General features: G+C 46.4%; 53 protein-coding genes, 1 rRNA gene, 1 pseudogene and 1 riboswitch. Of the genes and pseudogenes, 3 read left to right on the forward strand and 52 right to left on the reverse strand.

Features of this window, described 5'->3' with window-relative positions; genetic code table 11:
• The 39 genes from HQN88_RS34920 to pth all read right to left on the reverse strand — a co-directional run.
• Positions 1-75 (reverse strand): 16S ribosomal RNA (locus tag HQN88_RS34920); the annotation flags it as partial.
• A 329-nt stretch (positions 76-404) separates the two neighbouring features.
• The gene (gene lysS, locus HQN88_RS34925; protein WP_173120964.1) at positions 405-1,901 is read right to left on the reverse strand and encodes a lysine--tRNA ligase; all 1,497 of its coding nucleotides are present in this window, start codon (positions 1,899-1,901) and stop codon (positions 405-407) included.
• Between the two features lie 87 nt (positions 1,902-1,988).
• A complete protein-coding gene (greA, locus tag HQN88_RS34930; RefSeq protein WP_028557404.1) occupies positions 1,989-2,465 on the reverse strand; it encodes a transcription elongation factor GreA in 477 nt (158 codons plus the stop codon).
• Between the two features lie 221 nt (positions 2,466-2,686).
• Complete coding sequence (gene dusB / locus HQN88_RS34935; protein ID WP_173120966.1) at positions 2,687-3,703, reverse strand: tRNA dihydrouridine synthase DusB; 1,017 nt, start codon at positions 3,701-3,703, stop codon at positions 2,687-2,689.
• Between the two features lie 17 nt (positions 3,704-3,720).
• Positions 3,721-3,933, reverse strand: coding sequence for a helix-turn-helix domain-containing protein (locus HQN88_RS34940; RefSeq protein ID WP_173120968.1), 213 nt, complete (start codon positions 3,931-3,933; stop codon positions 3,721-3,723).
• Positions 3,915-4,427, reverse strand: coding sequence for a 2-amino-4-hydroxy-6-hydroxymethyldihydropteridine diphosphokinase (gene folK / locus HQN88_RS34945; protein ID WP_173120970.1), 513 nt, complete (start codon positions 4,425-4,427; stop codon positions 3,915-3,917). Before folK ends, HQN88_RS34940 begins: the two co-directional genes overlap by 19 nt.
• On the reverse strand, positions 4,424-4,792 hold the full coding sequence (folB, locus tag HQN88_RS34950) for a dihydroneopterin aldolase (RefSeq protein ID WP_173120972.1): 369 nt from the start codon (positions 4,790-4,792) through the stop codon (positions 4,424-4,426). Before folB ends, folK begins: the two co-directional genes overlap by 4 nt.
• Before the next feature lie 40 nt (positions 4,793-4,832).
• On the reverse strand, positions 4,833-5,654 hold the full coding sequence (folP, locus tag HQN88_RS34955; protein ID WP_173120974.1) for a dihydropteroate synthase: 822 nt from the start codon (positions 5,652-5,654) through the stop codon (positions 4,833-4,835).
• 21 nt (positions 5,655-5,675) lie between these two features.
• Positions 5,676-6,542 (reverse strand): aminodeoxychorismate lyase, encoded by an 867-nt coding sequence (gene pabC / locus HQN88_RS34960; protein ID WP_173120976.1) that lies wholly within the window; start codon positions 6,540-6,542, stop codon positions 5,676-5,678.
• Positions 6,543-6,549: 7 nt separating this feature from the next.
• Positions 6,550-7,131 carry an aminodeoxychorismate/anthranilate synthase component II gene (gene pabA, locus HQN88_RS34965; RefSeq protein WP_056617898.1) on the reverse strand — a complete coding sequence of 194 codons (582 nt, stop codon included), beginning with the start codon at positions 7,129-7,131 and terminating at the stop codon, positions 6,550-6,552.
• A gap of 34 nt (positions 7,132-7,165) precedes the next feature.
• Positions 7,166-8,695 (reverse strand): anthranilate synthase component I family protein, encoded by a 1,530-nt coding sequence (locus tag HQN88_RS34970; RefSeq protein WP_173120978.1) that lies wholly within the window; start codon positions 8,693-8,695, stop codon positions 7,166-7,168.
• A gap of 118 nt (positions 8,696-8,813) precedes the next feature.
• Entirely contained in the window at positions 8,814-9,755 is a 942-nt protein-coding gene (gene cysK / locus HQN88_RS34975) for a cysteine synthase A (RefSeq protein WP_173120980.1), read from the reverse strand.
• Positions 9,756-9,867: 112 nt separating this feature from the next.
• Positions 9,868-10,818: a peptidylprolyl isomerase gene (locus tag HQN88_RS34980; RefSeq protein WP_173120982.1), complete on the reverse strand. Its 951-nt coding sequence runs from the start codon at positions 10,816-10,818 to the stop codon at positions 9,868-9,870.
• Positions 10,819-10,884: 66 nt separating this feature from the next.
• On the reverse strand, positions 10,885-11,760 hold the full coding sequence (hslO, locus tag HQN88_RS34985) for an Hsp33 family molecular chaperone HslO (RefSeq protein ID WP_173120984.1): 876 nt from the start codon (positions 11,758-11,760) through the stop codon (positions 10,885-10,887).
• Positions 11,761-11,783: 23 nt separating this feature from the next.
• Entirely contained in the window at positions 11,784-12,548 is a 765-nt protein-coding gene (locus tag HQN88_RS34990) for a type III pantothenate kinase (protein WP_056617913.1), read from the reverse strand.
• A complete protein-coding gene (gene nadC / locus HQN88_RS34995; RefSeq protein ID WP_173120986.1) occupies positions 12,545-13,414 on the reverse strand; it encodes a carboxylating nicotinate-nucleotide diphosphorylase in 870 nt (289 codons plus the stop codon). The genes HQN88_RS34990 and nadC overlap by 4 nt, the downstream gene beginning before the upstream one ends.
• 1 nt (position 13,415) lies before the next feature.
• Positions 13,416-15,026, reverse strand: a complete 1,611-nt coding sequence (gene nadB / locus HQN88_RS35000) for an L-aspartate oxidase (protein ID WP_173120988.1) — start codon at positions 15,024-15,026, stop codon at positions 13,416-13,418.
• A 128-nt stretch (positions 15,027-15,154) separates the two neighbouring features.
• A complete protein-coding gene (nadA, locus tag HQN88_RS35005) occupies positions 15,155-16,093 on the reverse strand; it encodes a quinolinate synthase NadA (protein ID WP_056617922.1) in 939 nt (312 codons plus the stop codon).
• 202 nt (positions 16,094-16,295) lie between these two features.
• Positions 16,296-18,257: an ATP-dependent zinc metalloprotease FtsH gene (gene ftsH / locus HQN88_RS35010; protein ID WP_056617926.1), complete on the reverse strand. Its 1,962-nt coding sequence runs from the start codon at positions 18,255-18,257 to the stop codon at positions 16,296-16,298.
• Positions 18,258-18,354: 97 nt separating this feature from the next.
• Positions 18,355-18,894: a hypoxanthine phosphoribosyltransferase gene (gene hpt / locus HQN88_RS35015; protein ID WP_173120990.1), complete on the reverse strand. Its 540-nt coding sequence runs from the start codon at positions 18,892-18,894 to the stop codon at positions 18,355-18,357.
• 61 nt (positions 18,895-18,955) lie between these two features.
• Positions 18,956-20,383, reverse strand: coding sequence for a tRNA lysidine(34) synthetase TilS (tilS, locus tag HQN88_RS35020; RefSeq protein ID WP_173120992.1), 1,428 nt, complete (start codon positions 20,381-20,383; stop codon positions 18,956-18,958).
• Between the two features lie 33 nt (positions 20,384-20,416).
• Complete coding sequence (locus HQN88_RS35025) at positions 20,417-21,322, reverse strand: protein kinase domain-containing protein (RefSeq protein ID WP_173120994.1); 906 nt, start codon at positions 21,320-21,322, stop codon at positions 20,417-20,419.
• Positions 21,306-22,028 (reverse strand): vWA domain-containing protein, encoded by a 723-nt coding sequence (locus HQN88_RS35030; RefSeq protein ID WP_057313332.1) that lies wholly within the window; start codon positions 22,026-22,028, stop codon positions 21,306-21,308. Before HQN88_RS35030 ends, HQN88_RS35025 begins: the two co-directional genes overlap by 17 nt.
• 208 nt (positions 22,029-22,236) lie before the next feature.
• Positions 22,237-25,671 carry a collagen binding domain-containing protein gene (locus HQN88_RS35035; RefSeq protein ID WP_173120996.1) on the reverse strand — a complete coding sequence of 1,145 codons (3,435 nt, stop codon included), beginning with the start codon at positions 25,669-25,671 and terminating at the stop codon, positions 22,237-22,239.
• A gap of 159 nt (positions 25,672-25,830) precedes the next feature.
• Entirely contained in the window at positions 25,831-26,568 is a 738-nt protein-coding gene (locus HQN88_RS35040) for a class D sortase (RefSeq protein ID WP_173120998.1), read from the reverse strand.
• A 68-nt stretch (positions 26,569-26,636) separates the two neighbouring features.
• Entirely contained in the window at positions 26,637-29,129 is a 2,493-nt protein-coding gene (spoIIE, locus tag HQN88_RS35045) for a stage II sporulation protein E (protein ID WP_173121000.1), read from the reverse strand.
• A 798-nt stretch (positions 29,130-29,927) separates the two neighbouring features.
• A complete protein-coding gene (locus HQN88_RS35050; RefSeq protein WP_173121002.1) occupies positions 29,928-30,527 on the reverse strand; it encodes a S1 domain-containing RNA-binding protein in 600 nt (199 codons plus the stop codon).
• Positions 30,528-30,791: 264 nt separating this feature from the next.
• Complete coding sequence (locus HQN88_RS35055) at positions 30,792-31,115, reverse strand: FtsB family cell division protein (protein ID WP_173121004.1); 324 nt, start codon at positions 31,113-31,115, stop codon at positions 30,792-30,794.
• 15 nt (positions 31,116-31,130) lie between these two features.
• Positions 31,131-31,706 (reverse strand): spore cortex biosynthesis protein YabQ, encoded by a 576-nt coding sequence (gene yabQ / locus HQN88_RS35060; protein WP_173121006.1) that lies wholly within the window; start codon positions 31,704-31,706, stop codon positions 31,131-31,133.
• Positions 31,703-31,990 (reverse strand): sporulation protein YabP, encoded by a 288-nt coding sequence (gene yabP / locus HQN88_RS35065; protein ID WP_056617955.1) that lies wholly within the window; start codon positions 31,988-31,990, stop codon positions 31,703-31,705. Before yabP ends, yabQ begins: the two co-directional genes overlap by 4 nt.
• Positions 31,991-32,129: 139 nt before the next feature.
• On the reverse strand, positions 32,130-32,393 hold the full coding sequence (locus HQN88_RS35070) for an RNA-binding S4 domain-containing protein (protein WP_173121008.1): 264 nt from the start codon (positions 32,391-32,393) through the stop codon (positions 32,130-32,132).
• Positions 32,393-32,665 carry an HU family DNA-binding protein gene (locus HQN88_RS35075; RefSeq protein ID WP_028557378.1) on the reverse strand — a complete coding sequence of 91 codons (273 nt, stop codon included), beginning with the start codon at positions 32,663-32,665 and terminating at the stop codon, positions 32,393-32,395. Before HQN88_RS35075 ends, HQN88_RS35070 begins: the two co-directional genes overlap by 1 nt.
• 137 nt (positions 32,666-32,802) lie before the next feature.
• Positions 32,803-34,311 carry a bifunctional methyltransferase/pyrophosphohydrolase YabN gene (gene yabN, locus HQN88_RS35080; RefSeq protein ID WP_173121010.1) on the reverse strand — a complete coding sequence of 503 codons (1,509 nt, stop codon included), beginning with the start codon at positions 34,309-34,311 and terminating at the stop codon, positions 32,803-32,805.
• Positions 34,312-34,604: 293 nt separating this feature from the next.
• Positions 34,605-36,377: a putative polysaccharide biosynthesis protein gene (locus tag HQN88_RS35085; protein WP_173121012.1), complete on the reverse strand. Its 1,773-nt coding sequence runs from the start codon at positions 36,375-36,377 to the stop codon at positions 34,605-34,607.
• A gap of 132 nt (positions 36,378-36,509) precedes the next feature.
• A complete protein-coding gene (gene spoVT / locus HQN88_RS35090; protein WP_065854327.1) occupies positions 36,510-37,052 on the reverse strand; it encodes a stage V sporulation protein T in 543 nt (180 codons plus the stop codon).
• Positions 37,053-37,295: 243 nt separating this feature from the next.
• Positions 37,296-38,387, reverse strand: a complete 1,092-nt coding sequence (locus tag HQN88_RS35095; RefSeq protein WP_173121014.1) for a peptidylprolyl isomerase — start codon at positions 38,385-38,387, stop codon at positions 37,296-37,298.
• On the reverse strand, positions 38,374-41,895 hold the full coding sequence (gene mfd / locus HQN88_RS35100; protein WP_173121016.1) for a transcription-repair coupling factor: 3,522 nt from the start codon (positions 41,893-41,895) through the stop codon (positions 38,374-38,376). The genes HQN88_RS35095 and mfd overlap by 14 nt, the downstream gene beginning before the upstream one ends.
• Before the next feature lie 74 nt (positions 41,896-41,969).
• Positions 41,970-42,197: an anti-sigma-F factor Fin gene (locus HQN88_RS35105; RefSeq protein ID WP_056617980.1), complete on the reverse strand. Its 228-nt coding sequence runs from the start codon at positions 42,195-42,197 to the stop codon at positions 41,970-41,972.
• A 135-nt stretch (positions 42,198-42,332) separates the two neighbouring features.
• Positions 42,333-42,893: an aminoacyl-tRNA hydrolase gene (gene pth / locus HQN88_RS35110; protein WP_173121018.1), complete on the reverse strand. Its 561-nt coding sequence runs from the start codon at positions 42,891-42,893 to the stop codon at positions 42,333-42,335.
• Between the two features lie 219 nt (positions 42,894-43,112).
• Between pth and HQN88_RS35115 the strand changes: the two genes are divergently transcribed.
• The gene (locus HQN88_RS35115; protein WP_057313312.1) at positions 43,113-43,313 is read left to right on the forward strand and encodes a hypothetical protein; all 201 of its coding nucleotides are present in this window, start codon (positions 43,113-43,115) and stop codon (positions 43,311-43,313) included.
• A 229-nt stretch (positions 43,314-43,542) separates the two neighbouring features.
• Here HQN88_RS35115 and glmU read toward each other — a convergent pair whose 3' ends face one another.
• The 11 genes and pseudogenes from glmU to HQN88_RS35170 form a co-directional block, all read right to left on the reverse strand.
• Entirely contained in the window at positions 43,543-44,940 is a 1,398-nt protein-coding gene (glmU, locus tag HQN88_RS35120; RefSeq protein WP_274318772.1) for a bifunctional UDP-N-acetylglucosamine diphosphorylase/glucosamine-1-phosphate N-acetyltransferase GlmU, read from the reverse strand.
• A 145-nt stretch (positions 44,941-45,085) separates the two neighbouring features.
• Positions 45,086-45,370 (reverse strand): septation regulator SpoVG, encoded by a 285-nt coding sequence (gene spoVG, locus HQN88_RS35125; RefSeq protein WP_028557369.1) that lies wholly within the window; start codon positions 45,368-45,370, stop codon positions 45,086-45,088.
• 118 nt (positions 45,371-45,488) lie between these two features.
• On the reverse strand, positions 45,489-45,872 hold the full coding sequence (locus tag HQN88_RS35130; RefSeq protein WP_173121020.1) for a RidA family protein: 384 nt from the start codon (positions 45,870-45,872) through the stop codon (positions 45,489-45,491).
• Positions 45,873-45,886: 14 nt separating this feature from the next.
• Complete coding sequence (purR, locus tag HQN88_RS35135) at positions 45,887-46,711, reverse strand: pur operon repressor (protein WP_056617995.1); 825 nt, start codon at positions 46,709-46,711, stop codon at positions 45,887-45,889.
• 195 nt (positions 46,712-46,906) lie between these two features.
• Positions 46,907-47,761, reverse strand: a complete 855-nt coding sequence (gene ispE / locus HQN88_RS35140) for a 4-(cytidine 5'-diphospho)-2-C-methyl-D-erythritol kinase (protein ID WP_173121022.1) — start codon at positions 47,759-47,761, stop codon at positions 46,907-46,909.
• Positions 47,762-48,055: 294 nt separating this feature from the next.
• Positions 48,056-48,226, reverse strand: a pseudogene (locus tag HQN88_RS35145) (small, acid-soluble spore protein, alpha/beta type); the annotation flags it as partial.
• 196 nt (positions 48,227-48,422) lie between these two features.
• The gene (gene veg, locus HQN88_RS35150) at positions 48,423-48,698 is read right to left on the reverse strand and encodes a biofilm formation stimulator Veg (RefSeq protein ID WP_028557365.1); all 276 of its coding nucleotides are present in this window, start codon (positions 48,696-48,698) and stop codon (positions 48,423-48,425) included.
• A 387-nt stretch (positions 48,699-49,085) separates the two neighbouring features.
• Positions 49,086-49,967, reverse strand: a complete 882-nt coding sequence (gene yabG / locus HQN88_RS35155; protein ID WP_173121024.1) for a sporulation peptidase YabG — start codon at positions 49,965-49,967, stop codon at positions 49,086-49,088.
• A gap of 55 nt (positions 49,968-50,022) precedes the next feature.
• Positions 50,023-50,931 (reverse strand): 16S rRNA (adenine(1518)-N(6)/adenine(1519)-N(6))-dimethyltransferase RsmA, encoded by a 909-nt coding sequence (gene rsmA / locus HQN88_RS35160; RefSeq protein WP_173121026.1) that lies wholly within the window; start codon positions 50,929-50,931, stop codon positions 50,023-50,025.
• A gap of 46 nt (positions 50,932-50,977) precedes the next feature.
• The gene (rnmV, locus tag HQN88_RS35165) at positions 50,978-51,514 is read right to left on the reverse strand and encodes a ribonuclease M5 (protein WP_173121051.1); all 537 of its coding nucleotides are present in this window, start codon (positions 51,512-51,514) and stop codon (positions 50,978-50,980) included.
• 117 nt (positions 51,515-51,631) lie between these two features.
• Entirely contained in the window at positions 51,632-52,771 is a 1,140-nt protein-coding gene (locus HQN88_RS35170) for a 3D domain-containing protein (protein ID WP_274318771.1), read from the reverse strand.
• A 280-nt stretch (positions 52,772-53,051) separates the two neighbouring features.
• A riboswitch (cyclic di-AMP (ydaO/yuaA leader) is annotated at positions 53,052-53,245 on the reverse strand.
• Between the two features lie 283 nt (positions 53,246-53,528).
• Between HQN88_RS35170 and HQN88_RS35175 the strand changes: the two genes are divergently transcribed.
• Positions 53,529-54,272 carry an ABC transporter ATP-binding protein gene (locus HQN88_RS35175; protein ID WP_173121027.1) on the forward strand — a complete coding sequence of 248 codons (744 nt, stop codon included), beginning with the start codon at positions 53,529-53,531 and terminating at the stop codon, positions 54,270-54,272.
• The gene (locus tag HQN88_RS35180) at positions 54,269-55,519 is read left to right on the forward strand and encodes an ABC transporter permease (protein ID WP_173121029.1); all 1,251 of its coding nucleotides are present in this window, start codon (positions 54,269-54,271) and stop codon (positions 55,517-55,519) included. Before HQN88_RS35175 ends, HQN88_RS35180 begins: the two co-directional genes overlap by 4 nt.
• Here the strand turns inward: HQN88_RS35180 and HQN88_RS35185 are convergent.
• On the reverse strand, positions 55,502-56,269 hold the full coding sequence (locus HQN88_RS35185; protein WP_173121031.1) for a TatD family hydrolase: 768 nt from the start codon (positions 56,267-56,269) through the stop codon (positions 55,502-55,504). The two genes, HQN88_RS35180 and HQN88_RS35185, sit on opposite strands and share 18 nt — an antisense overlap.
• A gap of 80 nt (positions 56,270-56,349) precedes the next feature.
• Complete coding sequence (locus HQN88_RS35190) at positions 56,350-57,627, reverse strand: HD domain-containing protein (RefSeq protein ID WP_173121033.1); 1,278 nt, start codon at positions 57,625-57,627, stop codon at positions 56,350-56,352.
• Positions 57,628-57,671: the final 44 nt, after the last annotated feature.

Below are 57,671 nucleotides of genomic sequence, written 5' to 3' on the forward strand. Positions count from 1 at the left end.
ATAAACCCGCTCGACTTGCATGTATTAGGCACGCCGCCAGCGTTCGTCCTGAGCCAGGATCAAACTCTCCATAGTAGAAAGATGACTTGCTCATTTGAAGCTAGCGAGATTTTGCAATCTCTTTTATAGTCGATTACTCGACTGTGCTTACTCACTCGTTGTTCAGTTTTCAAAGATCAACTACTCTTGTCCAACCTGCTCTCTTTCGAAAGCCGGAAGACCAATATACCACACTGAGTTTTCATTTGCAACTCTTAATTTCGAGTTGTTTTTTGTTGTGTTTCTTGTGTTTCTCGTGTTGTCCTCAGCGGCAACTTTTATAAGATACCACAGACCATATACACTTTGCAAGTCCTAATTTCAAAAAAATTAGAGGCACCAAATGGCGCCTCTAAACGAAGGAATTACTCGCCTTGGCGTTCACGCATCAATGGGAATAATAAAACATCACGGATCGATGGTGCATTCGTCAATAGCATAACCAAACGGTCAATACCTATACCTAATCCACCCGTTGGTGGCATGCCGTACTCAAGAGCACGAATGAAATCTTCATCCATTTCATGCGCTTCATCGTTGCCCAGATCTTTCTCACGTAGTTGAGCCTCAAAGCGCTCTCTCTGATCAATCGGATCATTAAGCTCTGTAAAAGCATTCGCATGCTCACGTGCCACGATAAAGAGCTCAAAGCGATCCGTAAAGCGTGGATCCTCGGGGTTCTTTTTGGCAAGTGGAGAAATCTCTAATGGATGTCCATAGATAAACGTAGGCTGAATCAATGTCTCTTCAACGAACGTCTCGAAGAATTGGTTCACAATGTGACCAAACGTCATATGCGGCTCAACAGAAACCTTATGCTCTTTGGCCAAACCATGCGCTTGCTCATTGGTCATATGAACGCTAAAATCTACACCCGTGACTTCTTTGATCGCATCAACCATGGAGACTCGTCTCCAACCTACAGCTAAATCAACCTCATGATCTCCATAAGGAATAGTCGTCTGACCAAGCACCTCTTGCGCGATATGAGCAACAAGCTCTTCTGTTAACTTCATGATATCTTTGTAGTCGGCATACGCCTCATACAACTCAATCATCGTAAATTCAGGGTTGTGGCGCGTAGAGATACCCTCATTGCGGTATACACGACCGATTTCGTACACTTTCTCTAGTCCACCTACGATTAAGCGCTTCAGGTGAAGCTCAATCGCAATACGCATATGAAGCTGCATATCCAGCGCATTATGATGTGTGTTAAATGGACGTGCAGAAGCCCCGCCCGCGATAGAATGCAGTGTTGGTGTCTCCACTTCCAAATAACCCAAAGAATCTAAATAACGGCGCATGGATTGAATGATTTTGGAACGAAGAATAAACGTCTTCTGAACATCTTGGTTCATAATCAAGTCTACATAACGTTGACGGTAGCGAAGCTCAACATCACTAAGGCCATGGAATTTATCCGGCAATGGAAGTAAAGATTTCGTCAATACCTCAAGTGATTTCACTTTAATAGAGGTTTCGCCTGTTTTCGTTTTGAAAACAACACCTTCCACCCCTACCATATCGCCTAGATCAAGAATATCGAAAGCTTTATAAATATTCGCATCCAGCGCATCTTCACGCACGTAGATTTGAATTTTTCCTGTAATGTCTTGCAGATGTGCGAAGCTAGCTTTACCCATACTTCTCTTCTGCATAATACGTCCTGCAATACGAACCACTACGTTCGCTTCATCTAGATCCTCTTTGCTCAGCTCTTGATAAGCAGAAAGTATCTCCCCGGCTGCATGCGTTCTTACAAACTTGCCGCCGAATGGATCGACACCAAGACCGCGAAGCTCGTCCAATTTGTTGCGCCTAATAACGAGCAATTCATTTAATTCTAATTCCTGACTCATGCTTTTCATCTCCTACGAATTAGTTTAGGGCTGTGAACGGAAAAAAGCTTCCTGACGGAAGCTTTCCAAAAGGCTTGCGGCTGCACGCTACTTTTTAATATCAATAATTTGATACTGAATGACGCCAGCAGGTACTACAACATCAACGTTGGTGCCCTTTTGCTTGCCAAGAATAGCTCTACCCACAGGGCTTTCATTAGAAATCTTATTCTGCAGCGGATCGGATTCAGCCGAACCTACAATGTTGTATTCTACCAAGTCGCCGAATTCCAAGTCTTTCAGTGTGACAATCGATCCTACACTAACCGTGTTAATATCGACCTCATCGTTATTAATAATCCGCGCGTTGCGCAGCATTTTTTCTAGAGTAATGATTCTTCCTTCAATAAAAGCTTGTTCATTCTTCGCATCTTCGTACTCGGAGTTCTCACTAATATCGCCATAACCGATAGCGACCTTAATTCTTTCCGCAACTTCACGGCGTTTCACGGATTTCAGATGCTCAAGCTCATCCTCTAATTTCCGTAGCCCTACTGGTGTAAGAATGACCTCTTTTTCAGCCATTGCCAACTGATCTCCCGTCATGTGAAAGATTTTCATATCGTTGAATCGATGCTTCCTGCTAGGAGTTGGGTCTTTATAGAGCTGATTCAAGTAGTATGAATTCACGTTTCATAATAAGTTGCTTACTCGTTAGTCTTTCAATATATGCAGGAACACATTAATATTGACTGATTATATTGCAACGGTTTCAAAATGTCAATGTCAACCATTGCTGCTTCTTTTTAATGCAGCACAGCTGATTCTTCGGCTGTCCCAGACACGGAACTCGTCGCAAGATGTTCGACATATGCGTCCAATGTACGAACCATTTCATCCCGCTTCTCTGTCTCCATGATGATATCTTTCACACGTGCTGCTCCTGTCATACCTTTGAGGTACCAAGCCATGTGTTTGCGCATTTCCTTCACCGCAACATGCTCACCCTTGAGGGCAATTAAACGGTCCATATGCAAAATCGCGATGCGGATTTTCTCTTCTGCCGATGGTTCCGGCGGAAGTTCACCGTTGGCTAGATATTGTACTGTACGATACAACATCCATGGGTTGCCTAACGCGCCACGTCCGATCATTACACCATCTACGCCTGTTTGGTCCAGCATGCGTTTGGCATCCTCAGGTGTGACAACATCACCGTTACCAATAACCGGAATCGATAGAGCTTGCTTCACCTCGCGAATGATATCCCAATCAGCTTTGCCCGTATACAGTTGCTCACGCGTACGCCCATGAACACTAACGGCACTGCCGCCGCCTCTTTCGACAGCTTTCGCATTTTCGACAGCATAAATATGTTCCGAATCCCAACCAATACGCATCTTCACCGTAACAGGTTTACTTACAGCAGCAACAACTGTCGCGATCATGGCTTCGATCTTATCTGGTTGAAGCAGCCATCTAGCGCCTGCATCACATTTCGTGATTTTGGGAACAGGGCACCCCATGTTGATATCAATAATATCGGCATTCGTATGTTGGTCAACAATTCTTGCCGCTTGAACCAACGTCTCCGTGTCGCCTCCAAAAATTTGAAGACTCAAAGGCTTTTCACGATCATCTACATATAACATCTCCAACGAACGTGCATTACCGTGTACGATCGCTTTATCACTAACCATCTCTGCACAGACTAAGCCTGTACCAAACTCCTTAGCGATTAATCGAAAGGCTGGATTACATACGCCAGCCATTGGGGCTAATACAACTCTATTGGGAGCTTCGACATTTCCTATTTTCAGCACCGAAGATTCCACTCCTCTCATTTCACAACTACTGCGACTAATTCCTCGGGTTCAATGTGAAGAACTTGCGAGATATTATGAATCATTTTATTGTCTGGTTTGCGTGTTCCACGTTCAATCGCCCCTAGAATGGCAATAGATACGCCTAACAAATCGGCCAATTCACTCTGCGTATAGCCTTTTAACTTACGAAAAGCGCGTATGCGCTGTGCTATTGAGCTTTTTTCCATAGGATGACGCCTTCCTTTCCTTCCAGTTTCTCCAAGTGTGCAGAGATAGATTCAAACAGAGCGTCCTGCCGCGCGTAGAGAACCTCAGAGAGGGGCACTAATACAAAAGCCCGCTCATGCATCCGCGGATGCGGAATGATCAAGTCGGGGGTCATAAGCTGATGGTCACCATACAGGAGCAAATCCAAGTCAATTGTTCGAGGTCCCCAACGTAAATCACGCTTCCGACCCAAACGGTTCTCAATGGCTAGCAAGGTAACCAGTAACGCTTCCGGCGATAAGTCCGTATGAATTTGAATCACCATATTTAGAAAAGCAGATTGATCCACATAGCCAACAGGCTCGGTTTCATAGATGCTAGATTGGCCCGTCACCGTGATCCCCGATTCCTCATTCAGCGCTGTAATAGCACTCTGCAAATAATGTTCACGCTTATCAATATTGGAGCCTAATGCGACGTAAGCAATTATGCGTTCTCGATCTTCGGCTGTCATTCCAATGCCCGCTTTCGGTTGATCTCTATGGTAACACCGTCAAAAATAACGGCGAAGGGCGGATGCGGCTTAATGACGCGAACCGTCACTTCATTGATACTAGTATAAGTATGCAGGAGCTCGGATGCAATATTTTCTGCTAATGCCTCGATTAATTTATACGTACGCCCTTCCACGATCTCTTTGATAAGGAAAAAAGCTTCACCATAATGAACCGTTTCTGTCAGTTCATCGTTCTTTCCAGCTTTATCTAAAGGGAGCATTAGCTCTACATCAACGTAGAAGCGTTGGCCCAGCGTATTTTCTTCAGGGAACACACCGTGATTACCAAAAAATTGCATGCGGGATAGGATGATTTTATCCATAGGGAAAGCCTCCAAGGTTGAAATAATGATATATATAAACTTAAAGTTTGCTGCGCAGCATGGCATCCGTCATAAGGGCTAACCGTTTGATGGCTTGAATATCGTGTACTCGAACGATTCCACACCCCTGCGCGATGCCTAGTACGACAGTTGCTGCCGTTCCTTCGAGGCGCTCCTCCGGAGGCAGCCCTAGGGTTAGTCCAATAACACTTTTACGCGATGTGCCCAAAAGCACTGGATATCCGAGATCTGCGATCGGGCGCAGGTTGTTCATTAGATATAGATTTTGCTCGTAGGATTTCGCAAAACCAATCCCGGGATCAAGAATGATATGCTCAGGCTTAATACCTGCATGAAGAGCTTGGTCTGTATAGCGTTGGAGATCCGCAATAACTTCTGGGAGAAATTCGACATATTCCGAGCTTATCCGATTATGGGTAATAATAAATGGACAATCATATTGCGCCACCACTGCTGCCATATCGGTATCTGCTTGACCGCCCCATACATCATTGATGATGTGGGCTCCTGCCTCAAGGGCTTGTCTAGCTACTTCAGCTTTGTAGGTATCAATGGAAATCGGGATGCTGATTTCACGGCGAATCGCCTCTACGATAGGGATGACACGTTGAAGTTCCTCATCTACTGTGACAATCGCAGCTCCAGGTCGCGTGGATTCTCCGCCAATATCGATGATATCTACGCCTTCTGCCACCATTTGGCGGGCTTTGCGAATCGCATCTTCGACTTGTGTGTAGCTTCCGCCATCCGAAAAGGAATCCGGCGTTACGTTTAATATGCCCATAATGATCGTTCGATCACCGATGGGCAGTTCGTGTCCTCTACAGGATAACACTTTCATGTAAGGTTCACTTCCTGTTCGTTACTGTGACATGGTGTAGCGTTGGATGAGTTGACTAGTTACAGGACCCGGAGATCCAGTGCCTACCGTATAGGTTTGTCCACTCGGTGTATACAAAGTGGTGACAGGAACAATTTCTTGGATCGAATTCACGAGAAATACTTCGTCTGCGTCTAAGAGATCTTCCCACCGGTATAAACCGTCCTGCCTAGGAATTTGAATCTGCTGTGCGAGTTCTATCACATGCGCTCTTGTGATGCCCGGCAAGATACCCGTATCGAGCGATGGGGTGTAGAGGGTGTCATTTTTGATGAAAAAGAGGTTACTGACGATCCCTTCCGCCACGTAGCCATCTTCCGAAAGCATAAGCCCCTCCGCCCCAGTAGCCCAATCGTATTGCCCTAGCTCTCTTCGAGCCAAAATGTTGTTCATATAATGAAAAGACTTAAATCGATATAAGCCTTCTGGTGTATTGCGTGGCAGCTTCAGTAGTTGCAACGCTTTGCCATGAAGGTAGGTTTTTTCATCCCTTGGCGGTAAAGGCTTAATGTAGATGATTTCCGAAGGCTTCGTATAGTCGCCGGTAGGAAGACCTAATGCCTCGACGCCCGCAGAGACGGTATAGCGGATATACGCCTCTTCGAGCTGGTTGGCTTGGAGAAGTTCTTCGACGAGACGTGTCAGGGTCTCTAGGTTAGGCTCGTAAACGATGCCAAGCTCCTGGCAACCATCCGTGAGACGACGAAGGTGCTCCGCAAGCAGGAACGGTTTGCGGTTATATGTGCGAAAAGTCTCAAACAAACCGATCCCGTACAGAAAACCGTGATCATAGACAGAGACCACGGCTTGTGTTTCTTCGGTTAAGATACCATTGACGGAGATGATCATACGTTAGTTAGACCCCTGACTTCGCTGTGCGGCGAAGAAAATTACGCAGCATTTGATGTCCATGCTGGGTGATGATCGATTCTGGGTGGAATTGCACGCCTTCGATCGGATACTCTTTATGACGCAAAGCCATGATTTCGCCTTCAGCTGTTTGTGCGCTGATTTCTAGACAATCCGGCAAGGTTTCTGTTTTTACAATTAACGAATGATAACGTGTTGCAATGAAAGGTGACGGAAGCCCTTCGAATAAGGTTTTCCCATCGTGGAAAATCTCCGAGGTTTTACCGTGCATCAAGCGCTCTGCGCGAATCACATCGCCACCGAAAGCTTGGCCAATGGATTGATGTCCGAGGCAAACGCCGAAAATCGGGATAATCCCTTTAAAATGGTCAATCAGTGATAAGCTAATTCCAGCTTCATTCGGCGTGCAAGGACCTGGAGATATTAAGATATGGTCCGGCGCCAACGCCTCGACCCCTGCCAAATCAATTTCGTCATTCCGACGAACGATGACTTCCTCACCAATCTCTCCTAAATACTGAACAAGGTTGTACGTAAACGAATCATAATTATCAATCACTAAAATCATTCTAAGCTCCCCTTTCGTCTCAGCCCATTCGGGCTTAAGCTCGGCTCATGCTCCGCTCGCTATACTCAATTGCTTTCCACATCGCTTTGGCTTTGTTCAAGGATTCGATGTATTCGCGCTCTGGTATGGAGTCTATGACGATCCCCGCTCCCGCTTGAATATGCCCCATCCCGTCAACCGCTACTAACGTGCGTATAATAATATTAAATTCCATATTGCCATTATAGTCAATCCATCCCATCGATCCCGTGTAAGGACCGCGGCGTACTGGCTCTAGTTCTTCAATGATTTCCATGCAGCGAATCTTCGGTGCGCCTGTAATGGTACCACCAGGAAAGGTCGCCGCGATGACATCATAGGCGTCCTTCCCTTCTGCTAATTCGCCGACAACTTCGGAGACGATGTGCATCACATGGGAATAGTACTCGATGACCATGAAGTCTTTCACATGGACGGAGCCATAACGCGAGATGCGGCCCAGATCGTTGCGCTCGAGATCGACCAGCATAACGTGCTCGGCGCGCTCTTTGTCGTTGTGGATGAGCTCGCCAGCTAGGCGCAGGTCATCCTCTGCATCCTTGCCGCGCGGGCGCGTGCCAGCGATCGGACGCGTCCGCAGGACGCCGTCCTCGAGCTGCACGAGCAGCTCCGGCGAGCCGGAGACAAGGGCGAAGCCTGCGAATCGCAGCAAGCCCATGTAGGGCGAAGGATTTACGATGCGCAGCGCCTCGTAAATCTCCTCTGGCGTCGTGCGCAACTGCCGGCTCTGTCTGACTGACAAGTTGACTTGGAACACGTCACCTTGAGAGATGTAGGCTTGGATGCGCTCCACCGCAGCCATGAACGCGGCTTTGTCGAAGGCAGGTTGGATGCCTTCGATGCTTTCGACGTCGATGTGCAGCTCCTCGCGCGCTATCATTGGTTGGTCGGCGCCACTCAGCGGAGTGCCGGACCAATTGCCTGCGCGAATCGCGTGCCAGCGCACGAGCATGGCTTCGGCGCGAGCGTGCGCTTGCGCATAGAGCTCGCCCAGGTCTGTAGTTGGGGAGCAAGGCATGTGCACAGCGATGTACAGGCTCTTCTCTGTGTGATCCAGCGTCCACACCTGATCATACATAGCGAAGCTGTAGTCAGGGATTGGCAGATCATCTTGCGCTTGCTCTGGCAATCTCTCAATGGTGCGAATCACATCGTAGCTCCAATAGCCTACGCACCCCCCGACAAATTTGGGGGCACCTTGGACTTTCGGACTACGATAGGCGGACATCCACTGCTTGACGATATCGAGCGGCTTTCCCTGCAGGTGAGAGAGCGCCGAGGTCGAGTCCCCTTTGATTTCTGCTTCCAAACCTGTGCCCCGCACAGTTGAAAAGGGATGCAACCCAAAATGCGTATAGCGCCCACCTTTTCCACTTTCAAGTACGAACGAATCCGGCGATGCCTCTTTCCATGCGTCTTCCCATGAGGCAATCCGATCATCAGCTAAACCTAATTTAATTACATATGGCAGCATGTTGTAGCTAGAAGACCACGCCTGCCATTGTTCCACTGTAGTTAAGATCATACTTGTGCTCCTTAAAATCCGTTAATTCGTTGTCCATTAGTATACTCCAACCCTATACAGAAAAAAAGCCCCAGCTGTAATAGCTGAAGGCTTGATCTCTTTGACATGGGACTCGATCTTATTGCTCTTCGAATTGATACAAAGGCGTGGAAAGGTAACGCTCACCGTTACTTGGAATTACAGCAACAACACGTTTGCCAGCGCCTAGCTCTTTAGCAACCTTCAATGCTGCGAAAATCGCTGCACCGGAGGAAATTCCGCCAAGGATACCTTCTTCTTTGGCAACACGGCGTGAAGTTTCGAATGCGTCTTCGTTCTCAACCGCAATAATTTCATCGTACACATTCGTATTCAAAATATCTGGAACAAAACCTGCACCGATACCTTGAATTTTATGAGGACCTGGCTTACCACCAGAAAGAACTGGGGATGCTGCAGGTTCAATTGCGTAAATTTTGATGTTCGGGAAGTTTTCTTTCAAAACGCCACCTGCACCTGTGATTGTACCACCTGTACCGATACCGGAGATGAAAGCATCCAGTTTCCCATCATGTGCGTTGATCGCTTCCACGATTTCTGGTCCTGTCGTTTCACGGTGAACCTTTACATTCGCTTGGTTCTTAAATTGTTGTGGAATGAAGTAGGAAGGATTCTCTGCTTGAAGTTCTTCCGCACGTTTAATTGCGCCCTTCATGCCTTCTGCTCCAGGAGTTAGAACGAGCTGTGCACCGTAAGCGCGAAGCAGGTTACGTCTCTCCAATGACATTGTTTCTGGCATAACTAGAATAGCTTTGTATCCTTTAGCTGCTGCCACCAAGGCAATCCCGATTCCCGTGTTACCACTTGTCGGTTCTACAATTGTGTCACCTGGTTTTAATTTGCCTTCTTGCTCGGCAACTTCGATCATGGAGATGGCAATACGGTCTTTCACGCTAGCACCTGGATTTTGGTACTCTAGTTTCACATAAACCTCTGCACTGCCTTCTGGAACAACACGGTTCAAACGAACTAGTGGTGTATCTCCAATCAAATCCGTAATGCTCTGTACTAATCTTGCCATAATATTTCCCCTCCAGATTAAGTTTGAATGATTTCCGAGTTAATTAGTCGGTATTAATTATACTAATCTTAACAATGCACTTACAGGTTGTCAACCAATTTCTCACAATCTCTTATCGAAGCGTTGGATCCAACACACTCGCCTTCCATTTACCGCGTAGCTGCGCGACAAACTCTTTCAATGGAGGTGCTTGTTGCAACGCAAGCTCCCTACGTACATTCTCCCGAATGTACACCAGATCCGGGTTCTTTTTGTCACGTCTACTCTTAAGTAATACGACGGCAAATCCTTGTAAAACAGGGATAGGCTTGCTAACTTCGCCAACTTTCAGCAATTTTGCTGATTCCAATATTGGAGCCTCCACAAAAGGATCATCCCCTTCAATCCAACCCAAATCACCACCATTGTTATTGGTGGCATCATCAATGGATCGATCTCTGGCAAGAATCCCAAAGCTCACCCCTTTGGCTAGTTCCGCAATGACTTTCGTTGCTTGTTCCTTCGTGGATACAATGATCTGCCCAATGTTGTATTCCGTGTCTTGTTCAAACTCATCTGCATGAGTCTTTATGTAGGTATCAACTTGAGTATCTGTGATGTGAATGGATGCCGTTGCTAACTTCTCAAGTAACAACTTATTCGATACATCCTCGTGGATTTCCTGCTCAGACATTCCCAATTGACTTTGCATGGAGTCATAAAACTGCCCTTCACTTTCGTACCCTTGCTGCATCCTTTTCAGCTCACGATTGATTTCCGCACTCTCTACCTTAATCCCCGTTTCATTTCCCTCTAGGCGAATTACTTCACGATCCAGCATTTGACTTAGCTGCTCTGGGCCATAATGGCGTGCGAGCGCTGATTCGAGCTCATCCATGGTAATTTCACGATTCCCAATTTTGGCGATAACTCGTGTATGCATCTTCTCACCCTGCTGTTCTGGCTCCGGTGATTGTCTTGGTTCTGATTGGTTGATAGCATGACTGATCAGCAAGGATGCGAGCACGAGAATACATATCGCCATCGCGATGATGACTCCCCACAATCGCTTTACATTGCGCATCCTATTTCCCTCTTTTACTTCCATATTGCTGCTTGCACCTGTATTCACTAGCTAAAATCAAGCAGATTACCATGCTTGCAGATCAATCATCCGTTGTAAATCTTCTCCTTCATACCGGTAAGCTTCATTACAGAAATGGCAAACAACTTCGGCAACGCCCTCTTCTTCCAGCATTTCTTGAAGTTCTTTTTTGCCTAGTGAAATCAAGGTAGACTCCACTTTCTCCCGACTGCATTTGCAGCGGAACATCACGTCCATCTCGTCAAGCTTACGGAAGGAGGGGAGCACGGTTTGTAAAATTTCTTCTAAATTCAATCCTCCGCCTAACATGTGCGTGAACGTCGGGATTTGGCCTAACATCGCTTCAATCTCATCAATTTCACTATTTGTTAAACCTGGAAGCAACTGAATCACAAATCCCCCTGAAGCAAGAATCGTATGATCCTTATTCACCAATACCCCTAGCGCGACAGCTGAAGGCGTTTGTTCAGACTTTGCAAAATAATAGGTAAAATCCTCTGCTAATTCGCCTGAAATTAAAGGAACACTTCCTTTATAAGGCTCTTTCATGCCTAGATCTTTCGTTATGTATAAAAAACCGTCTGTGCCCACGGCAGCAGCAACGTCTAACTTACCGTTCTCTTTGAGCGGCGGATCTACCAAAGGATTATCTACGTATCCACGCACTTCACCCTTCGCATTTGCATCCACCACGATTTGCCCGATCGGGCCATCCCCTTTGACTTGCACAATGAGATGTTCCTCTCCCTTAAGCATAGCAGCTATTAGAAGCGCCGCCGCGGCTGTTCTTCCTAAGGCAGCTGTCGCTGTTGGCGTCGTTTGATGCCTTTGGCTAAGCTCTTCTGTTAGGTGCGTCGTCTGAACAGCGAACGCGCGTACGCGTCCATCTAGCGCTGTTCCTCGAATTAAATAATCACTCATGTCAATTTCCTTCCTTATACTGCTTAGACATTTTTCTCATAAATCATTTGTAACCCTTGTAACGTAAGCAAAGGATTGACGACTTGTATCGTCCGTGACTCACTAGAAATAAGCTCAGCCAATCCACCCGTCGCGATAACTGTAGGATTTACATTAAACTCTTGAATGACCCGTCCGACGATTCCATCAACTTGCCCAACATACCCATAAATAATTCCTGCTTGCATCGCTGCAACGGTATTCCGACCCACCACACTCTTCGGCTTAACCAGCTCAATACGCGGCAACTTCGCTGCTTTCTGATACAACGCCTCGGTGGAGATCCCAATGCCAGGCGCAATGGCGCATCCCACTAGTTGCCCTGAGGAATCAATGTAATCGTACGTTGTAGCTGTGCCGAAATCGACGATAATGCACGGAGCTCCATATAGCTCCAGCGCCGCTACCGCATTCACGATGCGGTCTGCTCCAACTTCCTTTGGATTGTCCACACGGACGTTCAATCCTGTTTTAATCCCTGGTCCTACGATAAACGGTGCCCTTTTCAAGTAGTGTAAGCAGAGGTTTTCCATTGCATTCATCAACGGGGGCACGACAGATGAAATAATGACACCTTCTACTTGTGCAAAGGAAATACCTGAGTGTTGGAACAAACTGTGCAGCTGCATGCCATACTCATCCACGGTAGCCGACCGATTCGTGCTTACCCGCCAATGATGCAAGAGCGTACGTTCTTGGTAAAGGCCGAGCACAATGTTCGTATTCCCGACATCGATAACGAGAATCATAGTGCCGTCTCCTTCCGCTCATTCAGATCTAGTGAAATATCGAGCGCTGCTACCGAGTACGTCAGTCGTCCAACGGAAATCACGTCTACACCCGTTTCTGCCATTGCTTTAATCGTTTGCGGGGTGACTGAACCTGATCCTTCTACTACAATATGCGGCGCTTTGCTTTTAATTATCGAAACTGCTTCTTTCATTTGAACTGGAGCCATATTGTCCAACATGATGATATCCGCATGGGCTTGAAGCGCTTCATGCAGTTGCTCAAAATTCTCAACCTCCACCTCGATCTTCATCGTGTGGGGAATGTTCTGACGAGCTGCTTGAATGGCTTGGGTAATGCCACCAGAGCCTTTGATATGATTATCTTTAATCATAACCGCATCATAAAGACCGAAGCGATGATTATAACCACCACCAACGCGCACCGCATATTTCTCAAGCAATCTGTGTCCAGGCGTTGTTTTGCGTGTGTCAACCAGTCTAGTAGGCAATCCTTCTAAAGCAACCACAAATTCATGTGTCTTCGTGGCGATCCCCGACAATCGTTGCATCAAATTCAGACTCAACCGCTCGCCCAATAGGATGCTTCGAGTATTGCCTTCCACTTCAGCTAGTATGGTCCCTTTATTAACAGACGATCCTTCGAGCACTTTTGTTTCAAAACGAAGAGAAGCATCGATCACAGCAAAAACCTCCTGCGCGATGCGAAGCCCACAAATAATTCCATCTTCTTTGACGTGGATAATCCCTTTGGATACTTGTTCCAAAGGGATTGTTGTCAAAGTCGTGACATCACCAGTGCCGATATCTTCTTCAAGCCATAGGCGAATTTGCTTACGAACTAATTCCATATTTATTTCTAACATACTAGATCCACTCCTCAATCCTATCTTCCCCACGCTGGAAAACGATATGCTTCCTCCATACGGAGTCATCCCGATCCGGGAAATCTTCTCGATAGTGTCCGCCACGACTTTCCTCACGGGTTAATGCTGCTGTCGTTGTTAAAAGTGCTACGTTAAGCAAGTTGGCAAACTCATACTCTTCGCGCTTCGTCATCAACGAATCGTATATCGACAATTGTCTCGCCAACTCCTCATACCCCTTCTGCAAGCCTTTGGCCGAGCGCTTGAGACCCGCGTAACGGAGCATCACTTTCTGAAGCTTCAACTTTTTCTCTACAACGGCTTGATTCGGGATCTCCGTCCTAGGGGCTTCGGAAGCCGAACGGATTTGAATATTTCCTTGTAGGGCAGGCAACTCCTGAATACGTTCAATAATTCGGCGTCCGAATACAATCGCTTCTGATAACGAGTTGCTCGCTAAACGATTTGCACCATGTACGCCTGTAGATGAAACTTCACCACATGCAAATAGGCGACGAACTTTGGTTTCTCCGTATAGATCCGTTTTTACGCCACCCATCATATAATGCGCTGCTGGGGCAACCGGAATCCAATCCGTACTCATATCGAGCCCATAATTCAGGCAATATTCATATATCGTCGGGAAGCGATGTTTAATCAATTCTTCAGACTCATGCGTAATATCAATGTAGACAAAGGTTGATTTACAGCTCTCCATCTCGTCAACAATGGCACGGGCAACAACATCTCTCGGTGCTAGCTCTAATTGTGGATGATAGCGCTCCATGAAGCGCTCTCCTTTGATGTTGCGCAAATAGGCGCCTTCGCCACGCACCGCTTCGGAGATCAGAAAGCGTGGTGCGCCTGGGTAGCATAGCGCTGTTGGGTGGAATTGAATGAATTCCACATCCTGAATTTGTGCGCCAGCGCGGTGGGCAATCGCAATCCCATCACCTGTAGCGATGTCTGGGTTCGTTGTGTAACGGAACAGCTGTCCCGCGCCACCGGAGCAAAGGATCGTGGCGTTGCCACGCACAAACACACGCTGTCCGTTTGGTTTCTGTACGAGCGCTCCATAACATTCGCCGTCTTGGGTAATCAGGTCGATCACAAAGTGATCGTCCCAGATTTCAATATTCGGATCTTGCTTTGTACGCTCCGAAAGAGCTCTGACGATTTCCGCGCCAGTCGCATCGCCATTTGAGTGCAAAATTCGACGCTGGCTATGCGCACCTTCCTTCGTCAAAGCAAATTCGCCATTCTCTAAATCGAACTGGGTTCCCATTCGGATCAGATCTTGTACGCCTTCAGGACCTTCATGTACAAGAACATCAACAGCTTCTGTCGAACAAAGTCCTGCACCTGCAATCACAGTATCCTGACGATGATATTCCGGTGAATCTTCGTCTGAGATTACAGCAGCAATCCCACCTTGCGCATAGCGCGTGTTGCTATCCAGGAGGGATTTCTTCGTAATCATAAGCACTTTCTTAGTCTCGCTGGCACGAAGCGCTGCGAATAATCCTGCTATGCCTGCACCAATAACAATTACATCCGTATGTATATGAGGAATAGAATCTAAATCAACATCTACCAGATATCTAGGAATCATGACGGTTCACCTGTTCTTCACCATTAATACCTCGTAAAGCAACGTTAGCTCGTCCACAATTCGCCTATTGGATCGATACTAGCTTTGCTTCACGAGGGCACCTATTCAAGACAAGAGAGTAGCGCATGCTACTTAACTTGTAACATGCGCTCCAAGGACAATCTTGCTTTATCAGCTACGTCTTCTGGTACATAAATCTCTGGTTGCATCGTCTCAAGACACTTCACGATTTTCTTCAAATTGTTCACTTTCATATTAGGGCAAACTAAGTACTTCGTAGCAAAATGAAATTTCTTATTAGGGCTGTCTAGACGTAACTGATACCCAGTCCCATCTTCCGTCCCAACGATAAACTCCTGGCAGTCGGACTCTTTACAATATTTAATGATCGCCGTCGTGCTGCCTACAAAGTCCCCAAGCTTCACTACTTCAGGGCGACATTCAGGATGAACAACGAATTGTGCATTCGGATATTGCGCTCTCATTTCTTCTACATCTTTAACAGTCAGCATATCATGCGTGTTGCAGTAGCCTTCCCAGATGATCACTTTTTTGCTTGTGAATTTTGATACATAGTCACCCAAATTTTTATCCGGTACCCAGATGATCTCATCTGAATCGACGGAATTGATGACATTGATCGCATTCGCAGAAGTACAACAAATATCGGTTTCCGACTTCACATCAGCCGATGTATTAATATAAGCAACAACTTTGGCATTCGGATGTTGGCGTTTAAGGGCACGTAGACCTTCAACATTCACCATATCTGCCATTGGGCAACCAGCCCGTTCGTCTGGAATAATTACGGTTTTGTTAGGCGCAAGAATCTTAGCGCTTTCCCCCATGAAATGAACACCACAGAATACGATGACATCCGCATCGGTTTGTGCCGCCTTCTGAGCAAGCAAAAAGGAATCTCCTCGAAAATCCGCTACCTCTTGAACTTCGTCACGCTGATAATAATGAGCAAGAATAATGGCATTGCGTTCTTTCTTCAATTGCAGCAGTCGTTCTTTGAGCTCGCGGTTTTGTTCCGCTTTGCGCTCTAATGCTAAGGCTTCCATGGTGCTTCCTCCCCTATCTGGGACGTAAGAATCGTCTCAATCGTTTATCTAAAAGTAGTATGATCTAAAAGCAATAAAATTAGAGATTTACAACTAATTTACACATTCTCACATCGCCTGTCAATGCGCAAATACATTGAAAAAACTCGGAATTCCGCGCACACTGAACGTGTACAACGGATTTCCGAGTTCGCATTGCAACTTACTCTTCTGTTTGATCCGGCTTGATCTCTTTAACTTCTTTGTCTTTGTCAAACTCCAGCTTATTGCTTTCGCTAGCTTGGCTTTGACCTTGAATCGTAACTTTAACATCTTCCTCATCGGTGCTAGCATTAAGCTTGCCTTTTTCCAAGAGTTCGATGATTTCGTCTTTATCCAACGTTTCTTTCTCTAACAATGTTTTGGCAACGAGGTGGATTTGATCCGCATGCTCTGTAAGAATCGTGCGTGCACGTTCGTAGCACGTACGAATAAAGCTTTGCATTTCCTGATCGATCTCGTATGCAATCGCATCACTATAATTCTGCTCGTGTCCGATATCGCGGCCCAAGAACACTTGACCTTGGGAGCTACCGAACTGCATCGGTCCAAGCTTATCGCTCATTCCGTATTCCATAATCATGCGACGAACGATTCCCGTTGCTTTCTGGAAGTCACTGTATGCGCCTGTGCCAATTTCTCCGATGAACAATTCTTCGGAAACACGACCACCCAAGAGTCCAGTTACTTTATCCAGTAGCTCGTTCTTCGTTTGCATCATGCGATCTTCGCCTTCTTTAGGCAGCATCATCACATAACCGCCAGCGCGTCCGCGAGGTACAATCGTAACCTTGTGAACCATATCCGCATTCTCCGCGTGATAACCGATAATCGCGTGACCCGCTTCGTGGTACGCTACGATACGTTTCTCAGTTTCGGAGATAATTCTACTTTTCTTCTGTGTACCGACGATAATACGGTCAAATGCTTCCTCAACTTCCGCCATCGAAATATCTTTACGATTACGACGAGCTGCAATCAAAGCTGCTTCATTCAACAAGTTCTCAAGATCAGCACCCGTAAAACCAGTTGTATAACGTGAAAGTGAATCTAGCTTCACATCTTTAGCAAGCGGTTTGTTACGTGCATGAACTTTCAATACGGCTTCACGGCCTTTGATATCCGGACGATCTACCGTGATTTGACGGTCGAAACGGCCTGGACGCAATAAGGCAGGGTCTAGAATATCAGGGCGGTTCGTTGCTGCTACGATGATAATGCCTTCGTTCGCGCCAAACCCGTCCATTTCAACTAGCAATTGGTTGAGTGTTTGCTCACGCTCATCATGTCCGCCACCTAAACCAGCGCCACGTTGGCGACCAACCGCATCGATCTCATCGATAAAGATAATACAAGGTGAATTCTTCTTCGCATTCTCGAACAAGTCACGAACACGGGATGCGCCGACACCGACGAACATCTCAACGAAGTCAGAACCGGAGATACTGAAGAAAGGTACGCCTGCTTCACCGGCAACCGCACGAGCAAGTAGTGTTTTACCTGTTCCTGGAGGACCATTCAATAGAACACCCTTAGGAATTCTAGCGCCAACTGCTGCGAATTTACGAGGATCTTTAAGGAACTCAACAACCTCGATTAATTCTTGCTTCTCTTCATCCGCACCTGCCACATCTTCAAATGTGACACGTTTCTTCTCCTCGTTATACAGGCGCGCACGGCTCTTGCCGAAGTTCATCACTTTACCGCCGCCGCCTTGCGCTTGATTCAATAAGAAGAAGAACAAAATGAAGATAATGACGAATGGAATAATGGACGTAAGAAAGCTAATCCAAACGCTATCGCGTTCCATCGGCCCGTACTCTTCCGAAGGTACGCCGTTCGCTTCAATCATTTGTACAACTAACGGCTCATAAGGAGCATGTGTTTCAAAGCTCTTCTTATCCGCGCCATTAGGCGGGTTAATATACTTACCCTTAATGGAATAGGTATACCCATCAAACTTTAACACTACGGACTCTACATTTTTGTTTACAACTGCTTGTCGGAATTTATCGTAAGTGATTAACTCCTTCTGTTCATTCTGGGTACTGATGAAATGAACGATCCCCACGGTAACCAAAAATATAAGCAAATAAAAGCCGGTATTCCGGATAATTCGATTCATAACGAGCCTCCTCTCAAACGGCACACAATTATTATTTTACCACACCCCGGTAAAGCGCTACAACATTACTGTCTTGGTGCGCCTGCGGAACATGACACTAGCTCGAATAGATCTCTGGTTTCAATATGCCGATAAATGGAAGGTTACGATACTTCTCTGCATAATCCAGACCATATCCGACAACGAACTCATCTGGCAGCTCATAACCCGCATAATCAGGTTCAAGCTCTACCGTTCTGCGTGCCGGTTTATTAAACAGCGCAACAACCGAGATTGTCTTAGCATTGCGACGTTCTAGCACATCTATCAGATAACTTAGCGTTAAGCCACTATCGATAATATCTTCCACGATCAAGATATGACGTCCTTCCACAGGTACATCAAGATCTTTGATAATCTTAACAACTCCTGAGGACTTCGTGGATTGACCGTAGCTGGATACCGCCATAAAATCAATTTCCAATGGTACTCTGATTTGCTTTACAAGATCCGCCATGAAAATAAAAGCGCCCTTCAGCACACAAATAACCAATGGATTCCTACCTTCGTAATCAGTGGAAAGCAATTCCCCTAATTCTTTAATCTTGCCTTGAATTTGTTCTTCACTGTAAAGTACTTCTTGAATGTCGCTGTACAAGGATGAACCCCCTAGATTATATTATGAATCCTTATAAATTTACATTCTAGAAGAACGAAATTTACATATGTTCCTGCAGCACTAGCTTCATATGAAGCACACGTTCTGTGTCTGGTCCGACCAAAGCGTGTTTGGACCTACGAAATCCAGCAATCCAGAGAATCCGTCCGGATGCGTCGACCAGTAGTGGAATGACCTCACGCCGAGTTGGTGGCATTTTGGCATCAATGAACATATCCTTTACCTTTTTTGACCCGTTTAAACCAAGTGGTTCCAATCGGTCTCCCGATCTGCGGCTTCTCAAACAAAGCGGCAATTCTACCTGGTCCGCATCAAAAAAAACGTCGCCATTATGGTGTGGTGATGAAGCAGCTTGCTCATACGAGCTTAAAGGCATCCATGAGTAGATCAATTTGGCGTTCATGTCCGGTAGGTCCAGCTCATTTGATGCTAACCGGATCTCATAAGCATAAGGCTTAGGATCTGGTGCATAGGTCTGAAATTGAATAGATCCATATTCTCTCACAATATAAATCTGTTCATCCACTTGAAGGACTTGATTCGACATCTGATCTTTAACCATTAACTCACGCACGCGCTCAATTCGTGTAAATACCAGCCGTTCCCTTTCCAAACAAAGACAGTTTAATATTAATTTAATCAAACGCCTTTGTAAAGCAACGTGAAGCTCGGCGAAATCACTCCGATTTAAGCGGCAGATGTTCGACTGAAATGTCACGATTCGGCCAAAAACCTTATCCGTTTCTGTATCCAAATAATCATTCTCAGCTTGCATCACATCGGTCAATCGATTGAGTGACTCTGGAAGTTGTTCATTATACTGTTTCAGCATCGGCATAACATCTAACCGAATTCGATTGCGGAAATACTTCCGCAGCTCATTGCTGCTGTCTTTACAATAGGCAATTTCATGCTGAGCGCAATAATTCACAATATCTGATTTGTATATACGTAAAAAAGGACGAATCAGTTCCACTTTTTTTTCGCGCCTTCGTTCCGGCATGCCAACTAGCCCCGATGGGCCTGTCCCACGCAAGATTCGCATCAACATCGTTTCAGCTTGATCATCGGCATGATGGGCCAAAGCGATCCGTTGTGCACCGTACTGCTCAGCGACTTCATGGAGAAATTCATATCTCTTCTCCCGCGCTGCCGCTTGCCCATTTAAAGAAGCTTCCTCTATATAAGCAGGAACATCAATAACACCAATTTCACAAGGAAGCGCCAGCCCCGCCGCAATCTCTGCAACGAAGTCTGCTTCCGCGTCCGATTCCATGCCCCTGAATTGATGATTCACATGGGCAACAACGATCGTCCACTGATGGGCATCTGCAAGACGAAAAAGGACATGCAACAGCGCCACAGAATCAGGTCCCCCCGACACCGCGACGACAATCACATCCCCTGCATCTGCAAGCTTTTCTTCCTCAATTCGTTGTTCCACTCTGGTAACAAGATCCGTTTCCATCTCGCATTCCTTTCGGCCTTTTCTTACCGCGCCCTACCAATACATATAAATCGTTGCTCCACAAATAAAAATAGAGGCAGCGAAGCATATTTTAAGCCATGGCATTTTCAGCGTCGACTGCGCGACTTTTTTACCTGCAATCAACTTCTTCCATTCCACAATTGCTTCTTCGGATGTACTAAACTCGCCGCGCAACGCTTTATTCAAAAAAGGGGCCAACTGTGCAGCAACTGGATTTTCCCGCATTATTGACGTTAATTGATCTAACTCCCGGTTTTGGGGGAGTGTTTTGATAAAACCTGCGAAGCGTTTGCGGTGATCTAGTGTTTTTAATAGTAAAATAGCAAATGAGAATAGATCGTAACTTTCCTCCGCAACCCGCTCTCCCATATTCCAGAACCCGCGATCGTAGACTTCTGTTAATTGTTTAATCGCTCGTCCTTTGGGTGACACGCCCCCGAAATCAATAAGGTCGACATCGCCATAGTTAGATACAATCATATTCTCGACCTTCAAATCTCCGAATACATACCCGCTCCTGTGGATTTCAGTGAGCTTCCGCAATAGGTTCGTGCCTATCACATAGATCCACTCTTGACTGCGCTTATGTATAAATTCGGAAAGAGTCACCCCCTCAATATATCGCATGACATAGAAGGAGATCCCCTTTCCTTGAATCATCATATCATCTGAATCAATCAAAAAATTCTTGAATGAATTCTCTTTCATTGAAATAGCAAGTAAAGAATTGATCTCTGACTGATGGTCAACCGTTTCATATCCTGCTTTAAGCGCAAATCTAGCGTTTCTCCTTCGTACAAGAGCAACAATACCATTGGAGCCTGCACCTAATAAGCGCTCAACCACATATACATGGCCATTCCACTTTCCTTTAATTACAGCCCCTGGGCGAAAGGCTTCATCATACCACGTAGTCACTCAGCATCCCTTCCTCAGTCGTCTTTGGTGAGAAAGGCTTTTCTGTCACGAACTGCAACGTTTGCAGTAGCGCTGGACCAGTTGGTGTCGTACCCTTCATGTTTATTTTATAGAACATCTTGTCGACATTTGCAAGCTGATTCGTCCATCCATGGTCCATTTCTAGTTCCTGATCACTCGATTTGGTAGATGGAAAATGGAAAACGGCTAGCTCGCTCACACCACTTCTGGCTCTTAAACTAAGCAAAAGATCATGAATGGCTTCACGTACCGCGGCAAGTTTCGGCTTCATACTAGCACTTGCATCTATTAAAAGTGCAACACGGAGAGATGTGGTTTCACTCATATTATCAATAACTTGTACGACTTCAGCCCGCTTCTCCGGTGGTAGTTGCTCTAATTGTGAAATCCCCAATATACTTTGCAATTCCTTGCCCACAGCATGCTGGATGGTTGCATTCACGGTTTTCCGAGTCATCATTTGCACGGTATGTGACAACTGTTCGGAATTAACAATCCGACTCATGCCGCCGCCTGCTGCTGCAATCTCTCGAATCTCTTCTGAGCCTAGCACCCCTAGCTCCCCATGATCAATCACGCCAATGACATTCACAGCAACACCTTCTGCCTGCGCTTGTGCCGCCGCTATCACGGGACTAACGCCAACATTGGAACAACCGTCTGTAATCAATAAAATTTGCTTCATCATGATCTTCTGCCTCCCTGGCCGATAAGATTCGCTCTCTAGTAGTTTCTTATCCTAGTTTTTCCATTTATGAGAGTGTCTAATCATCTTGCAGGTGGGGATTAAAAAAGGTATTTACTCAACTAAATCCTGATAAGCGTTCGATAACAACCAAATAAGCAGAGGGCATCCCTCTGCTTATTTGTACCATTATTCAATCGCGATTACGTTAACGTCTCCTCCGTACTTTCCTTCCTAACATAATACCAAACAGCACAAAAGTTAAGCCAGCAAGCTTGATATAGAGATGGCTAGACTCACCCGTTACTGGCAATGTTGCAGGTTCCATAGCGGGAGGAGTCACCACTCCAGGATCGGAAGGTTTAGGTGACGGCACCGTCGCTGCCGGTGGTGAAGGCTTAGGTGACGGCGTAATAGAAGGACTTGGAGTTATGCTTGGTGTCGGTGTTGATGATGGTGTTGGTGTCGGCGGCGATGTTGGTGTCGATGACGGCGGTGGTGTTGGTGTCGATGACGGCGGTGGTGTCGGTGTCGACGATGGCGGTGGTGTCGGTGTCGACGATGGCGGTGGTGTTGGTGTCGATGTTGGCGGCGGTGTCGGTGTCGATGTTGGCGGCGGTGTTGGTGTCGATGTTGGCGGCGGTGTCGGTGTCGATGTTGGCGGCGGTGTCGGTGTCGATGTTGGCGGCGGTGTCGGTGTTTGTGTTCTCGTGTTCGTATACGTCACCTTTTTATTCTCCGCCGCTTGTAGTGTGAATGGATGATCACTTCCATCTAGGATATACCCACTAGGAGCTGTCACTTCCTTAATTACATAATCGCCTGCAAGCAGGCCTTGGAAAATGGCTATACCTGCTCCATTCGTCGTTTGCGTCTGAATTAAATTCTTCGTTTCACCAGACTTCCTGTAAAGCTCATAGATTGCGCCACTTAGAGGTAATTCTCTGTTGGAGGCATCTACCTTTTTCACTTCTAAAGACCCGCGTACACCATTCCCTGTACCTGAGCCTGAGGATACGCCAACCACGATGTCTTTCACGGTTTCTTTCGTGATCGTTGTCACATTATTCCCGCTGAAGCTCACCGCGTTGGTGACAGATTCCTGATCGCGGGCTGCAATGACAGATTGATATTCCAGCAAAAAGGCTGTAGAGATCATACTCTTGAATTTTAAACGGAACGTCTGATTTCCTGTTGCATCTGTTTGAATATCAACTGTATAGCCGACATCCTTTACTAATTCAATGTCCTTGGTTAAGTCACCATTGGCAGCTGCCTTCATGCTGAACAAGTGGAACGAATCCGATACTAACACTTGATTCCTAGATGGGGTATCAAATATTTCCGCATCCCATAGCTTCGATTGCCCTTGATTGACGGTAATCTGCCATTTGATCTTATCACCGCTTTGCGAGCCGTTCTTGCTCACGTATTCCCCGCCATGAGGGATATTTACGCTTGCATTAAGGTTTCTAGACACTTGGGTTTGCCCATCATATACCTTAGCCGTATTGGCAACCGTACTAGGGATCAACGATCCCTCCAAACTTGTTCTAAACACGATTATATAGGCTGTTGAAAGAGTGTCGTGGAATGTAACAATAAGCTTGTTCTGAGCATCCACGCTAACCCCATAACGGGAAACGTCTACGACTGTGCCTGGCGATGGGTCACCATCTACAGAAACGTTCATGTTGTACACAACAAGCGAGCCATCAACGAACTTCTGATTCTCTTGTAGGACATCCTCGACTTTCGGTGAAGCAATCTCTTTCTCACTGTAGTTGACACCTACTGTCCAAGTCAGCTCCTTATTTACCACATTATAATTACCATATTTATAACCACTGTTAATATATTCATCTCGCGCATAGAAAGCAGCCCCAACTGTTTGCGAATAAGTCTCTTCATTCGTCGCACTCCAGTCCATCTGAGCCGTATTATGGAAAATGGCTGTACTATCTTTCGGGACAATCCACGTCAAATTAAAATTTGTTTGATACGTGATGATAACTGGCTTCGTCAGAGGGGCTGTGAAGTTTATTGTAAAGCCATCATATTTACTCACACTGTTATCCAAGGTGAAGTCAGCGGGACTACGCAATGTCTCATTGCCTTGGGTTATCACTAAAGAACCCTCAATAAAGTACATCCCCCCATGCGGGAACGTATCTTTCACGACAACATGATTCATAACCTGGCTATTGCCGTTTAATTCAATCTTCCAGCCTACCTTCTTCTCGCTATAGTCGACCGCTCCTACGTTTTTAATTAGACCTACTTGAGTCGTATTCTGCGAGGCACTGCTATGCTCCTCCGTCCATACTGTCACCTCATTCGTGATAACCGCATCTTCGATGATTGGGCGGGTAGCTTGGGTTTGATAATCAATTCGGTACGCGCCAGTGATAGCCATTTTAAATTTCAACTTAAATATGTTGCCACTCTCACCCATCGGCGTAATTGTATACTGGTCGGCAGACAGAACAGTGCCACGAGTCTCATTGCCCTCTGCATCAAAAGTCACCGGATACACATGAAGAGATCCATCCACAAGACGATGCGGCACGCTCACAGTGTCTAGGATATAAGCGTTTTCTTCACTAATCGATACCTCTCCACCGTTGTAAAGAACGCTCCAATCTATTTTCTGCTGAATCGCTTGATAATCTTTAATTTCTTTCTTGAGCATACTTCCTCGTTGCACAGCAACTGTTGACTTTGCTTCAATAGACGTTGTTTGACTTCCCCCAAAATTAGCAATATTCGTAAAGGAAGACTTGCTCAAGTCAGTAATATTTGTTACATACTGAATCCGGTAAGCCGACGTAATCGGGCTATTTGTGAAATGGACCGTCAAAACGCCCCCCGTTGTGCTCACCGTATACTGACTACTATCCAGTTCTGCCCCCTGCGTAACAGTGCCGTCCAGTTGGACATTCAAAGCATAAACTTTGACTCCCGTTGGCGTGGATAATCCCTCCACGTTCGGATCTGTCATGACAGCATCCTGAACCGTGTCTAGTGATTTGTTCACATCTACAGTCCAATGAATTGACTTCGCATTATAGCCTTGAGGAACACCCGATTTATTAATCGTTGAATTCACGGTAGGCCTAAACTTTATGGTAAATATCTGGTCACCGCTACGTACAGGGATCACAATCGTCTGCTCCGTAGTCCCCGGAATTTGACTTTTATTAAATTGTGTAAGGAAACTGAGCGTACCCTTCAAATCATCATGGCTCTCGATGAATTGATTAAACGTAATCACAACATGATGACTGTCTTTATCCACATGGAAATTTCCAACAGTGGAGTTATCATCCGTTTTGAGTGCATCGCTTACATTATTGAACAAAAGAAACTCCTGCGGCAGCGTAAAAGTAAACGTATCTCCGTTATGATAGCCATGACCATTTGGCAAAGACCAAGTGTAATCCAGCTTCGCTTGTGCATTCTGGTCATACACATTCCCCGTTACAACTTGACCGTTACTATCGTATACCGCTAATGTGACACTATCTAGGATGTTGCCCGATATTTCAGTTGCATTCACCTGGCTAGATAAGGTAATTCCATAAAGACATTGCATAAACATAAGAAGAGCAATCAGCAAAGCCTTTGTTTGTTTCTTCACCATCTTCGTTTAGACCTCCATTTCAGATATGGACCTTTCTCTTAATAAAGAAAGAACACTACTTATTTTCCTTTTGATACAAATTGTATCATTTTTGACAAGCGTATAGTACCATGTTTTGAAAATATGTCATTTCCATCCTTTCTATACGTGATCTTCTAACTATTCAACCAATTTCCCTTTCACAATTAAGCGATGCGTCGGGTCTACCATGGGATCACACGTAATTAACGTAATTTCCCGATTACTGCCATTACTTTGCAATACCCACACATCTGTTGGAAGTACAACTAACTTCTCCTCTACGCTGTAGACGTATTTCCGGCTTCCTGTATCGACTTCAATCACATCACCAGGGACAACCTCATCTAGGCGATTAAAATTTTTACCGTACGTCAAATTTCGATGTCCCGCAATCGCATAATTGCCTATTGCACCAACTTTTCCCGTATTTGCAATACTGGCAACTGCGATCTTCATATTATCCATCGTCGCACCTGTTAGAATGGGGAGCTTCAAATCAATTTTATCAATACTCAGAACCCCTTCCATATTTTTAGGTTTTGCAGGGGGCGGCTTCGCCGTCGCCACGACCTTCACGCCCGTGTCACTTACGATCGGGGGCTTCGCTGATTCAGACACCAACGGTTCACTAACCATTACACTTGCTTCTGATGACGAGGTCACGCCACCTCCATTCGATGTAGTGTTCAAAATACCTGCTATAGGTACCTCCTCATTCGCCTCTCCGGTTACCTGGTCCATTGCTTGCATATTGTCTTGCCATTGTTTCAAAATCTGATGTTGTTGGTAACTTTCATATCGATCATTTATCGTGGGATACATAAACACGCATACACCCAGAAGTATGAGCAATAGGGCAAACATTCTCCTGATCATTCAACTAACCGCCTTTCTTGACTCAAAAACCGCGCCGGCAAATGAGCCGGCACGGCTTATTAGAACCTTTAACTAAGTGTTTTCGGACGCTCCATACGTGTAATACCAGGCCAGCGGAACGTCGCCCATTCCGGCTGCCGTTTCTCAATCCGCGCTACAACAACCGTCATATCATCCTGAATCTCCCCGTGATGATGGCGGAAAATACGTTCTAACAAGCAATCCGCAAAATCCTGCGGCAACGTCGTATCAATCTCCTGAATCATCCGCTTCATCCACATCTCCTTATTCACAGCATGGCCCGGGGCATCAAAGATACCATCTGTCATCATCACAAGAATATCCCCTGATTGCAGTGGTATGGAAACCAGATCGACATCAATCTCGCTCAAGATGCCTACCGGCAAATTGTTGGCCGAGATCGGGATAACCTCTGTACCGCGCTTAATAAAGCTTGGCGTTGAGCCGATCTTCATGAACGTCGTATTGGCGCTGTACATATCAATCAATGCCATATCCACCGTGGCGTACATCTCATCCGATGAACGCAGCATCAACACCGAGTTCAGCGACTTGATCGCGAGCTTCTCATCCATCCCCGACTGCAGCAGCTGCTGCAGGATGCTAAGCGCCGTCTCGCTCTCCGCACGCGCTCGCTCGCCATTCCCCATGCCGTCGCTCAGCGCAACGGCATACTTGCCATTGCCCAGCTCCACCGTGGAGTAGCTGTCGCCCGAGAAGAGGTCGCCTCCCTTGGCAGCACCGGCGACTCCGGTTTCCACCTCGTATTCCTTGGCGGAGCCGAATACGACCGTGCTGTAGCCCTCGCCGCGAGTGTGCATTTCCTCACGCATCACGGCGACGTTCTCGCCGATGATTTCGCTCAGAAGCGGCGCAATGATCTTACGACATTCATCAAATCCCTTCGTATATTGATGGATGATTTCAATTTCGATGTTACCCTCGTCTAGGGAAATTACATCGATGGTATGAATAGATAAGCCCAGCTCCTCTAGGGCATTACGAATTTGCTCTTCTTGGAGGAATAATTCCTGTCCTTCCCTCTTGATTTCTTTCGCTAGATCTTCCATGACCTGCGAAACACCCGATAATTGGTCAGCAACAAGATGCCGGCTATCAATAATCTGTTTTTTCCAATGCCTGTCGTTCTTATATAAGCTATATTGTCCCTTCATCACATCTAGCACTTGTTCCGTACGAATGCACACTTTCTTCCACTCCGGTGGTATCTGTTTCTTCGTCATGCTCTCCTTCGTCTCAATTTGGCTCATCATATCCGTCATATACGTATAAGTTTGATAGAATTTCTGATCCCAGCACTGGCTCTTCTTCCAACAAGACTCACACGCCTTCTGAGTGACAGCATTCATGAAATGTCCGACATCTTCCTCCTTACGACTCACCTCGTCTTCGGTCGTCAGTTGTTTGAAGCTGCGTGCCAGCTGGCGGAACACCTCAGAGAACTGCTCTACGCGTCCAGCTGTCACATCCCGCACACGCTTTGCATAATCCTGCTGCGACTTCAAATTCTCTTGCGTACCAGGCACATATTTGGCAAGCATGAGAATCACACTGCGCGGCGTAAGGAGGAATAGAGCAACGGCCGCAAGAGATTCCCAGGCAGAATTGATCATATCCACACTAGAACCCATATAGAAAGATAGAATAACAGAGCCGATCAGCATCCCGAAGGCAACCATCAAGCGATTCCCCTCTTTAAGGAGACCTGCGAGCATACCAGAGAATGCAAGTAAACTCATCTGATAGATCGCATTGCTATTCGCAAGACTTAGGATAAGCCCTGTAACTACACCAACGGATGCTCCGAACGGCGCTCCTCCTACCAACGCAAACAGTAGTATCAAGTAACGAGATAGCACATGCTCCACCGTGACAGGACCCACAAGCCAACCAACTGTACCTGTCATGACCGATGCCAACAAAATAATTAAACAAATAATCTCCTCATGTTTCAAATGATAGTTTTTGCGGGTAAGCGTGAATACAGGGATCGCTTGAATGAAAATGAGCGTCAGCACCAAACTTAGCAACGCTTCAACGGTAAGCATCATCAACGAATACCACGTCAAGTTAGAAACAACCAACTCCGCAAAGAGCTGTACGAGGAACGTTGAGCTGAAAACGAGCAGCGGCGCTAACGAAACGTCTGAGCGTTCATATTTCTCAAGTGCCTTCTGGATGAGTAAGAAGATAACGATTTCTATCACCAGATAGCCGGTGTTCCCATTCACTGCGAGCAAGCTTCCGGCGAAGGCCGCAATACCCACCCAATGCAAGATGTCCTTTCTTGTAAAATAGATAACTGCGACAAACGCCAAGGCAAATGGTGATAACTGTTCCAGAATCATCGCCCGACCGAGCAAGAAGCCCATAACGATTAGCAGTAACGACCATTTCTTAGCAACAAAAGCTTGAACCCACCGATTCTCCACAGCTGCACTGTGAACGCCTACTTTTGCTTTTTGCCAAATCCCCGACCATCCGCTTCCCATCACCGCGCCTAAGCTTCGTCTTTGCATATTCTCGAACACCATCCATTTCTTCCCTTATTTGTTACTCTAGTATAGAGACAATCTAGCAGAAAGTTTGTCAGAATGAGTTGATAGATTAAAAGAAATTTCCGACATGTCCCGATGTCCTTGTCAACAGGTGCCAGCCCTTGCCTACTCTAGGTTTCTAATATTGAAATCGTTTCCAAAAGTCTGATTACCTCGAAACGACGCGCCGCATATGAGGGAGATACCCGTAACTCCATGTCGATTGATTTTTATTCTTTTTGCCGGACTTGTCGCACAAGACAAAGAAAAACGCCTCCGCTGTCCTTCAGGGACGGAGCGTTTATGGAGAAATACAAGAAAAGGGACTGTACTTGAGAAATTGAAAAGTACGTCCCTTCTGTATACGGCGGCCACGTTGGCGCTCCTCTCTCGTGCAGGGATGCGGGCAGCCGTGAACCAAACACAAGAGTAACTGGATTTTGTACAGCTAATTTTACATCTAATTCGTGTTTCAGTGACTTAACTGGAAATTATCCATGTAATTTAAAGATTTCAAGAGAATACGGAAGAAATTCAATGATTTAACCACATATATTCCATCTAACCGTGAAATTTGGAGGAATTCGAGAGAATTAACTGTATGTTTTCCATTTAGCCGGGTGGGAAAACCGAAATCGCGAAATCAGATAAAGTGAAGTGCGATTATACATGAAATAAGGGGGAAGCTTCGCGTACCCTAAACCCAAAACATATAAATTCTTATATGGCAAAGAAAAAACCACATTCGCCGGAGCGAATGTGGTTCATCATCTGCATCTATTAGTCTCTTCTTCCGCCTCGGCCACCGCGTTTGGACTCGGTGTTCTTCTTCAAGGACGAAATCCGCTCTTCACTATCTTTTAAGAAACGAGATACTTTATCTTCGAACGAAAACGGTCTAGCTCCGCCCTGCTGCTTGTTAAAGCCGCCGCGACCACCACCGCCGCCGCCACGATTGAAGCCACCGCCGCCACCTGGACGACCGCCACCACCACCTGAACCACCGCTTGGAGGGCCACTACGTTCTCCACCACCGCTTGGACGACCACCTTGGTAACCGCCGCTTGGACGATCTCCACTAGGGCGACCTTGATAGCTGCTGCCACCTGTACGTTCAGGGCGAGCTGGTCTTTCCTCAACTGGCTTGTCAATCGTTTGCTTGATCGACAGTCCGATCTTGCCATCCTTGTCCACGTTAATTACTTTGACCGTTACCTTGTCTTCCAGCTTCAAGTGGTCATTAACGTCCTTCACATAATTGTCCGCGATCTCCGAAATGTGAACAAGACCGGTAACTCCTTCAGCAAGCTCGACGAATGCTCCAAAGTGAGTAATCCCCGTCACTCTTCCCTCTAACTTGGTGCCAACTTCAATTGCCATAAAGTAAAATGTTCCTCCCTTAAAATGTTGAAAACACTGGCTACGCCGATTATAACCGATGCAGAAACCACGGTCAACACGGCATTCGCCACTTCTTCGTAACGTTTTCTTACCACATAAAAAAGTATAAGTTTTCGGTATCCGAAAATTGCTTCGTTATTGGCGATAAAATCTACCATATACAGGGATCTTTGGTCGGAGACCAAAGTCTCTCCACATATAAACGCGGTCGCTCACCTTCGAATTACCTCGATAGAAATTTTCTCATTGCGACTTCGAGGCGCTTAGTGGCGTCTCTCCCGTTTTACTGTAATGAAAGTCCCGGCGAATGATCTGATCCAAATATTCGTCGTTATGCAGCCGTGCGATTTCCTTCGTCGTAAGGGCATTTATCCGCTGTGCTTCGACGAGTTGTTGCTCCATATTCGCTACGACACTTTTCTTCTCGTGCAGCTTGGCGAACTGCCCCCAGATGTTAACAGCAGCCCAGCTCAGAAAACATAAGACAATGATCAAAAGGATACGCAGTCTTCGCTTCGAGCCTTCCCGACTGATGCGCTTGGTTGAAACGGTTGCTTGAGCATGCATGAATAGGAAATCCTCCTACTTCGAGAATATCCTGCGATAAAGCGCAATGATGCGTCCCTTCAGTTTCTTCAACCAGTCAGGGATCACCAAGTACTTATGCACAGGCTTAGTCATCCAGAGGAATAATCTCCACATAGGATAGAGCAATTGTAGCACAATTCTGTAAAGGAATATAGCTACGGCAAGCAAAAAGCCTAAAATTATCACCGTTAGACGATATAAGCCAATAATCGGTTTAATGATGAAAATTTCGACAGTCCTCGTAAGAAAGCGGTAAATCGCCACAATAATTTGGATGAGAATAAGCGTGAGTCGGATGACAAGGGAACTAAGAAGAGCGAAATAGAAGCAGATTCCGATCCCCATTCCAAGAAAAATAAAAATACGAACTTGTCCTTCATTACTGTAAATGAGCATCTTGAACACTAGGATTATCGCCACAATCCAATAGATACTATCTACAATGGGGATGGTCCATCGCGGCAATCGCAGCTTGCCCGAGAGTACATGGAAAATATCGAACAGAGCCCCTATGCAAATTCCACTCAGGAACATCATGAATATCGTCTGAAATTGAACGTGAAGCGTCACTTAAATAGCTTACCAAGGAACCCTTTGGATTTCTCCTGGGTATTCCCGTCCACATAGGCTAATTCATGAATGATACCTTCAATGGCGACTAATCCTTGCTCCAAGCTCAAGTTCTTGATGTGCAAATTCTGCCCCTTAATCATCAAGTAGCCCATTTCCGTTTCTAGGAGGAATTCTTCGCTATCAAAGCTTTCTACGTTCAAAACTCCTGATATTTCCAAGAGCTTGCGATTCAGCATCTTAATTTCTTGCCTTTTGTTGCTGTTTTTCACAGGTTCAATCATGGCCTGTACCCCTCCTTCACCTAATCTTACGATATGGGAGGATGTCCTTTTTTAGAACCAAGCCTTGCATCCTATGCCTATAAAAAAAGCAGCCCAAAATCCCCTCTGCAGGAATCCCAGGCTACTTCATCGTTATGCGTTATTCGGATTGGAGGGGCTCTTCCTTCAGCAGCGTGTACATCTGTGCAGCGTCTTCCTTACGGGTCGACTCTGTCAAAAGCTCAACGCGAATCGTCACTTTCTTTTGACCGAACTGAATGGATAGCTCATCTCCAACTTTCACATGCGTACTCGCTTTAGCGTCCCTATCGTTAATCCACACGCGCCCTTGATCGGACACATCCTTTGCAACTGTACGGCGTTTGATCAGACGAGATACTTTGAGAAATTTATCGATACGCATTATTTTACAGCGTCTTTAAGCTTGTTGCCCGCTTTGAAAGCAGGAACATTGGATTCTGCGATCTCGATTGGGTTACCCGTTTGCGGGTTGCGACCAGTGCGGCCAGAACGCTTACGAGTTTCAAATGTACCGAAACCGATCAATTGTACTTTATCTCCGGATGAAAGAGCGTCTGTCACTTCACCAAGGAATCCGTTAAGGACAACTTCTACGTCTTTCTTAGTAAGTCCGCTTTTTTCAGCGATGTTGTTGATCAAGTCTGTTTTGTTCATGTGTTTTCTTTACCTCCCAAAATGTTTGAAGATCAGGTCTTCTATGTACCAACTGTGGTTACATTTCATGATTATACCTTGCAACAAGTCTAGTATTCTGCTTTTTTCGGCAAAATCCTTCTAGCATTTATCAAGTTTTATAACTTTTTTGCTTCTTGCCAGTATTTTTCCATCTCTGATAACCCAGTTTGTTCAAAAGATAAGCCCTTTAAACGTAGCTGTTCCTCAATATATGAAAATCTTTTCATGAATTTACGATTTGTTTGAGCTAGTGCCTCTTCAGGGTCAACTTTGAGGAATCTAGCAACATTGACGATAGAGAAGAGAACATCCCCCAACTCGTCACGACGCTCCTGAGCCCCATCCTCTGACCCTAGTGCAATCGCCTCTCGCAACTCAGTGAGCTCCTCTTCCACCTTAGCAAGTACATCATCTAACTCTGTCCAGTCAAAACCGACCGTTGCCGCCTTCTTCTGCAGCTTCATGGCTTTCATCAAGCCCGGCAGCTCACGTGGAATACCATCTAGCACAGATTGTTGCGTGACATCGATGCCTTTCTTCCGCTTCTCTTCGACCTTGATCGCATTCCAGTTAACCAAAGCCTCATCGGCATCCTCTGCTTTCGAATCCCCAAACACATGCGGATGACGACGAATCAACTTCTCATTCAACGTAGCGATCACATCGTACACAGAGAACGTGCCGATCTCCTCTTCCATTTGCGCATGCAGCATGACTTGTAAAAGTAAATCGCCAAGCTCCTCGCACATATGATCTGGATCATCTTCATCAATGGTTTCCAGCACTTCATATGCTTCCTCAATCAGATTCTTGCGCAGACTCTCATGTGTCTGTTCACGATCCCACGGACAACCTTCTGGGCTGCGCAGGGTCTGAACGATCTCATGCAGCTTACCAAATGTCCGATTGTACGGCCCCTCCTGCTCACTTCGCGGCACCCACACTAGTGACAGATTGCCATACCCCTTGACATGATCCAGTTCGTGAAGCGGTACTTCGATGATCTGCTCTTGGCCTGCCACCCCCAATGAGTGACCAACAACAACCTTATACTCATCTGGATAGGCGTCCATCAAGCTGATTTTCAAATCAGAGGCTGTGTACGTGTCGTATACCTGCCCAATCACCGTATGCAGCTGCGGATTCAAGGCATAACGGCTGATGCTCGTCGCATCCAGCAACTGGAAGCCATCGATCGGATCGAAGCCAAATCGTAAGAAGGCTTGGTCTAAGAAGCTCTCTCCACCTGTAATTTGGAGTTCGATGCCTTCTGAAGGACAGCGTTGTTTCAATAATTGTACCGTATACTCTGCCACCATGGGATGACCTGGAACCGCGTAAAGCACTTCACTCGCATGGCTTTTCGCTGCCGTGATTAATCCTTCCGCGATGGACTCATAGACTCCCTCGAACGTCTCATTCGACATATAATTCGCATCGAATGTTTCGTACGGAATCTCGCTCACATCCAGCAGTTGCACCATCGGGTGGTCTTTCGTCCGCAGTAATAGCTTAGCTTGCGACTTTGCAGCTAGTTGAAGCTTCTTCCATACGCCTAAGGTTAATTGATCTTCGTCTCCTGTCCCGAGTCCAAGGACGGTTATTTGCGGCTTGCTTGTAGTCATGGGACGACACCTCCTGATTAATGGTTATAGGGAGTAACGCGGTAAAATTCGCTAATTATCTTCATCGAGTTGTACTTTGTACAACATGAAATCGTGTTTCACATGCTTTCGAGAAGAGATGTTGTACATTGTACATCATCTCTTCTCGAATTAAGCACAATCAGTTCATTCTGGGCCAAATTGTTGCACAGAGTACAATATTAGCAAGATATTCACCAGTTCGACTTAATAATGTTGTATAACATACATCATTATCATGCTTCTCCCTAGTTTGAATAACAGATCCCACATTGCTACGTATCACGCTGCGTCGGCCTTAGCTTCGCAAGGAGCGGCGCCAGCTTCCGCTCCAGCTCCGGCATCAGCCGCAGTTCCTCGCGGCTGATGCTGCCGCTGCGCAGCAGCGCAAGCGCGTAGACGGCCGCGCCGCCGGCTACGCCTATGAGAGCGATGGCGCTAGCGCTCCATCGCTCAGGCACGTGCCATGCTGCGTTAGCGAGCATGGCCAGCCCTTGCAGCGCTGCAAGGCCGCCGCCCATCAGCCCCACGGCAAGCGTGGGACTGACGGCGTACGGCCGCAGCGCGAAGCGCACCCCGGTGCAGCGGCGCAGCTGCACCAGGTTCAGCCCCGCCGCAGCGGCGTAGGCGATCACCGCGCTGAGCGCGGCGCCGTCGATGCCCCAGCGGGGCATCAACACGATGTTGCCGAGTGCTTTCAGCACGATGGCAACGAGCAGGGCATTCGCCGGCGTGCGAATCGCGCCGGCGCCCTGGAGAACGCTGGCACTGACAGCGTTCAACGTACTAAACAAGGCCGTGAAGGCCAACACGGCCATCGTCCAGCTCGCCTCGGTGCTCGTGTAGAGCATGAGATTAATCGGCATCGCTAGTAAGGCGAGGCCGAACGAGGCGCCGAGCCCGATCAACCATGCGAGCCTGACGGACATCTCCGCGCGAAAGCGGATAAGATCCACTCGCCCGCTCAGCTTTGCTTCCGCAATAGCCGGCACCAAGACAGCCGACATCGAGGACGCCACCATTACAACCAGCTGAACAAGTGGAAACCCACGGTTATATAGTCCGAACTGACGCATAGCCTCCAGCTCACTGCCATAAGATGTTTCAAGCAAACGAGGCATGGTGAACGTATCGACCAGCGTCAAAAGCGGCACAACAATAGCACCTAAGCATACAGGAATCGCATATAACGTAATTCGTTTTGCCCATTGCCAAGATGTGATCACTTGCTCAGTCTCGAAGCCGGCTGCTATCGCTTTCCTAGCATCCTGCTCTGAGTCTGTCTCTGTTCTGCCTATAAGCGTGCCACTCACAGCTAAGTCCGCTTTCACATGCTTCACGCGCTCCGCCCGTCGCTCTCGCCGCCAAAACACAGCCATCACGACGAGACCCGCTCCAGCACCTGTCACAGAGCCAAATGTCGCGCCCGCTGCGATCCATGCCTCATCGTAAGCGAGCGCCGCCAGATACAGCAACAGCGCGACCATCGTAATCACACGAATCAGCTGTTCGATAATTTGCGAGACTGCCGTTGGCACCATGTTTTGATATCCTTGGAAATACCCTCTTAAGACAGCAAGAACAGGAGACAAGAGCAGGGCAAATGATACGCTGCGGATCGCTGTCGCAGTTTGTGAAATACCAATCCAACCAGCAATCGTCTCTGCACCGGAATACAACAGTAGAAATAAGAGAAGCCCCGCACTCATTAATAGGGCTGAAGAAACAACCACAATCCGTTTCGCGCCTGAATGATCTCCTTTCATGACGCGTTCGGCTACAAATTTAGACACCGCAACTGGAAATCCAGCCGTGGCTGCAAATAAAATCAGAATATAGAGCGGATATACCGCATTATAAATGCCAAAAGCCACGTCTCCAGCTACGTTTTGCAAAGGAATCTTCTGCAGCGTTCCTAATAGCTTAGAGAGCACAGCCGCACCCCCAAGCAGGGCAGCGCCCTTTAGCATCTTGTTGCCCTGTTTACCGTTACCACGCCTCTGGAGCCCTTCTTTCTGCTGAACTTGCTCCTTGCCGGTGACCCTCATTCCGATTTACTCCTCCACACAAACGTGATTCCTATGTACGTATTATAGCGAAATCTACCAGTGCAGACAAAAAAAAGCTTCGCTTACAGATGCATCATCTCCGTAAGGAAGCCTTCGTTTGGAATTATGTGTTCATTGCTCCATCTGCTTCGCTAGGAATCCAGCGGCAGTCTCAACCATTTTAACTTCCATATTGCCCATTTTCACATTCTCGTCCTTCGAAATCAGGATAACCGAACCAATGGGATCTCCACCCGCAACAATCGGCGCAGCTACGAAGGAAGTGAAGGTTTCATTGGTATCTTTAATAATCTCGAATTGACCTGAACTGCTCTCGATAACAGCCTTACGATTTTCCATGCAAGACTCTATAATCGCCCCAACCGATTTCTCTAAGTAATCTTTCTTAGATCCCCCAGCCATAGCAATGATATTATCTCGATCCGAAATCAAGGCAACATGATTGGTGCTTTCAAACAGCGACTCCGCATATTCTTTCGCAAAATCACCAAGCTCACCAATCGGTGAATACTTCTTCAGAATAACTTCTCCATCACGATCCACGAAAATTTCCAAAGGGTCACCTTCACGAATGCGTAGGGTGCGCCGTATTTCCTTGGGGATTACAACTCTCCCTAAATCATCTATCCGACGGACAATTCCAGTTGCTTTCATACCTCTAGATGCCTCACTTTCCGCTTACGAATTAGATACGACACGAGCATGAAACTTGTATGCAAGATCGGGATTTGGTGGGAACTTGAAATCTATCCATAGTATTCTTCACTTCCCATTCTTCTATGCAGACGCCCCGACTAAGCAATTTACTTTATTTAGCTCTGCATCCTGCTGCGCTTATCATGTCCAAAAATGAGAAATAAAAACAGGATGTCCATTATCGGACATCCTGGTAAGTTCTTACTTTGCAGCTGGGCTTGCCGCAGGACTAGCTGCTGGACTTGCCGCTGGCGCTGGCGCTGCTTCTACTTTAGGAAGGTTATTCGTTTCGATCAATTTCGGATACTCAGTTTCAGCAAATTCAGACAAGGATTTCTCTGCAAGCTGAGATTTGATTTGTGTTTTAAGTGTGTCATCCAATTGCTTCGTGCTTCTGGATTCTACTTTCATCACGTGGTAACCGAAACTGGATTCTACAGGATCACTGATTTTGTTCAATGGAAGCGTGCTAGCTGCATCTTTGAACTCTGTTACCCATTCATTGATGTTAGCATCTTTGTACGTACCGCCTACATCTTTGGAACCTGGATCGTCAGAGAATTCTTTCGCAAGTGCTGCGAAATCGCCGCCTGCATCTAACTTCGCTTTTATTTCTTTCGCTCTCTTCAATGCATCTTCCTTCGTACGAAGATCTGCTTGTGTAGCAGAATCTTTCAATGCGATCAGAATGTGGCTAACAGTCGCAACGTCAAACGCATGTGCTACCGCTTGCTCTTTGTAAGCATCTTGAACCGCTTGGTCTGTGATCTTGTTTTCCATGCTGCCCATTGTGTAGAAGCTTAATTTCATCAGGGACTCGATATCCTTCAACTCTATACCGTTGTCTTTCAACTGCTTGTCCATTCCGCCTTCTTGCTTGCCGAAGTAGTCGGTAATAGCTTTCATTTGCTCTGTTACTTGTTTGTCAGCATCCGCTTTCACTTTGTCGTCCGCTTTAGCGGAAAGAACACGGAAAGTAACCATTTGCTTCAACATATCTTGTTGAAAAGCTGGATCTGCCAAGTATTGAGCTAATTGCGGGGAAAACATTTTATTCACGTTGATGAAGGAATCGAATTCACCGCGTGTAATTTTTCCGCCTTCTTTGTACGTAGCAATAATATCGCTTGGATTACCTGTTGCAGCCGCTGATGCGGAAGGCGAAGCTGTTGCGGCGCCTTCCTTTTTGTCTCCACACGCGCTGAGGACAGAGAATGCAAGGACTACTGTCACCAAACTTAATATCCATTTTTTCGAAGTACGTCGTTGTTTGCTAGTTTCATTTGGCAACATCCTGTAATTCCCCTTTCGTTTTCAGAACATCCTTATATTGTACCAAGAATTTCTCCAACAATTCGATGGAGGCTTCCGGCTTCATGCCTTTAAAGCGAATAACAATAAGTAGCTGCGGATCTGCGTTCAATTTGATACGACCATCAAAGCCTTTGGACAAAGCGAGCAGCTTCTGGCCATCCAGCCTGCCATTCTGGTCGATATGCACCTTGATTAGGTAATCCTCCCCTTTTTGGCTAATCGTTTCAATCCGGTAATCCGAACCGTATGCTTTCAAACGAGCCACTGTCAGTAGGTTGAACACGGCCTGCGGCAGATCGCCGAAGCGATCAACGAGCTCATCATGCAGATCCGCGGCTTCTTCCAGCGTGCGAATGGCGGCCACTTTTTTGTAAATTTCGATTTTTTGCATGCTGTCATAGATGTAATCAGATGGCAGATATGCATCCAATTGAATGTCGATTGACGTATGCCATTCCGGTTCTGGAATGACTGCTTCTCCATCTATTTCCAACTTCAGCTTTGCAATTTCTTCGGCTAACATTTGGGAGTACAAATCAAAACCGACAGATGCAATAAAGCCGTGCTGTTCAGCACCCAGTAAGTTTCCTGCGCCACGAATGGATAAGTCCCTCATCGCAATTTTAAAGCCTGAACCAAGTTCTGTAAACTCTTTAATCGCTTGGAGTCGTTTCTCGGCTACTTCTGTCAGCACTTTATCACGCTGATACGTGAAATACGCATAAGCGACGCGATTCGACCTGCCTACACGTCCGCGCAGCTGATAGAGCTGGGAAAGACCCATTTTATCTGCATCATGGACAATAAGTGTATTTACATTCGGAATATCTACACCGGTTTCGATAATGCTTGTGCTGACGAGAACATCGTACTCGCCGTCCAAGAAATCGAGAATCGTTTTTTCGAGCTCCTGCTCACCCATTTGACCATGTGCCACGGTTACTCTTGCATCCGGGATCATCATCGAAATTTGATCAGCGATTTGTGTAATGCCTTGCACGCGATTGTAAAGATAATAAACTTGCCCCTCACGCGCCAACTCACGTTCGATAGCTTCTCTAACCAACGTCGGCCCGTACTCCACCACATAGGTCTGAACCGGGAAACGGTTCTCTGGCGGGGTTTCAATGACCGATAAGTCACGAACGCCCAGCATGGACATATGCAACGTTCTTGGAATAGGCGTCGCCGTTAGCGTAAGCACGTCCACATTCGTTTTCAGACGCTTGAGTTTCTCTTTGTGGGACACGCCGAAACGCTGCTCCTCATCGACGATAAGCAAGCCCAGATCCTTAAACTGAATGTCTTGCGACAAGAGGCGATGGGTTCCAATCACGACGTCAACGACGCCTTTCTTGACCCCTTTCATAACCTCCGTCTGTTCTTTCTTCGAACGGAAACGACTTAACACTTTCACGTTGAACGGATAACCGGAGAAGCGTTCACGGAACGTTTCGTAATGTTGCTGCGCCAAAATCGTCGTAGGCACGAGAACAGCAACCTGCTTCCCGTCAATCGCTGCCTTGAAGGCTGCGCGAACGGCAACTTCGGTTTTGCCATAGCCAACGTCTCCGCATAACAAACGATCCATGGGACGTGCTTTTTCCATATCCGTTTTAATTTCTTCAATCGCGCGAAGCTGATCTCGCGTTTCATCGTAAGGGAACATCGCTTCGAACTCGTTCTGATAGGAACTATCCTTGCTAAATCCGTAACCCGTCGCAGCTTGACGCTCGGCATACAGCTTAATCAGCTCATCTGCAATATCTTTGACAGATGCGCGTGCCTTGCTTTTTACCCTCGCCCAATCAGAGCCGCCAAGTTTATATACTTTCGGCTCTTTCTCTTCGGAACCGACATATTTCTGAATCAAATCAATTTGATCAATCGGAACAGACAGCTTATCGCCGCCGGCGTACATAATATGCAAATAATCCTTATGAATCCCGCCAACCTCTAACGTGCCGATGCCAACGTATTTCCCGATCCCGTGATTGACGTGAACAACGTAGTCGCCGACCTTCAGCTCTTGATAGCTTTTGATCCGTTCCGCGTTCTCCAGCTTCTTCTCCACTTTACGTGCTTTACGCTGCTTCTGAGTGAAAATCTCACCCTCTGTAATCACGACGAGATGGATGGAAGGCATTTCAAAGCCAGTTTGCAGATTGCCATCTACAATCTCAGGAACTTCAATCTGGTAATCGCCTAGAACACGGCGAACGCGTTCTGCACGGTCGTCACCATTGGCTAGAAGAATGACCTTACTGCCATTTTTCTTCCATCGCTCCATCTCCGCCTTGAGGAGATTCATCTGCCCATGAAAATTCTGCATGACACGACAAACGAAGTTAACGATATTCTGCGGCTGAATACCCGCTACCTGGCGAAGGAACAGAGACACATACAACGTCGGGAACGGTCTGCGGTGCAGCAGGGTATCGTAAGATTTGGACAGCACAAAAGCCGGCAAGCTCTTCCCCTCAGTCAACGCATGCATCATCCACTCAGCTTCATCACGCTCGAGCTGCTTCGCTGTTTCCAGCAGGCGGGCAGGCTCGTCGATTATGAGAATCGAGTCTTTGGGCATGTAGTCCATGAGCGTCTGTCTTTCCGTGTAAAGGAGAGAAATATATTTATAAATGCCTGGGAACGTCTGACCTTCTCGCATAAGCTCGATATCGCGGCCTACGACCTCTAATAACTTGTCTTTGGCTGAACGCTCGGTCATTTTCGCCAACTGCGCCTGCAGCAACTCATACGCGTGTTGCGCCGCTGACTGTAACCGCTTTCTATCCGCTTGAATCTCACGGCATGGAGGGATCGTCACTGTTGTTAGTTTATCTATTGACCGCTGGTCACTTACATCGAAAGTCCGAATAGAGTCGACTTCGATATCAAAGAGCTCAATCCGAATTGCATTCTCCGAAGTTAGCGGAAATAAATCCAGGATTCCGCCTCGTACACTCATTTCACCTTTGGTTTCAACGCGTTCAACCCGTTCATAACCTAGGCTGGATAAAGAAGCTAGCAGATCGTCTAATTGAACCGTGTCGCCGACATTAATTGTTACTCGAGACTCTTCGAACACCTGTTTGAGAGGCAGCAATCTTCGCACCCCAGCAAAAGGTGCAATCACCACGCCGCGGAATCCGCCAGCAAGTTTAGTGAGTACGTCAATACGCTGCGCTAGCATCTCTGGGCTTGAAGCCGCTTCTTCTGTCGTTAGAAGCTCTTGAGATGGATAGAGCAGCACTTCATTAGGGGATAGACACTCCAAGAGGTCTTCCGCTATTTTTTGCGCAGCGAACATATTATGCGTGACAACGAAAAGCGGACGCTCAAGCTCACGCGCAAGTGAGGCCAGCATGATTTGCCTGGAGGAGCCCGTTAAACCGGCAATGAGCTGCTCTTTCATTTCGGACTTGAGGCCTGTCACGATCGTTTGAAAGTCGGAATCCGCAGAAAAAGCTTGAATTAAAGCTTGCAAACAAGTACACTCCCCTCACAAAAAGAAGCCTCGGCACACTTGCCTCGGCTATTAACTCTTTATCTTCATCATAATTATTGCAACGGACTGGCTAGCAAGGATAATTCTGGGTTCGCTTCTAATGCCTCATGACAGTAGTCGCAAACGACCCTAACCGTAACATCTCCGTTCGTATTATACGATATTATATCTCTACGCTCATCAGGGGTCAAGAAATGGAAGCCTAACTGCTGCTCGGTAATCGCACGCTGATTAATTTCCCCGACAAAGGTATGACAATGCCTGCAAATATACTTGATCATATGTATGCCTCCTTCGACAATTCGATTACATCCTAGTATGACCATTCTTCGGAATAATTAGCCGAATCTGCCATTGTCATTTTCGAATAGGGAGCTTACATATCATCATATATACAGCAGGTTAATGTGTTGTGATTATTTATTAAACTTAGCCATCGTCTTCTCGAAGGACTCGCCCAAACTAAATTCCATGGCATCGCACGTTAAATCCAGCACGTCATTAATGGACTTCATCTCATCTTTGGAGAAGTTGGACAGTACATAATCCGCGATATTATAGCCTGGTGCCGGGCGATTCACACCAATGCGAATCCGATTAAAGCTCTGTGTGCCCCCATGCTGAATAATGGACTTAATACCGTTATGTCCGCCTGGGCTCCCCTGATAACGAAGACGAATTTGACCGAAGGATGTGTCCATATCATCATAAACAATCACGACGTCTTCCAATTTCGCTTTATAGAAATCAAGGAATGCTCGCATGGATTCACCTGAAAGGTTCATATAGGTCATTGGCTTCAGTAAATACACCTTCGTCCCGTTCACATTACCTTCAGCGAGCAGCCCCTTTCCTTTATTCTGAAAAGAGGTTATCCCCCACTTGGCGGCAAAGCGATCGATTGCCATAAACCCAATGTTGTGCCGATTTAGCTCATACTGCTTTCCCGGATTTCCTAGTCCGATAAAACATTTCATAATTTTCAAAATCCTCCCATAGGTAAACGAATACGTCGTCCTTCGAAGGACGAGCGTGTTTGTCCAGGTTGACCAGAAAGTAAATACAAATACTTTCTTTTTCAACTAAGGATAAACTAAAAAACCTTTGCGGAACCCGCTTCTAAAGGTTATTGTTTACAATATACCTGTTACCTTAATGTTATCCATCCCATAAAAGCTGTAGGTGATAAAAGAACGATGTATCTTCATGGAGAACAGCTTACAGAAGATGATCATTTTCAAGATCATATCGATGCGGACGTACCCGTCCAAGTATACTATCAAAATCTGCACAAGGATATAGGCTTTGTTGAAATGTACAACCGTCATTTCGTTAAGATTAATCGTATCTTTTATAGCAGAAAGAAGCACACTTTTGTTTCGCGCCCTGGATATTAAGCGCTTTCATTGAACGGGCAGCTGTGATTCCTCCAGCCTTCCGGACTGTCTCATGACTGCCGCAGGCGCACAAGCACGAGAAAAAGAACCTCTATCGGTCTTGCTCAGCCTGAACGCTTCTACGTAAACCAGGCTGAGTGGGCAACACTTCATTTCTAGCGTACCCCGACTCAAGAGGTTCCATTCCTATTGCTCAATTACTCCGTCGTATAGGGTAACGCACAGTCCATCAACGACCTTTATTCTCTTTCTTCGCCTTCATCCGCGCCTTAATTTTCTCAGCGTAACCTGCCTTATTCTCCTGACGCACACGAGCGATAGCCAAATCACCTTCGTTCACATCATGTGTAATTGTGGCACCAGCAACGACAAACGCACCGTCCCCAATTTTCACAGGAGCAATCAAATTGACATTGCTGCCAATAAACGCATCGTTCCCGATTTCGGTTACGTTTTTATTAAACCCGTCATAATTCACCGTAATAGCACCGCAACCGATGTTCACGTTCGTTCCAACCACCGCGTCACCAACATAGCTCAGATGAGAAACCTTTGTTCCTTCACCCAGCGTAGCATTCTTAATCTCTACAAAATCGCCAACCTTTACTTGCTTGCCAAGCTTAGCGCCAGGTCTCAAATAAGCAAATGGGCCAACCGATGTTTCACTATCCACAAATGCCCCTTGAAGAACGGATTGTTTAATCGTCACTTCATCTTGAATCGTGGAATCGATGATTTCAGTTTGCGGTCCAATCGTACAAAGCTCACCGATATGCGTATTTCCGCGCAAAATTGTACCCGGCAACAGAACCGTGTCCGCACCAATCGTAACTTCCTTTTCGATATACGTATTTAACGGATCGATGATCGTAACACCATTCAGCATGTGCTCCCGGTTAATCCGAGCTTTGAACAGTTGCTCCGCTTCGGACAATGCCACACGATCGTTCACACCAATCGATTCAGCTGGGTCTGCCATGCAATACCCTTGCACAACTTCGCCAGCGCTGGTCATAATCCCAATAACATCGGTCAAATAGTACTCATTCTGAACATTCTTGTTCGTAACCGAAGCCAGCGCTTTGAACATTTTGCGATTATCAAAAATGTACGTACCCGTGTTAATCTCCTGAACAGCCGCTTCCTCTGGTGTGCAATCCTTCTGCTCGACGATCCGGGCAACAGCCCCGTCTTCTCCGCGAATAATACGTCCATAGCCTTGCGGCTCACCTAGCTTTGCCGTCAAAATCGTCGCTGCCGCACCCGATTGCTTGTGCAGTTCGATCGTCTCTTGCAGCGTAGCTGCTGTAATAAGTGGCGTATCCCCGCAAATGACAACCGTCATTCCCTCTTCCTCACCAAGCAGATCCTTGGCCTGAAGTACGGCATGACCCGTTCCTAGTTGTTGCTCTTGCAGCGCATACTGGGCACGATCGCCTAAATAGCCTTTTACGGCCTCCGCACCAAAACCAACAACGACTACTGTTTGCGTTACTTCTATATGTTGCAGCGTATCCACAACGTGACCCACCATCGGTTTACCAACAACCGGATGAAGCACCTTGTATAGCTTAGATTTCATTCGTTTTCCTTGTCCTGCAGCTAACACAATTGCCATGAGCTTCAACGAATCTCCAACTCCTTTATAATGAATTAATGATTTCTCTTTATATCTCTTCAACATATCCTACAACGATGAGTTCTTCCCCCAATATAGCATCATTACCTGCCAAAAGAAAAGAGAGCCCCGAGGGCTCTCTCAATAATCTGAATTATGCGCCTTCTTCAATAACTTCCTCTTCTACAGCCGCGCGATCGTATTCAGCGAGTACTGCTGCTTGAATTTTCTCACGAGTCGTGGACGAAATCGGATGAGCGATATCGCGGAATTCACCGTCTGGTGTTCGCTTGCTCGGCATAGCAACGAACATTCCGTTATTGCCATCGATGACACGAATGTCGTGTACGACGAACTCGTTATCAATGGTAATAGAAGCAATCGCCTTCATCCTCCCCTCGGAGTTTACCCGGCGGAGTCTTACATCTGTAATTTGCACTTGTGTTCACCACCTTTTTCCATCTCTGAGACTTGGGTGATATATTCAACATCTCCATGCAAATTCCTTCTTATTTTTTTGAAATTTTTGATAATTTAATGTGTTCTTAATGTTTCTGTTAAATTTCGACAGGAATCACAGCAATTAGTTCAATTTCGACAAAAACATCACGAGGTAATCTCGCAACTTCAACGGTAGATCTAGCAGGTTTGTGGTCTCCGAAGTAGGTAGCATAGATCTCATTCAGCTCGCCGAATTGGCCCATATCCTTCAAGAAGACTGTCGCTTTCACAACTTGCCCAAAAGATGAGCCCGCTGCTTCAAGCACGCCTTTCAAATTTTCGAAAACTTGAACAGCCTGCTCCTTAATTCCACCTTCTACGATTTGACCATCTAAGCCTAACGGGATTTGTCCGGAAGTAAACAACAAGTTACCCAGTTTAACCGCTTGTGAGTAAGGTCCGATAGCAGCAGGTGCTGCTGATGTTGAAATGAATTCCATCTTTAGAATCTCCTTTATTTCGAATCAAAATAGTTGCCAGGCTCTACCGTAATTTGTTTCGTCTTGGAGTCTACGCCATATAACCGAGCTAGTGACACATAGTTATCTACCAACTGCTCTTCGGCTTCGCAGGATTCCATGAAAACGCCAACGCCTTGTACAGTTGCTTTAAACTCGGCTAGCAGGTCCATCATGCCATGAATGGTTCCGCCAACATGCATGAAGTCATCAATAATCAGCACCTTAGATTCTTCCTTCAGTGCACGCCGTGCAAGTGACATCGTCTGAATCCGCTTGTTGGAGCCCGACACATAGTTAATGCTTACGGCTGAACCTTCCGTCACTCGGCTGTCCCTACGTACAATAACAACAGGTAAATTCATATAGGTGGCCGTCGCATAAGCGAGCGGTATCCCTTTGGTTTCAACAGTCATAATCACGTCCACGTCGCGACCAGCGAAAGCGGATGCAAAGGTTTTGCCAATTTCGTTCAAATATTGAGGTTGTCCCATAATATCTGACATATACAAATATCCACCCGGAAGAATCCGTTCTGGTTGTTGAAGTTGCAAACATAGGTTCTGGATAAACTTCAGTGATATTTCTTTGGGCACCTTCGGTGAAAACTTCACGCCTCCGGCTGCTCCGGCCAGCGTATTCAGTTCGCCCAATCCTTCTTCTTCAAAAACTTCCTTGATGATGGCAAGATCTTCGCTTATGGAAGATTTCGCGGAGTTGTAACGCTCGGCAAAAGTCGTTAAAGGGATTAACGAGTGGGGGCGAAATAACAAATATTGTGTCATTTCTACCAGCCTAGCGCTCCTTTTCAACTTTTTCATCGCACTACCCCCCAAAATCCGAATATTATAATGAAAATATACCACTTATATACGTATTTATTCAAGCTAACCATGAAAAATATGTTAACACGAACTTAACATACATCTAACATCGAGAAGGATTCATGTTCCATCCTTAGCATTATGCCCCTTTAGACGAAAAAGAGCCCCATCACGGGGCTCGAATCAGCTTCTTTAGGTCAGCATGCGCACAGCGTAAACATCCTTACAAAAGCCCCGCAGCCCGTTATAGATGCGAGGCACTTTCGCCTCCTTGGAAACAAGACCAAAGACGGTTGGCCCGCTGCCTGACATTAATACACCGTCTGCACCCAAACGCTGCATGCACTCCTTCAGATGTCTGACCTCCGGATACAAATCCAGCGTCACTTCCTCCAGTACATTGCCTAGATTATCGCACAAACGATCAAACTGCTTGTCCCGTATCGCACTTAATACCCCCGCCGTGGAAGGATGGTTCTTGATCTCACGCGCGTTCAGCTTTCCGTAGATCTCTGAGGTCGACACATTAATAGGCGGCTTCGCTAAGACAACCCAGCATTGAGGAGGGGCTGATATATGCTCCAGCTTCTCGCCACGCCCTGTTGCAAGTGCAGTCCCTCCTGTCACACAGAATGGCACATCCGAACCAAGCTCTGCGCCAAGTACCTGAAGCTCCTCGTTAGGGATATTCAGATTCCAAAGACGGTTGAGCCCTCGTAGTGTTGCCGCTGCATCGCTGCTACCACCCGCCAAACCTGCGGCTACAGGGATCCGCTTGTCCAAGTGAATATAGACGCCTTGTTTGACGTCGTAGCGGTCTTTAATGAGACGCGCAGCCTGAAAGGCTAGATTCTTCTCATCGAGCGGAATATACCCCGCCTGACTCGATATGATAATCGTATCACGCGCCATCTCCTGCATTTCGATCCGATCAGCCAGATCCACCATCGTCATAACCATCTCAACTTCATGGTACCCGTCTGGCCTTTTATGTAAAACATCAAGAGACAAATTAATTTTAGCTGGTGCTTTCTCAAAAATCTTCATCCGATCACCTTCTTTTGCTCGTTAGCCACCCCGATATTATAACAAAAGCATAAAAAAAAAGCTAAAGCATTTGCTTTAGCTGTAATACGGACGTTGCGTTCCTTGTCCAGACTGCTGGTAAGAGGGCTGGTAGCCAGCCGGCGGATAATTCGCAGCACCCGTTTGTTGCTGATGATGACTGTTATATGACGGTGAATAGTTTGTATAGCCCTGTCCGTTAAATGCCGGTTGACTAGCGGTCGTCTGACGATAATTAGGTGAGGTGGTTTGTACGTTGGTCGGAGCCGAAACATATTGCTTGGCCAAATGCTCTTCTGCAATTTGAATCGCCCGCTTCACCATATTCCCTGCATCCTTCGTCCGAATCCCTGACCAGCCTTCTCGCTGTACGACATCGTAGAAACCAAGATCCTTCGCTAACTCATATTTAAAACTCTCCGACATCACACTTCTTCTTCGACTCATACCAAATCCTCCTTATCATTTGCGCACAATGAACGCTGCAACCATCATAAGCAGTGATTGATGACGATTTCGATTAGTGTGCCCTGATATTTAGGATGGATACAAAATAAAAACTGTGATGTGAAACTTATAGATTCTTATTTATCAAAGCAAAAACAGGCCACAAAGGCCTGTTCAATATCGGAACACTATTAAGCTAATGTTGTATGTAAGTGATGCGAACCTGACCATCATCGTTGCATACGGTAACTTCGACGGACTCGGTGAGGATATCGGCGTAGCTGTATGACACTCGTTTGAAGGCGTGGGATTCTTGATCTAATTTCACAATAAACACAGAAGGGTAGGTTTCTTCTAAAACACCGGAACGCTCGACAGTCTTACGACGGCCACCATTCGCTCTCAACATGATCTTCTGCCCAACATGGGGCTCCAAACTGCGTTTGATTTCCAATAGCGCATTTTTTGCCATTGTCAACTACCACCTCTTTCCTAGTCAATTATAACCCATTCACCCCATCATGTCAAATGAGGGCAAATATTATATCAGCACCCCAATCCCGTTGTCAACGGCATTTTTGCAGGTTTTCCGATTTCTCCTCCCTTCAGGTTGTCACCAATGTTCGCAAATTATTCACACTTTTCCAGTTAAGGACAAACTTCTTCCCCTGAACTTACGAATACAGAGCAAACACAGAGAACAATGGCCTGCCGTTGACAAAAAAAAGAACACTTTCTGTCATCCTCCATACGGAGTTCATAACAGAAAGTGTTGCTTACAATCACATATTTCGGTAGACTTTCACTCGCATCAAGTGACTAGAACCGATCTGTCGCCCTCTAACGGCGCCTAATTCAGCTATACCGACTCTTCTGTGTGCTGAATACCAGGAACACCCATCCGGTAACTCCCGCGCGTCTCAACCCCGCCTAGCCCCTCTAGGCCTGTCACCGTTAAATCCATGATATCCAACATTGAAATGGTTTCTCTTGTTGGGGTATACGACAGTTTAGCAGCGATGCACAAAGGGTCTAAGGCGTGAATGAGTATACGCGCAGGAGAACTAGCAAAATTAGCCCCAGCACGCAATAACGCTTCAAAATGTGACTGACAAGCACCCGCCACAATAATTAAGGAATCTCGGTTCCTTTCATATTGTCTAGCCACTCGTACCGCATTCACAAAGTTTTGAGAATTCTTATAACTCGACAAATTGCTTGGGCTCACGCTTTGCCGATTTTTCAAAATACCATCATGACCCGTAATGACGACAATGTCCGGTTTATATTGAGGAAGCAATCTTTGCAGTGCTTCCGCCATTTGCGCCTCGGGAATGAAGAAACCTTCAGCCGGTATACGTAATTCGCCGTAGAGCTGCATACTTTTCCGCAGATAGCTAGGATCGCCATCCAAATGAAGAACTCTTCCCGGCACTTCAAAATAGCTGTTATGAGCCGGTTGTGATTTTTGTTTATGACTGACGGCTATCTGATTCTTCTCCTGCAATTGCACCTGGGACACAGCCAGTCGACGCAGCGACTCACGAAATTCAGGCGAGCTTGACCGTGGATGATCTAAGGTCTCCTTAGGATTCGCTTTTGTCAGATCCGTGAGCGGCGCATCTGCAAGTAACCGAAAATCGACACCCCTCAGAATGGCCTTGAGATGCTCAATTCGTTCAATTTTAAACACGACGTCGCCGCCATAGGAAATACGGGTAACAAAATCTCCTTGCCTCATCGCACAAATCCCCTCCTAAGGGTATCCTATGGCGAGGCTAGGCATTTGGTGCGGGTTATTTGCAGCCGTGCGCACGAAGCGCCGTCGACAAACGTGCGAACTCTTCCATGCTGAGTGTTTCCCCCCGGCGCGAAGGCTCGATCTGAATGCCATGCAGCAACGCTTCCAGCTCAGGCTTATTCTCTTTGGTAAAGAACCTCGCCGCGAGGTTGTTATAGAGGGTCTTGCGACGCTGAACGAAGGACGCTTGGACGACAGCGAAGAAGAAGTCCACGTCCGCCACTTCAACAGGCGGCGCTTGACGCACTCGCAGCCGGATGACGGCGGAATCGACGTTCGGCTGCGGCACGAAGACGGTGCGAGGCACGATGGTGACGAGCTCCGGCTCGCAGTAGAACTGCACGGCGATGCTAAGGCTGCCGTAATCTTTGGTGCCCGGACGAGCCGCCATGCGGTCGGCCACTTCTTTTTGGATCATCACGACGATATTCTCTAAAGGAAGCTTCTCTTCAAGAAGCTTCATGATGATCGGCGTCGTGATGTAGTAAGGCAGGTTGGCGACAACGCTGACGCCTTCCATGCCTTCAAAATGCTGCCGGAACAACTCTGGCAGGTTGGTCTTCAAAATATCCCCATGAACAACAGTTGCATGGGGGTAAGGAGCCAGCGTCTCGTCCAGGATGGGCAGCAGACGCTGATCAATCTCGACAGCCAGCACGCGGCCAGCGAGCTTGGCTAGCTGTTGTGTAAGCGCGCCAATGCCGGGGCCGATCTCAAGCGCAGCCTTTGTAGGCCCGAGCTCAGCAGCTAGAACGATTTTGCTCAATATATTTTGATCAATCAAGAAGTTCTGGCCCAAGCTTTTTTTCAGCACGAGACCATTTTTCTTAATAATTTGTTTCGTTTTACTGGGTGTTGCCACATCTTCTGCTGTTACAACAACCTCTTGTCTGGTTATATTCATAGTATAGACCTCGTATCTATAGGGTTCTAGTGACTCTAAGGATTTCTTAATGGTTCAAATGTTCGAGCGCTGCTTCAAATTCCTCTCGTGAAATCTGAAACATCGCACAACGCTTATAAAATTGTTTGCCATTGCAATATCCAATGCCCAGCGCATTGCCTACGGTCAAGCGGCGAGCTGCCGCATTCGGATGCACGATGAGACCAGCATCAATCAGATCCTCCATCGTCAACTGCGAGACAGCAGCGTCATACTCCGTCCGCAGGCTCAGCAGCGCTTGACGGATCGTCTCCGGCGTCGCATTCTCGACGCCGATGTCGCCCTTATACGCCGCCTGCTCCTGCGTGATGAAGGCATGCTTGCAGCCAGGAACTTTGGCTGCCACAATTTTGCGAATCCGCTCCCCTGCGTGATCCGGATCCGTAAATATAATGACGCCTCTGCGCTGTTGAGCCAGAGAAATTCGCTTCAGCACGGCTTGTCCGATGGCGGAGCCGCCTGTTTCAATCGTATCCGCCTGCACAGCCCGCCTAATAGCAGCTGTATCGTCCTTGCCTTCCACAACGATCATTTCTTTTATCATCACCGTTTTCCTTCCCCAGTACGCAGAAAAAGAAGAGGGGTCTCCTCTTCTTTCGCGCAGGCAGATGCCAAGCTACGTGTATTTAGTAGTGTTCCCGCTGTAACTACCGTTTACACGTTAGTTTTGGGACGGTTTTGTAGGGCCAACCACATACACGGTGTACCCTTGCTTCGTGCCGAATTTATTTGCATAACCGTGATCTTCATAGTATACATCGATCATTTGGCCTTTCACGCCGCTGCCAATATCCTCAGCACGACGGAAACCAATCCCTTCAATATACACCCACCAACCAAGCGGAATAACTTTCGGATCGACGGCAATTGTACGCCCTTCCGTCACGGTAGTACCTGTGTAGGTTTTACCATACCCAGAGGAGCCCTCGGTTTTGCCTGTCGACGCAGCGTCCGCTGAGTAAGCAGTCAGCTTCACGTTTTTGAGAATTTGTTTGTAGCCGAAAGTCACACCATTCTTGGAGACCTCATCCACACTCGGTGAAGAGGCGGAGAGAACAACCACAGGATTTTTCGTGCCTATGGATACTACTTTCTTAACACTTTCTGTTTGTACTTCTTCACCCACAACTGCTTCCGCGACTAAAACACCGTCCTCGAAAGTCTTTTCTTTCTTCTTGACCAATACGCCTTCTTTACCTTCTTGGACCACTTGCTCTTTCCCTTTAAGTAAAGATGCGTCATTCTTTTTCTCTGTCTCGAATGCGATCGGTTCAGAGACTTCCTCCGTCTCTTTTTTCACACGGACGATCTTGATTTCATCGCCTGTGATAAGAGCGGACGTCGGTTCGGGAGAAATACGATCGTTCTCCCCAAGTGCAATATTTAAACGTTGCAATGCACTTTCTACCGTTCTTGCAGTTGTGTAAACAGTGGTGGTCTTTCCATCAGCAGTCAATTGAATCGGTGAGGCATGCTCGATAACAATTTTGTCTCCACCCTTGAGCTTGGTCGTGAGTGAAGCTGAAATTTCATCGTGCTCACCAATCTTTATGGCTTGTTCATCCAGTAGGCGTTGCAGGACCCATTGCTTCGTGTGCACAATAGTTTCTTGTCCATTAACAACCACGGATACGCTCTTGGTAGCCGTTCCGTACAACAACACCAAAAACATGAAAGTCATTGCGATTGAGATTATAGCTAGGCTTAAAATCAAACGCAAGTTTTCATGCTTCCATCGCAATGCGAAGGACATGCTGGATGATCGTTTTACATGGGTCTCGCTAATTGAGATACTGCCCACTTCTTCGGTCCTCCTTCAAAGCCTCGCCGCCAGGTTACAGCATGATTAATTTGACGCGACTAAGGTTTTTAGTTTAACTTAACGCTCGCCATCATCAGCAAGTGACTTCGCTGAATCTGGTCGTCCCCCCCTTTTACCTATTCATCATCCTATGAATTCCGGGTTATTTTATGTCTTATGATCTGTGTAGAACCCTGTATGTGGACAAAAAGCCAGCAAGAAGAGGACTCTTCTCGCTGGCTTAGTTTGCATAGTGAAATACAAATAGCACGCACGACAATCGTTACCTCTCTTACGCTTACGAGGTTAGCTGACGGATTCGGACGTGAGAGTCGCCCTACGTAGACGCAAACTGCTTGTTTGACGTCTATGATTCACCCCTGTTACTCTCTGCTTACTTAACCGCATTGGTATGCTCATTAAGCTTGCAGTGGTTCCCCCGTTCCCACATTTGGAACTCAGCGAATGGAAAATTGGCAAATTGGATATTAAGTTATTATGAAAAGTATATTACGCTGTTAATCCCAACCTGTAAAGGGATTAACACCCGTTAAAAAGGGCTAAATCGATTAAATTTCGATTATTTTTCATATATAATCCACTTATATCTACACGTGTCTAACTTTAACGTACGTATACGCGATTTTTCAGTATATAATGATCAAAACTAGGCTAAGAATGCAAATTTGTTTATAATGATTCTGGAAGTATTTGAATGAAAAATACCAAAATTTTGCTATTTAGGGAGGCAATTGAGATGGGTCCCATCTTGCAAGTAAACGCTTTATTCGGTGGATATTTACCCAACAAACCCGTTCTTCATGACCTTACCTTCTCGATACGTCAAGGTGAAATGATGGGGCTAATTGGACTTAATGGTGCAGGAAAAAGTACCACGATCAAAAATATTCTTGGACTGCTTCAACCGCAGAAAGGGTCCATTCGCATTAACGGCTTAACGTTAGCCGAAAATCCGCTGCCCTACCGCGCAACTTATGCTTATGTGCCTGAAAGTCCGGAGTTATATGAAGAACTTACGATTCGCGAACACCTCGAGCTAACAGCGATGGCTTACGGTATTTCGAAGGCCGATTACGAAACCCGTTCTCGATCCTTATTAGAGCAGTTTCAAATGAAAGACAAGCTGAATAGCTTCGCAAGTCATTTATCCAAAGGGATGAAGCAGAAGGTCATGATCATGAACGCTTTCCTCATCGAACCCTCTTTATATATTATCGATGAACCGTTTCTCGGACTCGACCCTTTAGCTATTCGTTCCTTGCTTGATCTCATGGTTCAAATGAAGAAGAAAGGTGCTTCCTTTCTCATTTCCTCACACATTTTGTCTACAATTGAAAAATATTGCGATGGTTATGTCGTTCTTCATAAAGGCCACATGGTTGCGCAGGGAGATTTAGTCGAATTACGCGCCCAAACGTCCCTGCCTCAGGCGTCATTAGACGACATCTTCTACAAGCTCGTGCAAGGAGACATGGCATGAGTCACATAGCGGATAGTACACCTGCATTTAACACACAGGCATTATGGAAGCAGCGTTTTCAACACTATATGAAGGAATCGATGGGGTATTGGCAGTATGCCGCACGGAGTAACTTTATCGGCTTCTTGTTGTTTCTTGTCATCGTTTCTTCCTATTATTATGCAAAAACATTACAGCGTCTTCCGACAGATTATCCATATCTATGGATCGTGTTGCTTGTACTGGTTCCATTCGTCGCTTCAAGCTCCATTCGAACGCTGACTCGCAGTGCTGATCGTATGTTTCTATTGCGGATTGAACATGAAATGGGGGCCTACTTCCGAAGCAGCTTTCTGTATAGCCTATCACTTCAGGGTGTTTGGTTATTTCTCGGTTGGGTCGCAGTAAGACCCCTATATAAACACTGTCTTGGTACCGAAGCACAACCATTTATTCTCATTTTTGCTCTATTGCTTCTATTAAAAGTAGCAAACCTATTAGTGAGTTGGCAGGAAGGCAGATTTGCCGCTGAACGAACTCGATTCGTGTCTGTTTGTTTTCGATGGGTGGCATCACTTGCCTTAGTTACGATCCAGTTTCACTACAGCAGTTTATGGGCAAGCCTAGCTGCCCTACTTCTTGTATTTATTTGGCTGATTGCATTTCGATACGCGGGTAAATATGTCATTGGTTGGGACTACCTGATTGCCAAAGAGAAGCAACAGCAAGCTAGACTCTATGCCTTCTTCAACTGGTTCGTGGATGTACCTCAATTGCCAACACGAATAGCCCGCCGAGGTTGGATCAGCGGGATTACCCGAACGATTCCATTTCGACAGGATTCGGCGTTTCTCTACTTATATATGAAGACATTACTGCGCACCGAAATGTTCGCTATTGTGCTCCGTCTGACTGTGATTGGCATCCTAGCCCTAGCCGTTGCAGACTCCACGACTGCACGCAGCGTCATCCTACTCATCGCGCTTGTGATCTCGATCGTTCAGCTTACTTCATTAGAGCGTTCGCATCGCTATACGTTTTGGATTCAAATGTATCCATTGGAGCCCCAAACAAGAGCAGGTTCTCTAGCCTTTATCATCTGGCTAACCCTCTTACTTGAGCTTGTCATCCTAACGATTCCATTTATGATGGGAACCCCCATCCAGTATCTCGTAGTCCCTTTGCTCGGTCTTGCCTTCATTTCTTTCGCATGCGGCGTTATCCTACGTCAGAAGTTCAAGAAAAATGCCTTACTTGAGGCCGAGTAAGCGAATCGCATTGTTTGTTGTAATTTCAGCTATCTCTTCCAGCGTCATTCCCCGAATTTCCGCGGCAGTCTCAGCTACCAAGCGAACATAACCAGTTTCGTTGCGCTTACCGCGGAAAGGATGTGGCGTTAAGTACGGCGCATCCGTTTCAATCAATAAACGATCAAGCGGAACTTTCGCCAGCACTTCTTTGGGCTGTACCGCATTTTTGAACGTAACAGGGCCTCCAAAGGAAATATGAAAATTCATATCCAGACACTGCTTCGCTGTCTCCCAACTGCCCGAGAAGCAATGCATGATACCCCCAACCTCCGCTGCCTTCTCTTCTTTGAGAATCGTTAAAATGTCTTGATGTGCATCCCGATTATGAATCACAATGGGCATCCCCAGTTTACGCGCAAGCCGAATCTGCTCCCGAAAGACTCGTTGCTGAACATCCTTAGGCGACTTGTCCCAGTAATAGTCCAGACCAATCTCCCCGATCGCGACTACCTTCTCATGCTGGCATAAGGACTCAATCCATTCCAAATCGCCAGGCATCATATCTATCGCATCTACAGGATGCCAGCCAACTGTCGAATAAATCCAATCGTATTTCTCAGCAAGCTCGATTGAGCTAGGAATCGTTTCTCGATTAAAGCCAACATTTACAATTCTCGTAACGCCGGCCTCTAACGCCCGCTTAATAACTTCATCTTGATCTTCTTTGAATTGCTCCGCATTTAAATGTGTGTGTGAATCTGTTAGCATGTCTGTTCTCCCTTATGTAGCTGAATATGTATGGATGATCCGTCTTTTGCTTATAGCTTCTTATTCCTTCTTATACCTGCTTACTCTTGCTCCCCCAACATCTCCCAAACGTCTGGATAATCTTCAGCATTCAACCGCTCAAGAAACTCCTCTGGATAGTACACATGATGTTTCCCCATCTGGAAGCCACTAATGGACTGTACAATTTCGGATCGATGCGTAATCTCAGTTAAGGTCTCCTTATGATCGATCAGAAGGATTGGCAAATTATCATCGTTTTCACCAGCTCTGTACACGTCATAGGATTGATTCGATGGGAAATCGATCTCCATATAGTAGGTCGGATCGAAACCAACTTCTCTCATCACTTTTTCCATACGTTGAATGAGTTGCTCCTGATCTCCATCAAAGGTACTGTACTTGTACAATTTACGGTCCAAGAATCGTTTGCACATATCTGCCAGCATATCATCCTTCTCTTGACTCCAAAAGGTCAGCATCGTTTGCATGACAGACTCATCCAGCAGTAAATAATCCTCTAAAGAGATTTGATTCTGAATGAGATGAAGAATGGGCTCAACCATGAATCCGAATGTATAGCCTTCCTCATACAAATGCTTAGCACGTGCAAATACTTTATGCAAAAGAATTTCTGCGCTTCTCGTAACTGGATGAAAGTAGACCTGCCAGTACATTTGATAACGCGACATTAGATAATCCTCAACAGCATGCATACCGCTCTCTTTGACAACAATATGCCCTTTGTAAGGTCTAATCACACGAAGAATACGCTCAAGATCAAATGTGCCATAGTTCACACCCGTAAAGTAAGCATCGCGCAGCAAATAATCCATTCGGTCCGCATCCAACTGACTAGAAACCAAGCTGACGACAATCTCTTCACTATAAGATTTACAGATGACACCTGCTACCTTCTTCGGAAAATCAGGCGAGACACGACTCAGCACTTCGTTCACCTCGGTATCCCCTAGCACGATTCGGCAGGACCAGTCCTCGTGCCTTGTGCCGAACGCTTTCTCAATCGAGTGCGAGAACGGACCATGTCCCAAATCATGCAGCAATGCTGCGCATAGACATAGCAGACGCTCCTCTTTCGGCCAATCCTCATAGTGATTGCGTTCGAATTGCGAAATAATTTTCCGCGTAATTTCATAAACACCAAGCGAGTGGGAGAAACGGCTATGCTCAGCACCATGAAAAGTTAAATAGGATGTGCCCAATTGACGAATGCGGCGCAACCGTTGAAACTCACGGGTATTAACCAAATCCCAAATCGTATCGTCTTGCACATAAATGTATTTGTGAACGGGATCTTTAAATACCTTCTCTTCATTCATACAGTTTGAACCTCCCTTAATATAGTTAAGTAATTTCGACATTT

This window comes from Paenibacillus qinlingensis (genome assembly GCF_013204845.1).
GTDB lineage: Bacteria > Bacillota > Bacilli > Paenibacillales > NBRC-103111 > Paenibacillus_E > Paenibacillus_E qinlingensis.

Coding starts and splice junctions, on each gene's coding strand:
- lysS (WP_173120964.1), bottom strand. CDS start 1,901: ATGAGTCAGGAATTAGAATTAAATGAATTGCTCGTTATTAGGCGCAAC.
- greA (WP_028557404.1), bottom strand. CDS start 2,465: ATGGCTGAAAAAGAGGTCATTCTTACACCAGTAGGGCTACGGAAATTA.
- HQN88_RS34940 (WP_173120968.1), bottom strand. CDS start 3,933: ATGGAAAAAAGCTCAATAGCACAGCGCATACGCGCTTTTCGTAAGTTA.
- folK (WP_173120970.1), bottom strand. CDS start 4,427: ATGACAGCCGAAGATCGAGAACGCATAATTGCTTACGTCGCATTAGGC.
- folB (WP_173120972.1), bottom strand. CDS start 4,792: ATGGATAAAATCATCCTATCCCGCATGCAATTTTTTGGTAATCACGGT.
- folP (WP_173120974.1), bottom strand. CDS start 5,654: ATGAAAGTGTTATCCTGTAGAGGACACGAACTGCCCATCGGTGATCGA.
- pabC (WP_173120976.1), bottom strand. CDS start 6,542: ATGATCATCTCCGTCAATGGTATCTTAACCGAAGAAACACAAGCCGTG.
- pabA (WP_056617898.1), bottom strand. CDS start 7,131: ATGATTTTAGTGATTGATAATTATGATTCGTTTACGTACAACCTTGTT.
- HQN88_RS34970 (WP_173120978.1), bottom strand. CDS start 8,695: ATGATCTTAACTACAGTGGAACAATGGCAGGCGTGGTCTTCTAGCTAC.
- cysK (WP_173120980.1), bottom strand. CDS start 9,755: ATGGCAAGATTAGTACAGAGCATTACGGATTTGATTGGAGATACACCA.
- HQN88_RS34980 (WP_173120982.1), bottom strand. CDS start 10,818: ATGCGCAATGTAAAGCGATTGTGGGGAGTCATCATCGCGATGGCGATA.
- hslO (WP_173120984.1), bottom strand. CDS start 11,760: ATGAGTGATTATTTAATTCGAGGAACAGCGCTAGATGGACGCGTACGC.
- HQN88_RS34990 (WP_056617913.1), bottom strand. CDS start 12,548: ATGATTCTCGTTATCGATGTCGGGAATACGAACATTGTGCTCGGCCTT.
- nadC (WP_173120986.1), bottom strand. CDS start 13,414: ATGTTAGAAATAAATATGGAATTAGTTCGTAAGCAAATTCGCCTATGG.
- nadB (WP_173120988.1), bottom strand. CDS start 15,026: ATGATTCCTAGATATCTGGTAGATGTTGATTTAGATTCTATTCCTCAT.
- nadA (WP_056617922.1), bottom strand. CDS start 16,093: ATGGAAGCCTTAGCATTAGAGCGCAAAGCGGAACAAAACCGCGAGCTC.
- ftsH (WP_056617926.1), bottom strand. CDS start 18,257: ATGAATCGAATTATCCGGAATACCGGCTTTTATTTGCTTATATTTTTG.
- tilS (WP_173120992.1), bottom strand. CDS start 20,383: ATGGAAACGGATCTTGTTACCAGAGTGGAACAACGAATTGAGGAAGAA.
- HQN88_RS35030 (WP_057313332.1), bottom strand. CDS start 22,028: ATGAAGCAAATTTTATTGATTACAGACGGTTGTTCCAATGTTGGCGTT.
- HQN88_RS35035 (WP_173120996.1), bottom strand. CDS start 25,671: ATGGTGAAGAAACAAACAAAGGCTTTGCTGATTGCTCTTCTTATGTTT.
- HQN88_RS35040 (WP_173120998.1), bottom strand. CDS start 26,568: ATGATCAGGAGAATGTTTGCCCTATTGCTCATACTTCTGGGTGTATGC.
- spoIIE (WP_173121000.1), bottom strand. CDS start 29,129: ATGCAAAGACGAAGCTTAGGCGCGGTGATGGGAAGCGGATGGTCGGGG.
- HQN88_RS35050 (WP_173121002.1), bottom strand. CDS start 30,527: ATGGCAATTGAAGTTGGCACCAAGTTAGAGGGAAGAGTGACGGGGATT.
- HQN88_RS35055 (WP_173121004.1), bottom strand. CDS start 31,115: ATGCATGCTCAAGCAACCGTTTCAACCAAGCGCATCAGTCGGGAAGGC.
- yabP (WP_056617955.1), bottom strand. CDS start 31,990: ATGATTGAACCTGTGAAAAACAGCAACAAAAGGCAAGAAATTAAGATG.
- HQN88_RS35070 (WP_173121008.1), bottom strand. CDS start 32,393: ATGCGTATCGATAAATTTCTCAAAGTATCTCGTCTGATCAAACGCCGT.
- HQN88_RS35075 (WP_028557378.1), bottom strand. CDS start 32,665: ATGAACAAAACAGACTTGATCAACAACATCGCTGAAAAAAGCGGACTT.
- yabN (WP_173121010.1), bottom strand. CDS start 34,311: ATGACTACAAGCAAGCCGCAAATAACCGTCCTTGGACTCGGGACAGGA.
- HQN88_RS35085 (WP_173121012.1), bottom strand. CDS start 36,377: ATGAGGGTCACCGGCAAGGAGCAAGTTCAGCAGAAAGAAGGGCTCCAG.
- spoVT (WP_065854327.1), bottom strand. CDS start 37,052: ATGAAAGCAACTGGAATTGTCCGTCGGATAGATGATTTAGGGAGAGTT.
- HQN88_RS35095 (WP_173121014.1), bottom strand. CDS start 38,387: ATGTTGCCAAATGAAACTAGCAAACAACGACGTACTTCGAAAAAATGG.
- HQN88_RS35105 (WP_056617980.1), bottom strand. CDS start 42,197: ATGATCAAGTATATTTGCAGGCATTGTCATACCTTTGTCGGGGAAATT.
- pth (WP_173121018.1), bottom strand. CDS start 42,893: ATGAAATGTTTTATCGGACTAGGAAATCCGGGAAAGCAGTATGAGCTA.
- HQN88_RS35115 (WP_057313312.1), top strand. CDS start 43,113: ATGTATCTTCATGGAGAACAGCTTACAGAAGATGATCATTTTCAAGAT.
- HQN88_RS35130 (WP_173121020.1), bottom strand. CDS start 45,872: ATGGAATTCATTTCAACATCAGCAGCACCTGCTGCTATCGGACCTTAC.
- purR (WP_056617995.1), bottom strand. CDS start 46,711: ATGAAAAAGTTGAAAAGGAGCGCTAGGCTGGTAGAAATGACACAATAT.
- ispE (WP_173121022.1), bottom strand. CDS start 47,761: ATGAAGATTTTTGAGAAAGCACCAGCTAAAATTAATTTGTCTCTTGAT.
- veg (WP_028557365.1), bottom strand. CDS start 48,698: ATGGCAAAAAATGCGCTATTGGAAATCAAACGCAGTTTGGAGCCCCAT.
- yabG (WP_173121024.1), bottom strand. CDS start 49,967: ATGAGGCAAGGAGATTTTGTTACCCGTATTTCCTATGGCGGCGACGTC.
- rsmA (WP_173121026.1), bottom strand. CDS start 50,931: ATGAATATAACCAGACAAGAGGTTGTTGTAACAGCAGAAGATGTGGCA.
- rnmV (WP_173121051.1), bottom strand. CDS start 51,514: ATGATAAAAGAAATGATCGTTGTGGAAGGCAAGGACGATACAGCTGCT.
- HQN88_RS35175 (WP_173121027.1), top strand. CDS start 53,529: ATGGGTCCCATCTTGCAAGTAAACGCTTTATTCGGTGGATATTTACCC.
- HQN88_RS35180 (WP_173121029.1), top strand. CDS start 54,269: ATGAGTCACATAGCGGATAGTACACCTGCATTTAACACACAGGCATTA.
- HQN88_RS35185 (WP_173121031.1), bottom strand. CDS start 56,269: ATGCTAACAGATTCACACACACATTTAAATGCGGAGCAATTCAAAGAA.
- HQN88_RS35190 (WP_173121033.1), bottom strand. CDS start 57,627: ATGAATGAAGAGAAGGTATTTAAAGATCCCGTTCACAAATACATTTAT.